We start from the raw sequence: 56,695 nt of genomic DNA on the forward strand, positions 1-56,695 counted from the left end.
GCGTACTGGGTAATGTCACGATGATCCTCTTCCTGTCTCCCGGCAAGCCTAGCCGCACCGGGAAGGCTGCCTCATCTCAGCCTGACAGACAGGGGCCCCGCGTCACCGGTCAGTTCGACCTGCCGAGCCAGCCGAGCCAGCAGATGCGCACGCCACGCGCCGAGGTTCACTATGTGCGGGGCGAGGCCGTCCGGATGCAGGCTCACCCGCAGCACATTCACCGGAGGCGCCAGCAGGTCGGGCGCGACCAGATCGGTGAAGATGGTCAGGCTCTGGTTGGCGTCCACCATCTGCCAACCGCAGTCGACCACCACCGCCGGGTAGGGCTCGTGGCCGGCCAACACCTGCCGGACGGCGGCGCGGGCCGGCGCCATCCGGGGGGCGGTCAGCGCGCTCTGCGGGTACGCCGGGGCGTAGCCCGCCGCCAACATCAGCCGATTGCGTTCGCGTAGCGGCAGGTCGAGGTGTTCGGCGAGGCGAAGCACCATCTCCCCGCTCGGCCGCGACCGGCCCGTCTCGACGAAGCTCAGATGGCGGGTGGAGATGTCGGCCCGCGCGGCCAACTCCAGTTGACTCAACCGCCGCACCTCCCGCCACCGGCGCAGCGCCGGGCCGACCGAGAGCGCCGGCACGGTGGCGGTCACGGCAGCTCCGGCGGTACCGCGTCCAGCACGGACGGGCGCAGGCTCGATCGACACAGGGGTCGGGCAGGATTCATCAGGTTCCTCGTCCTCGGGCGTCAACGCCAGCGTGCCGTAGCACCCGCGCGGAGTCGATTACCTGCCAGGTAATGCCCGAAGGCCGCCGGTCTGCGCTCAGCCGCCGGAGTCGGCCAGTTCGGCGCCCTCGGGGACGGTGTCGTCGTCGCGGCTGGCCAGCCAGCCGTCGGGCAGGAAGACCTTGCCGGGTGAGTTGGTACGCCCGCGCGGCTGGCCCAGGGTCTCGGTCGGGAACGGCGCGGAACCCGACATACGTACCACCGCTCGGCGACACAAACTTCTTGATCAACTAGAGCGGACAGGCGAGGGCGGGGTGCCCGCGCTGCACGAGGGCAGCGCGGGCACCGGGCCTCACCAGAATCGGGGGTTGATGGCGTCGCGTAGTGCCAGTTCGTCGAAATCCGATTGCTTGATTTCCCATTCGGCGTACGCGATGTAACGCATCGGCAGGGTAATCAGCAGCCCCGCTGATATGAACACCAACATCACCACCCAGCCGCCGTCCACCAGGAAAGCCATGGACAGCACGAGCGCGATCGGGAGCAGACGGAGCCACCATACCGTCAGACGATAGAGCGGCTTCCGCCTCGCACCGGACGGAAGCGAATCCCTCAAACGGTTACCTTCCGGCACTTTTCCACCTAGCCTCGAAAACCATCAGCGAATCCTACCGCCAAAAGACAGAGATCGCGCTACGGGTAAAGATGTTCGACGCCGGCCCGCCTCCAGCGCCACCCACCATCGCGTTACGGAACGCCTCCTCGGGTTCGATATTCGTGAAGTTGGTGTCCGTAATCTTCCAGGAACCCATCATTCCCAGGAAGAATGCCTTTCCGGTACCAGCCGTGATAGCGCCGCCATGCCAGTTTCCCCCGTCAATCCGCTGACCGGTCTGGTAACAGCCGCCCAACAACACTGCACCACACACCTGAGCGTAGCCGTTGTCCTTCATGTAAGAAGGGGGGACTGAGGTGGCCCCGCCGGTGTAACTGTACCCACCCCAGCCCAGTCCGCCGACTTCGAAAAACACTCCCTCCGGGGTTGAGGTCAGCCCGACGCACAAAATGCCACAGACAGAATGGGTGTAGAAAGGTGACCAGCCGGGCTGCGGTGACGGCGCCGGTGCCGGTGCGGGCTGAGGTACCCCGCCTTCGCCCTTCATGTTGGCAATCTGCCGCGGCGTGTACCGAGAGTACGCACTGGGTTGGTAAACGGGCTTCGGGACGGCCACGAACGTCCACTTATTCGTTACCGGGTTCTGGGTGAGCCGCTTGCCGGTCTTCTTCTGGTGCTGCAACTCCTCCTGGGTCGATCCGGTGGCCATCGGAATGAGTCCGTCCGGGTCGGTGAAGGTCATCGGGTTGTTGTTGGCGTACGAGTATCCCTGGGTCTGTTGCGGATCCGCCAGATCCATGAGCGGGTCGACGGAGATGAAGGCACCGAGGAAGGTGTCGTAGAACCGGGCCCCCAGCAACGACAGGCCGTTCGGGTCCGCGATGCCTCCGACGAAGCCGCGCTGGCCGGAGGGCCAGGTGCCGTTGCTCCCGCCGGACCTCGGGTTGCCGTACGGGTCCAGGTACTTGATCGTGTCCACCCGGGTGACCGAGTTGACCGTCCAGAGCACCGTGCCGTGCCGGTCGGCGCCGAGCCAGATCACATCCTGGACGGCGGTGCCACTCGATGCCGTACGGGAGGCGATGACGTCGCCGCGGTGCGAGTAGTACCGGGTCGCCGTCGTGCTCTGCCCCACGACAGTCAACTCGTGCCCGCCCAGGAAGACCGTCGCCTGACCGTTCGGGTCGAGCCGGGCGATGCGGTTGCCGTCGACGTCGTAGACCATCCGGGTGGTCCCAGCGGGTCCGGTGATCTCCGTCAGCTTGCCCTGCGGATTCCACTCCAGGGTCTCGTCGACCCCGTCGACACTACGGTGGGTCAGGTTGCCGCTCGCGTCCCAGTCGTACTGAGCGCTTCGACCACCACCGGTGACCGTGCGGACCGCGTACGGCTGCGGGCTGTCCGCGTCGGCGTAGCCGTAGTTCGACGTCAGACCGCTGCGGTGGTCGGTCACCGAGGTGCGGGCACCGGCCCTGTCGAAGGCGTACGACATCCAGTACGGAGCCACCCCACCGACGATCGAGGCCTGCGGCGTGGCGGCGCAGGTCGCCGTGGCCTGACTCCATGCCTGGGTGAGCCGACGCAGATGGTCGTACTGGAAACACTGCACATCGCTGGCGGCGGGCCGTGGGTTGTCGTCGTCGTCCTGCGGCCGGTTGGCCATCGACAACACGTTGCCGGCCGGGTCGTACTCATACTGCACGGCGGCGACGTTGGGGATGGTGGCGTCGCGGTCGAAATAGAAACCGGTCAGCCGTCGGGTCACATCGTCGTAGGTGTAACTCTGATACGCCTGCGGCTGATCCTCGACACCGAGTTTGCGTTGGAGCAACTCACCGAAGGGTGACTGGGTGGTGGCGTCGACATAGACGGTGTTGGTCCCGGAGGAGGACATCGTGCCGACGACTCGCGTCACATTGCCGAGATCGTCGTAGGTGTGGTTGACGATCTCCGACTCCAGCCCACCGACCCTCGGCAGTTTCATCCGCTCCAACGAGCCGTCCACCCGATAGGTGGAGGTCGAGGTGTAGGTCCCGGCGACCCCCTCCAGACCGGGCATTGCCGGGATCACGGACGACTCTTCCATGATCTGGTACGCGTTGTTGTAGAACGAGATCTGGCGGCTGAACGAGAAGCCGTCGACGATCGACACCTGCGTCGACAGGTGCCCCTTGGCGAGCGTGTCATAGGTCCACTGCGCGATGAGTTCCCCGTCGGCGAAGCGCCGCGACGGCCGCCCCAGGGCGTCATGCTCGACGGTGACCACCTCGTCGAGGGCATTCGTGCTGGCGATGACGTCACCGGCGTTGTTGTAGGACAAGGTGGTGGTGCCCTTGTCCGGGTCGGTGGTGGTCACCTTCCGGCCACGCAGATCGTACTCGTAGCTCCAGGTCTTGCCGGTCGGGCCGACAACGGTCGACAGGTCGCCGCGCGGGGTGTACGTGTACCTGGTGGTGTCGTACCCCCCGGTCGGGGTCGGCCCGTGGAACTGCCGCAACTCCGTGGTCTGGCCGTGCACGTCACTGAGGGTGATGGTGGCGGTGCCACCCTGCGGTGGGGTGACCGCGACCCGCCAGCCGTCCGGGTCACCGCCGTAACTGGTGATAGTGGCCCAGAGTTGGCTGTCGGCCGACCAGAGGGCTTCGCTGACCACCCGGCCGACCCCGTCGTAGCTGAGCACGGTCCGGGCCCGGTCCGCGCCGGGGTTCAGTTGCCACACCCCGGTGTCCGGCGCACCGGTGATGTATGCCGGTCCCGCCCGGTAAGCCTCCAGACCCCGGTCGTTGTAGCCGGTCGAGGAGATCAGGCGCTGGCCGCCGAGGGCGTCCTTCTGCGTCTGCACCTGCCGGTACAGGGAGTCGAAGAGCCCGACCTCGGTGAGGTAGTTGCCGTTGGGCCCGAGCCGCTTGCTGGTGACGGCCAGCGGACCGTTGTTGCGGACCAGGTAGCTGAACTCCAGGTTCGGCGTCCGGGTCGCCTTCGGCCGGCCGGGCAGCCACACCTTGATCAGCCGGCCGAGCGGGTCATGTTCCAGGTCGGTGCGCTTGTTGTTGGCGTCCACCAGGGCGATCGGCTCCGCCCAGGCGGGTTGCCGGGTGACGGTCGTCTGGTGGCCCAGCGGGTTGGTGGTGACCATCTGGGTCACCGGTCCCGGGCCCGCCGGGGTGTACGCGGTGGTGGTGGTCTCGCCCCGGGCATCCGTGGCGCTCGTGACGCGGCCCAGTGCGTCGTAGCTGGTACGGGCGGTGGTGGTGTAGACCGGGCCGCCGGTCCAGGTGTCGAGGGTGTCCTGGCGGGTCACCAGTCCCTTCGTCGGGGCGGCGCCGTGGGTGTTCGAGCCGTCGTGGAACGTCCGGACGTCGGAGACCACGTCAGCCGGACGCGAAACAGGGTCACCGCAGGCCTTGGCGACGGTTTCCACCCGGGACACGGCCTGCCGAATCCACTCGCCGGTGTTCGTGACGTACGTGGTGCGGGTGCAGGTCTCGTCGCCAGGCTTCGACGTGTCCCCCAGGTCGGACACCGAGGTTGCCAGGCCGTCCCCGTTGTAGGTGGTCCGGGTCTCGGTCCGCGCCCACACGTTCGGCGCGAGAAGCTTGCGGCTCTTGCGCACCGAGGGTCCGCTCAGGTACGCCCGATCGGTGCCTCCGGCATGGCTACGCGCGGCGGTCTGCTGGGTCCAGTACTGGGTGGTGACTGCCTGGACCACCGTCGTCCCGTCGAGAGTCGCCTTCTCCAGCGGGAACCCGGCCAACGCCCGGTGGTCGGTGAAGGTGTTGTTCTCGGAGTCGGAGCCCTGCACACTGCTCCGGCCACCGCCCGGCAGCGGCTGGTCGTGCAGCCCGCGGTAGAACCGCTCGCGGGTGGTCAGGGGCACCCCCTGGTCCGGCTCACCGACCTTGGTGACCACCTGGGAGTAACCGCGCCACTGCCCGTAGGTGCGGTGCTTCTTCTTGGTGAACTCGTTGTCGTCGTAGGCCCACAACACGTTGGTGCTGCTGCCACCCGTGGAGTACACGTAGCGGGTGACGATGGCCGGCTGGTCGGCGGTGCGGTCGATCTCGGAGATCTCCGTGACGACGTACTTGTGGAACCAGTCGAGCTGGGGTTCGGTGTAGCCGTCCGGGGTCCAGTACACGGGGTAGCAGAGCCGCGAGTTGCTCTGCGGCGAGGATGGCAGATCGTTGAGGTCGCAGTCGGTCTCCGAGTAGGTGACGTGCAGGTCCGCGCCGGACTCGGTGCGGATGTTCTGGATCCGCCAGCGGGAGAAGATCGGGGCCCCGGCCAGCACGTTCGCCCGGTTGGCCAACTCCACCCCGGTGAATCGGACCGGCGGCTCGGTGGCAGTGCCGCCGACGTGTCCGGCGTGCACGATCTCCTTCAGCCACAACGATGCCGAGCCGGCGGTCCTCGGCGCCTTGAACTCGTGGGCCAGAGTCCACGACTCGACGTTGGAGAAGGTGCTACCGCTGCGCACCTGGGTAGTGATCTTGGTCAGTCGCTTGGTGTTGAAGAAGACCGGGGCGAGCTTGTCGGTACAGGGCGCCGTGGCGCAGTCCTTGTCCCAGGGGACGTCCGGCCAGTTGGCCCGCACCGGCTTGCCGTCCTCGTGACATTCGGTCGCCAGGCACCGGTCGGCGACGGTGAACAGCACCCGGCCGGTGGCGGCGACACTCGGGTGGTCGGCGTGCAGGCCGTACTCGATCCGCGTCAGGTGACCGCCCCGATGGAAGGACTGCCGGTTGTCCTTGTCGCCCGCCGCACCGTAGTGCCCGGTCTCGCTCTGGTAGTAGTAGCGGACGGTGTTGCCGTGTACGTCCACCGCCTTGTCCAACAGCCACCGCCAGGCCTGCTTGCAGGCCGAGTCCTTGAAGGTGGAGGCGTGGCACTTCTCGCCCGAGTGGTTGCCGAAGACCGGCTTCGTCCAGCGGGAGTTGGCCGAGGCAGCCTCGACGGCGAAGAAGTACCTGTTGCCGTCCGGGGTGGTGATCGTCCACCGCTCGGTCGTGGCGTTGCCCGTCGTCGCCGCGTTGCCCTGTAACTGGATCCGCCAGTTGGCGTCGTTCTGGGCCCGCCAGACGCCCGTGTCGTCGTCCTTGATCAGGGAGGTGTTGGTGCCGTTGAGCGAGACGGTGACGTTCGGCGAGTCACCGCTCCAGCAGTGGTCGTAGGTCTTCTTGTCCTTGTTGTTGGGATCCTGGCCGTCGACCGCGTTTCGGTCGTCGGCGCAGGTGGCGTAGGTCCGTTCGATGAACCCGGGCGCGTAGTCCCAGCCGTCACCGACCCATGAGGCCTGGTTGTTGGCCCCGGCCATCCGCCCGTCGACGGCCTGCGAGGAGTAGTTCAACGACACCTCGGGCAGTGGACCCTCCGCCGGAGGAAGCCGCACCGGGTTCGAGTAGGAGAACCCACCGGACCCACTGCCCGCCGTCCAGGAACCCGACGCCTGCAGGTCGGTCGCCTTGTAGTCGCCGTCCTCGGATGCCTCCTCGCCGATCAGAGCGAACACGACCGGCTCCGCCCCGGTGAGGCTGACCTGTGTCGACACCGTACGCGCTACCGGGTCGTTGGTCGCCGCGACGGGCTCGACCGCCTGACACTGCGACCGCTGCGGGGTGGTCGCCGCACACGCCGGCAGCCGCTTGAGGGTCAGTCGCTCACCCCAACCCGCGCCGTAGAGCTGCCGTATGCCGGCATAGCTGAAGGTGGTCTCGACCGCTCCGGTGCCGCCCTCGACGACCACCACCGGGCCGCTGACCCCGAGCCGCCGGGAATGCTCCTCGGCCAGCACCTGCACCCGCGTCTGGTCGGGGGCACGCCGGCCGGCGATGGCCGAAGCCGTCACCGGCAGACCACCGGCGACCCTCTGGACCCCCCGTCCGGACGGCCAGCCACCGTCGCGCAACCGCTCCGTCGGGGAATCAGCGATCACGAGGGTGGCACGGCCGGCAGCCGGCCAGGTCGCGTGCTCCGGTCCGGCCCACCTGCCACCGTCGTCCGGCAACGGAGACCGATCGACCGGTACCCGCCGCGCAGGCTCCGGTCGGGTCTGCTGCACCTTGCGGTCGCCCGAGGGCACCTCGGCCGCCTGCACTGGCGGGGTCACTGCGAGGGTCGACGCCACCAACGCCGCGGCAGTGACCACGATTGTTGCTTTACGTGCACTTCTCTTTACGTAGCGTAACTGCGACATGTCGCCTTCCTTGCACTGAGAAGGGGTGGAGGAAAGTCGAGAGAGAGCAGGCTGGGCGGGGCGCGGCCGGCAGCCGCGCCCCGTGACCGTCAGCCTTCGGCCAGGTTGGCGATCCGCTCCGGGGCGAGGGTGGAGGTCCAGATCCGGACGTCATCCACCAGTCCTTGCAGCGGGGACCACCGGTCTCCGTTGGTGGCTCCGGAACAGCCGATCAGGGTAGGTCCGTTGGCCATCCACGGCGTCGTCGGACCGTCGGCCTCACCCTGCAACGCACCGTTGACGTAGAGGCGTACCTTGCCGGCCGCGACGTCGAACACACCCGCCAGGTGGGTCCACTCGTCGAGCAGCGGGGGATCCGTCGACATGACCTTGTGCCACACGAAGTCGTCGCCTTCCGCCGACGACAACTCGAACTGCCAGCGATCGGTGTCGGGGAGGTACTTGAGGTCGAAGCCGCCCCGCTGACCGGCGGCCTGCCCCACGACGGTGTGATGGCCGGTGGTCTGCTCCAGGAACACCCAGGCCGCCACGGTGAAGGAGGCATCGGTGCGGACCGCCGGGCCGGGCGCCTCGGCACAGGAGTGGTCGGACAGCAGCAGAGCACCGTCCTGGCCGAAGGCCCGGTCCCGTCCCCAGCTGTACGGACCGGGGACCGACAGGTCACGGCCGTTGCCAGACATGTCCTGCAGGTGGGTCGGCATGTCGCTGGCCGGGCCCTCCAGGGGCCACATCCCCTCCAGCTTCACCGCCGGGTTGCCGCCGTACACCGTCTTCACCTCGTCGGCGGTCAGCGCGCCCTGCCAGGCCCGCACCGCGGAGACCGCCCCGTTGACGTGGTCGGCATCCACGCCTGCATGGCGGGCACACCCCACGGTCAGCGGCCCCTCGGCTCGCCACGGGGTACCGGTGCCGACCGCCGAGGCGGCCAGGGTGCCGTTGACGTACAGGCTGAGGCGATTGTCGGTGGCGTTGTAGACACCCACCAGATGAGTCCACGTGCCTGCATCGGCCGACGAAGACGAGCGAACGATGTGGGACAGCGAGTATTCGTCATCCGTCGGCTTCATCATCAGCGCCCAGTAGGGCGCTCCGCTGAGGTACCGGGCGCCGAGGAACCACCCACTGACCCGATCGCCGTCCTGTCCGATGATCGTCTGGCTGCCGGTGCCGACACTGTCCAGCTTCACCCACGCCGCGATTGAGAACGACTCGTGGGTACGCACGACCTGCTCTTCGGTCCGGGCGCACTGGGTGCCGGTGAACTGCGCCGCCGAGCGCAACCGGCCGTACTGGTCCTCCGCCCAGGATGCCGGCTGCGGAAGGACCAGAGCCGTGGAACGCTCGGTGGTCTCGGTTCCGTCGCCGTGCAACGGCCAGTTGCCGATCTCACCGGCGGGAAGCTCGGTGGCCGCCTGACCGATCTGCGCGTCGGAGAGCAGCCCCTGCCAGATCCCGACCTGATCGATCGAGCCGGTCATGTGGTGCCACGACGACGACTGGCTGCCGGCGCATCCGATGAGCAGCCGACCCTCGGCGTGCCACAACTGACCATCGATGGTGGCCTGCGACGCAAGCACCCCACCGACGTAGAGGCGGACGACCTTGGCCAACGGGTCGACCGTGGCGGCCAGGTGCTGCCACTGGCCCACCGCGGCGGCCGGCGCGGAGGCCACCACAGACCCCGAGTTCGCGCTGTCCGCACCGGCCAACGACACCTGCCACCTGTTGGTTGCGGCGTCGTGACCCAGGACGAACGCGGACGCGGCGGAGCCCGCCTGCGCGACGACGGCCCGGTTGCCGCTGGTCGAGGTCAGCTTGGCCCACGCAGCCACGGTGTAGTCCGAGTCGGTCCGGATCACCGGAGAGGTCTGCGCGCAGTCCGTACCGTCGAAGGTCAGCGCGGAATCGGGGCTGCCGGCACGGTCGGGACCGTAGCCGATTCCGCTGCCGAGTTCGAGGTGTCCGCTTTGGCCGGAGTCGTCGATTGCGTCACCGTTGAACCGCCAGGCACCCTGGAGCTGGGCCTCGGTGCTGCGGCCGCTGTAGAAGTTGAACTCGGTACGCGCCGAGTAGTTGCCGGCGTTGTCCTGAGCCCACACGTACACGTGGGTACGACCGCTCTCCGGCGTGAACGTGATCGTCGTCGTACCGGTGGAGTTCACGAAATGCTGCTGGGCGTCGACCCCGATGCCGTACGCGAACCGCCGCAACCCCGAACGGGCGTCCGACGAGGTCAGTTTGAGCGTCACCGGCTCACCGACGACCGGGCTGTCGGACATCCGGGCCACCACGGGTGCCGTCGGTGGGGTGTGGTCCAACCGGAAGTAGCACCAGCCCGTCCAATCGGTGCCGTCCTCCATGTCGGTGCCCCGAACACGCCAGTTGTAGTTGCCCTCGGTGAGGGTCGGGGTGGGCCAGGCTCGTTCGCTGTCGGACTTGGTCCAGGCGGAGAGATGGACAGCCGGACTGGTGGGCCCGTTCAGGTCGAACTGCACCCGTACGGTTCCGTCGCCGTCCTTGGCCTTGCCGAACAAGGTCGGAGTCCGGTTGGTGATCCAGGGGCCGGGCGAGGCGGCACAGTTGCCACCGGGCGAGGTCCGTACGGCCACCGGCGAGGTCGGCTTGTGTTCGTAGGTGGCCTTCAACTTGACGTGGTTAGGGTTGAACTTGGCCCACCGACCTCCGCTCTCGGATCCCATTCGCAACCCGAAGGTGATCGAGTCATAGCCCGCGTTCGCGTGCCGCTGGACGTGATGGCCGATCTTGGATCCATTGAAACTCAGCCAGTCGGGATCCTGGCCGCAGGACGCGTTGGCCTTGCCCAGCCTGGTCTGCAACGGCCCGTCGTGCAGCCACTTGTTCTTCATTCCGTTCCAGGTGGGGGTGTTGCTCGCGATCGAGTTCGTCTGCCAGATGCCGATCGACTCGCCCGCGCACCACCCGGTGTGCACCAGGTACGCGTCGACACTTGTCGTGCCGACCAGGCGCTTACCGGCCAACACCGTCGTATCGAAGTAGAAGTGTGCCCGCCAGATGTCGCCGTGACTGTCGTAGTTCGACCCCACCCGGGCCGTCTCACGCGGCCAGGCGGTCCCCGAGGTCCATTGGGTGTCCGGTCGCGAGTCGTTCACCGGCGCCCATCGGGACCATTTCTTGTCGTACGTCGGGTCGATGAAGATCGGGAAGCTCCCGGCCTCCAGCACCTCAGGGTCGGCGGCGACCGTCAACGAGTCGCCTTCCAGCCGAACCTCGACCGGGGTGACCAGGGCGGAGTCGGCCGGTCCCCGAACGGTGGAGGGGGCAGCCTCGATCGACTCGTGGGAAGCGAGGAACCCGGCCGACCGCGTAACGGTCTCGGGTGAGTCCCACGCCACCGCCGGTGGCGACCCTGCCAGCACACCGTCGGGGCCGGAGATGGTCACCGACCCGTCCACGACCGCCACCTCGGCCGAGCCACCCACCACATAGGGGGTCTCCCGCACCAGCGGATTCGCGGCGGCGGCGGCGCTCTTCACCACGAGCAGGTGCGAGAAGCCACCCCGCTCGGCCCTGACCACCAGATCGACGTCCGGATACACGTTCGGGTACGTGATCGTGTCGTCGGTGATCACGCCCGGTGGCAGGGCGTCCGGCCAGCCCAGCGAGAAGGTCGCGCCCGCGCCGGTCATCGTGGCGAAGGGACCGGTGCCACCGGCTGAGAAGACCACCTCGGCCGTGGAGGCGACCGGACGAATCAGGCCGTCCGCTCCCGCCTCCAAGGTGGTGTCGATCTCCGCCCAGGCACCGTCCTGCTCGACCCACTGCGGCTCGACCCAGGATTCGAAGGCGAAGTCACCAGACGGTTGCGCGAACACCTTCGTCGTCTCCGACGCCGCCGCCAGGACCTCGACCTCGGTTTCACAGGAGGCCGCCAAGGCCTGGGCGGCACGTTCCGAGGACGCCGTCAAGGTGTCCGCGTCGACGCACGGATCCGGAGTACCGGCCGAGGCAGGAGTCGCCGGCAATACCACCAGGAGAGAGCCCGCTAACGCCGAACTGACCAAAATGGACAAAACGCGGGCATGAAGGAATGACAACAAAGCCGCACCCCCGTACAGCAGCTTGATCAACAGTACGTTCCACAAAGTACAGAAGTCGTGACGCCAAGACCATAGTGAAGGTCAAGAATTTTGCCTGGCCATTGCTTTCGTCCGACTCCAGCCACTATGGACGGTGGACCCGGAAATACGCGACACCCACCGATACGACCAATCAGTTTATCGGTATTCTTCGAACGGACGAGATTTCGGGATCGGCATCGCTCAATTCCCGTCAAGACGGGTATCCGGTGGGATGCCTCGGCCCCCGCCATGAGATTTCGTGATACGTCGGGAACAGGGATGCGGAAGTGACACGGGTCGCCTGTCGGCCTCACCCCGGTCCTGCTCCGTGACAGACCTCAGCCGCCGGAGTCGGCCAGTTCGGCGCCCTCGGGGACGGTGTCGTCGTCGCGGCTGACCAGCCAGCCGTCCGGCAGGAAGACCTTGCCGGGTGAGTTGGTACGCCCGCGCGGCTGGCCCAGGGTCTCCGTCGGGAACGGCACGGTCGGGTCCAGCTTGCCGAGCAGATCGTCGAGCTGGGCCAAGCTGTCGATCATGGCCAGGGCGCGGCGCAGCTCGCTGCCGATCGGGAAGCCCTTGAGGTACCAGGCGACGTGCTTGCGGAAGTCGGTGCAGCCGTCCCGCTCGCCCCGGGCCGGGTTGCGGGCCCCGGCGGTGAACTGGTCGACCAGCAGCTCGGCGTGCCGGCGCATGGTCAGCGCCACCTCGCCCAGGCTGGGCAGCCGCCGCTCGGTACGTCCGGCGAAGGCGGCCTCCAGGTCGGCGAAGAGCCACGGTCGGCCCAGGCAGCCCCGTCCGATCACCACCCCGTCGACCCCGGTGTGGGCCACCATCCGCAGCGCGTCGTCGGCCTCCCAGATGTCGCCGTTGCCGAGCACCGGCACGTCGAGGGCCTGCTTGAGGGTGGCGATCGCGTCCCAGTCGGCGGTGCCCGAATAGCGCTGTGCGGCCGTACGCCCGTGCAGGGCGACCGCGGCGACCCCGGCGTCCTGCGCGGCCAGCCCCGCCTCGACGTACGTCAGGTGGTCGTCGTCTATGCCCTTGCGCATCTTGACCGTGACCGGCACCCCGGCGGGGGCGGCGGCGCCCACCGCGGCCTTGACCAGGCGGGCGAAGAGTCGACGCCGCCAGGGCAGGGCCGCGCCCCCACCGCGCCGGGTGACCTTCGGGACCGGGCAGCCAAAGTTGAGGTCGATGTGATCGGCGAGATCCTTCTCGACCACGATCCGCACGGCGGCGGCGGTGATCTCCGGGTCGGTGCCGTAGAGCTGGAGGCTGCGGGGGCTCTCGTCCGCCCCGAAGGCGATCATGCGCAGGGTCTTCGGGTTCCGCTCGACCAGGGCGACCGTGGTGATCATCTCGCAGACGTAGATGCCGCCGCCCTGCTCCCGGCAGAGCTGGCGGAACCCGACGTTGGTGATGCCCGCCATCGGGGCAAGCACCACCGGCGGCCACACCTGGTGCCGCCCGATGGTCAACGGCCCCAGCGCAGCACTCGTCGGCATGGTCACCGCCCAAGTGTAAGGAAGGGCCCCTTCTTAACGCCTCCTGCATAGGAAGGGCCCCCTGTTAACGCGACGCATACCACATTCCGGTCGCAGGTGGGGCGTCGTCCACAGGGTGCGGGGCTGTCCACAGCTACCCGGCTCGGCTGAGACAAAGCGCGGTCGGACTGGTGATGCTCCGGGCATGCCTACCCCTCCACCCGAGTTCTCCGAGCTGGCCGAGCGGCAACAGCAGATCGTCAGTCGTACCCAGTTGCTGAGCTTCGGCTTCGACGACATGTACCTGTACCGGCAGACCCGGCGGGCCCTCTGGCAACGGGTGCTGCCCGCGACGTACGCCCTGGTCACCGGCACCCTGACGGACGAGCAGCGGCGCATCTCGGCGGCGCTGTACGCCGGTGCCCAGGCCCAGCTGACCGGCCTGGCCGCACTGACCTGGTACGGCTTCCGACAGAGCCCGCGCAGCGACGACGTACACCTGATCGTGCCGCATCACGCCCGACGCGCCTCGGCGGGATACGCGGTGATCTCGCGGACTCTCGCCTTGGACGTTCGGGCCCGGACCACCCCGCTGTACGCGGTGTGCTCACCGGCCCGCGCGGTGGTCGACGCGGCGCGCGACCTGCGGCAACTCCGTCCGGTGCGGGCCATCGTGGCCGAGGCCGTGCAGCGAGGGTACGCCGACCTCACGACCCTGGACGAGGAGATTGCCCGGGCACGGCGCAGCCGGACGGCGCTGATCAGAAAGGCGTTCGCGGAGGTGACGGCGGGTATCCGGTCCGCGCCCGAGGCGGAGTTGCGCCAGTGTCTGGCCGACAGCAGTGTGCTGAGCGAGATCCACTGGAATCCCCGGCTGCTCGACCTGAACGGCGCCTTGCTGCCGACACCGGACGGCTATCTGGCCGACGCGGCGGTGGCGCTGGAGGTCGACTCGCAGGAGTACCACTTCCGACCTGCTGACTGGACGCGCACACTCGACCGGCACAACGAGTTGAGTCGGCTCGGGGTCCTGGTGCTGCACTTCACGCCGGCGCAGATCCGCCGCGAGCCGCGCCGGGTGCGCCGCACGGTGGAGGACGCGTACGACTCCCGACGTGGTTTCGGTGCCACCGTCCGGGTACGCCTCGACCAGCCCACTCGGCCCGCGTCTTGTTAAGAAGGGGCCCCTCCTCTACGCCAGGCGTTAAGAAGGGGCCCTTCCTTACAGCTCCTTACAGCTCAGCAGCCCGGGAGGTGGTCGATCAGGTAGCGCTCGACCTGGTCCAGGGCGATGCGCTCCTGGGCCATGGTGTCCCGGTTGCGGATGGTCACCGCGTTGTCGTCCAGGGTGTCGAAGTCGACCGTGACGCAGAAGGGGGTGCCGATCTCGTCCTGCCGGCGGTAGCGGCGGCCGATGGCCTGCGAGTCGTCGAACTCGACCACCCAACGCTTGCGCAGCTGCGCGGCGAGGTCCTTGGCCTTGGGCGACAGGGCCTCGTTGCGCGACAGCGGCAGCACGGCCACCTTGATCGGGGCCAGTCGCGGGTCGAAGCGCATCACCGTGCGCTCCTCCATCTTGCCCTTGGCGTTCGGCGCCTGGTCGACGTCGTACGCCTCGAGCAGGAAGGCCAGCACCGCGCGGGTCAGGCCGGCGGCCGGCTCGATCACGTACGGCACCCAGCGCTCGCTCTTGGTCTGGTCGAAGTACGACAGGTCGACCCCGGAGTGCTTGCTGTGCGTGGTGAGGTCGAAGTCGGTGCGGTTGGCGACCCCCTCCAGCTCGGCGAACTCGCTGCCGCCGAACTGGAACCGGTACTCGATGTCGACCGTGCGCTTCGAGTAGTGGGAGAGCTTCTCCTTGGGGTGCTCGTAGAAGCGCAGGTTCTCCTCGGACAGGCCCAGGTCGACGTACCAGTTCCAGCGCTCGGAGAGCCAGTACTCGTGCCACTGCTCGTCGGTGCCGGGCTCGACGAAGAACTCCATCTCCATCTGCTCGAACTCGCGGGTCCGGAAGATGAAGTTGCCCGGGGTGATCTCGTTGCGGAACGACTTGCCGGTCTGGGCGATGCCGAACGGCGGCTTCTTCCGGGCCGCGTTCGCCACGTTGTTGTAGTTGACGAAGATGCCCTGGGCGGTCTCCGGGCGCAGGTAGTGCAGCCCTTCGTCGCTCTCCACCGGGCCCAGGTAGGTCTTCATCAGCCCGTTGAACATCTTGGGCTCGGTGAAGGTGCCCTTGTTGCCGCAGTTCGGGCAGTTCAGCTCGGTGAGGGAGGCCAGCGGCTTGCCGTGCTTCTCCTGGTACGCCTCTTCCAGGTGATCGGCCCGGAACCGCTTGTGGCAGGACTGGCACTCGGTCAGCGGGTCGACGAAGGCGTCGAGGTGGCCGGAGGCCGCCCACACGTCCCGGGCCAGGATGACCGCGGAGTCCAGCCCGACGACGTCGTCACGCTGCTGGACCATGGTCTTCCACCACTGGCGGCGGACGTTCTCCTTGAGTTCCACGCCGAGCGGACCGTAGTCCCACGCCGATCGGGTGCCTCCGTAGATCTCGCTGGAGGGGAAGACGAAGCCTCGGCGCTTGGCGAGGCTGACGATGGCGTCGATACGGTCGGCTGGCATGTTTCCTCCTACGCCGACTGGCGGTCGGCGGGGACCGATGGGATGAAGGGCACAGTTCAGGACAACGGTACGACCACCGCTGTCCCGAACTCAGCACATTACCTGCGCCGGGTCAGTTGACTCCGCAGACCTCCATGCCTCCGGTCTGCTGGTCCTGGGCCAGGATGACCTGCTGGCGCTCCTGGCCACCCCCGGCGAAGGTGACGTCCACCGGCACGGTCAGGGTGGTGGTGTCCACGCTGCCGACCTGATAGGAGACGATCTGGGGCTCGGCGGCGGCGCGGCGTTCGAACTCCTGCCGGGACTCGCGCCGCTTGACCGCGTCGCAGAGCTGGTCGTACGCCTGGCCGTACTCGCCGTCGGCCAGGGCCCGGTAGTAGTCGCCGGAGACCGTACGGCCCTGCTCCTCGACCGCCTGCACCCCGCTGATCAGCAGACCGACCGCGGCGGCACCGCCACCACCGCAGCAGAGCACCAGGGCCAACGCCCCGGCACCGAGGCCGAGCCAGAGTCGGGAGCGACCCCCCTCGGTCGGCGGAGCCGCGAACGGCGGGGCCACTCCGGGGCCGGTCGGCGGGGCCGGGGGCCCGGGGTCGGCCGCACCGGGCGGGGGGAAGCCACCGTGGCCGGGGGGCCAGGGATTCTGCTGGCCGGACGGACTCTGCTGGCCGGGCAGCGGGGGGTGGGGTGGTGGGGCCGCCGGTCCGGGAACGGTCATGGGAGCCAGCGTAGTGCCCGACAGCTCAGCGGTAAGGACCCGCGGCCCGATCGCTGGCGACCACCACGACCTCCCCGTCCGGGGCGGCGCTGGCCAACGTCTCGTAGGCGGACGGCTCGTCGATGCTCTCGGCGAGCAGCGGTATCGCGGTGACCTTGACCTCGAAGCCACCGAGCGCCCGCCGGTAGGTGCCGACCGACTCCCATTCGGTGAGCAGGCACCAGTGTCGCGGGTCGTCCAGGGCCCGGACCAGTTGCCCGCGCAGGTAGCCGGGGCGGGCGGCGAGCGCCGCGAGGGCGGCGTGGGCCCGTTCGGTGAATTCCTGGGCACCGTCGTCCTCGACCACGAACCGGTTGGTCACCAGCACCGGGCACTCCTCCTCGTAAAGTCTGTGGGATGCAGCGTACGCAGCGCCAGATCGCCGCCCGCCTGGCCCGGGCCAACCCGACGACGGTGTTCCTGGTCACCCTGCTCCTGGTGCTTGTCGCGTTCTTCACCCCGGGCCCGCTGGGCGGGCTGTTCACCCTGCTGCTGGCCGCTGCGGTGGCCGCCCTGCTGGTGACGACCTGGCCGGTGCAGACGCCAGCCACCCGGGTGATCCGACTGTTGATGTTGACCCTGTTGGTCACCGTCGGCCTGGTGAAACTACTCTGATCAACCTGCCCTGACATGCAACTATGCGTTTTTGACAATCATTGTCATTGTCGCGGACAGTCGTTGCATGACCTTCCGCACCGCCTCCCGGGCGCTGGCCGCGGCCACTGCCGCGCTCGCCCTGACCCTCGTCACCGGCTGCACCGGCGACGAGGCGGCCGGCAACGACCCGGAGCGGGTTGACGTGGTGGCCGGCTTCTACCCCTTGCAGTTCCTGGCCGAGCGGATCGGCGGGAACGCCGTGGCGGTGACCAACCTGGCCCGCCCGGGCGCCGAGCCCCACGACCTGGAGCTGAACCCGCGGCAGGTCGGCCAGATCATCGACGCGGAGCTGATCGTCTTCCTGCACGGCTTCCAGCCGGCCGTGGACGAGGCGATCGAGCAGCACGGCGGCGACCACGCCTTCGACGTGGCCGAGGTGGAGCCACTGCTGGACGCCACCGCCGGTGGCCACGACCACGACCATGGTGATGACCACGACCACTCCGATGAGAAGTCCGACGGGGCGAAGGACCCCCACGTCTGGCTCGACCCGACCCGGCTGGCCACCATCGGCGACAAGCTGGCCGAGCGGCTCGGCGCGGTCGACCCGGACCACGCCGACGAGTACACCCAGCGGGCGGGCGCCCTGCGCACCGAGTTGGAGAAGCTGGACACCGAGTTCACCGAGGGGCTGAAGACCTGCCAGCGCCGGGAGATCGTGGTCAGCCACACCGCGTTCGGGTACCTGGCCCAGCGCTACCAGTTGGAGCAGATCGGCATCACCGGCCTCTCCCCCGAGGACGAGCCCTCCCCGCAGCGGCTGGCCACGGTCACCGAGGAGGCACGCGAGCACGGCGCCACCACGATCTTCTTCGAGACCCTGGTGAGCCCTAAGGTCGCCGAGACCATCGCCCGGGAGGTGGGGGCGCAGACCGCCGTGCTGGACCCCCTGGAGGGTCTGTCCGCCGAGGGCGGCGGACAGGACTACCTTTCGGTGATGCGTACCAACCTGCAGACCCTACGGACGGCGTTGAGCTGCTCGTGACGACCGAAGTCATCACTCTGACGCGCGGGGTGGTCGGCTACGAGGGCCGCCCCGTGCTGCGGGACGTCTCGCTGACCGTGGCCGCCGGTGAGGTGGTCGCGATCCTCGGCGCCAACGGCTCCGGCAAGTCCACCCTGATCCGCGCCGTGCTCGGGCTGGTCCCGCTCAGCTCCGGCTCGGTCACCCTCTTCGGGGAGCCGGCCCGCCGGTTCCGCCAGTGGCACCGCATCGGGTACGTCCCGCAGCGGCTCGGCGCGGGCAGTGGCGTACCGGCCACGGTGGGCGAGGTGGTCGCCTCCGGCCGGCTGGCCCGCCGGGGGGTGCTGCGCCCGCCGGGGCGCGCCGACCGGGAGGCCGTGGCCGAGGCGCTGCGGGCCGTCGGGCTCGCCGACCGGGCGAAGGACCCGGTGTCCACCCTCTCCGGCGGACAGCAGCAGCGCACCCTGATCGCCCGCGCCCTGGCCGGTCGGCCGGAACTGCTGGTGCTCGACGAGCCCACCGCCGGGGTGGACGCCGCCAGTCAGGAGGCGTTCGCCGAGGCGCTGCGCGCCTTCGTCGACGGCGGCGGCACCGTACTGCTGGTGGCCCACGAACTGGGCCCCCTCCAGCCCCTGATCAGCCGGGCGGTCGTCGTACACCAGGGTCTGATCGCGCACGACGGCGCGGTGCCGGAACCGGCCGGGCACCACGCGGCGCCCGACCACGACCACGTGCATCCGCACTGTCCCGAGGAACCCGCCGGGTTGTGGGGCACGAATTGAACCTCTTCCAGTACGAGTACATGCAGAACGCCCTGATCGGGGCGCTGGTGATCGGCGTGGCCGCGCCGGCGCTCGGCATCTACCTGGTGCAGCGGCGGCTGGCCCTGATCGGGGACGGCATCGGGCATGTGGCCCTGACCGGTGTCGGCGCCGGCCTGCTCTTCGGCACCTCCCCGGTGATCATGGCGGTGATCGCTGCCGTCATCGGTGCGGTGGCCATCGAGCTGATCCGGGAGCGGGGCCGTACCTCCGGGGACCTGGCCCTGGCCCTGCTCTTCTACGGCGGCATCGCCGGTGGCGTGGTCCTGGTGGGGCTGTCCGACAGCACCAGCGCGAACCTCAACGCGTACCTGTTCGGGGCCCTCACCACCACATCTCGCGGTGACCTGGCCACCATCGCGGCGCTCGGCCTGGCGGTGCTGATCACGATGATCGCCCTGCGTCCGGCGTTGTTCGCGGTCTGCCAGGACGAGGAGTACGCCCGGGTCTCCGGCCTGCCGGTGCGGGCCCTGAACCTGCTGCTGGCGGTCACCACCGCGATCACCGTGACGATCGCGATGCGGGCGGTCGGGGTCCTGCTGATCAGTGCGCTGATGGTGGTGCCGGTGGCCACCGCCCAGCAGGTCACCCGAGGTTTCCGCACCACCATGACCGCGGCGATGGCCCTCGGGCTGTTCGCCGCCGGGGCCGGCATCTGGCTGGCGGCGGTGGCCGACACCGCCCCGGGCGCCTCCGTGGTGGTGCTCGCGATCGTCTCCTTCGTGGTGGTCACCCTGCTCGCCGCCGCCTGGCGCCGGATCCGTCGGACCCGGCCCGCGCCGGAGCCCGCACCGGAGCCACACGAGGTGGTGCTCGACCGATCCTGACCAACCCGGGCTTCCTGACACTGGTTATCGTTGCGGGGTGAGCAGCGGATCCGGGTACGACGCGTACGAGGGCGCCAGTGAGCTGCTGCGTGCCCTCTCCGCGCCGATCCGGCTGGCCATCGTCAGCCAACTGGCCGGGGGCGAGCGCTGCGTGCACGAGTTGGTCGACACCCTGGGCGTCACCCAGCCACTGGTCTCCCAGCACCTGCGGGTGCTGCGCGGCGCCGGTGTGGTGCGCGGCTCCCGGCGCGGCCGGGAGATCGCGTACAGCCTGGTCGACGAGCATGTGGCACACATCGTGGCCGACGCGGTGAGCCATGCCGGGGAGGGATCATGAGCGACGGTGGTACGGCGGTCCGTAACACCCGGCAACGCTCGGCTGTCAACGCCCTGCTGGGCGAGGTGGAAGGCTTCCACAGTGCCCAGGACCTGCACGCGATGCTGCGCGAGCGCGGCGAACGGGTCGGCCTGACCACGGTCTACCGGACCCTGCAGAGCATGGCCGACGCAGGCGAGATCGACGTGATGCGCCCGCCGGGCGGCGAGCACCTCTACCGCAGGTGCAGCGAGGGACACCACCACCACCTGGTCTGCCGGGCTTGTGGTCGTACGGTCGAGGTCGCCGGCCCCACCGTGGAGACCTGGGCCGACAAGGTCGCCGCCCAGCACGGCTTCACCGACGTCAGCCACACCCTGGAGATCTTCGGCACCTGCCCCACCTGCACCCCCTGACCCTCCTCCCGGTGGGGTGAGCGTGGCAGGGTGGGCGGCGTGAAGATTTATGCCGATCGCTTTCCGGTGGCGCTGCGACAGTTGCTCACCGATCTGCTCGTCGTCGCCTGGGTGTACGTGACGATTCGTGGGGTTCTGTGGTTGCACGATCTGGTGCAGCGGCTGGCCGTACCGGGACAGAAGCTGGAAGGGGCCGGCGGTGGGCTGGCCGACAACCTGGCCGAGGCCGGTGGGAAGGTCGGCCGGGTGCCGCTGGTGGGCGACGAGTTGACCGCGCCCTTCGAGCGGGCGGCCGAGGCGGCCCGGTCCCTCGCCGAGGCCGGGCAGGACCAGCAGGAACTCGTCGATCAACTGGCTCTGGCGCTGTCCGTCGGGATGGCGATCGTACCGCTCGGGCTGGTGGTGTTCGGGTGGCTGCCGCTGCGGGTGCGCTGGATGCGTCGGGCCGGCTCGGCGGCGGCACTGGCCACCGCACCCGCCGGGCGGGACCTGCTCGCGCTGCGCGCCCTGTCCACCCAGCCGATCCGCCGACTCACCCGCATCGACCCCGACGTGGCGCAGGCGTGGCGGCACGGCGACGAGCAGACCATCACCGCCCTGGCCGCCCTGGAACTACGCCACCTCGGCCTGCGCACCCCCACCACCCCACCGACCTCCTCCCCCACCCGCCCGCGTTGATCAAGAGGTTTGCGGCGCGGATCCTGCCGCAAACCTCTTGATCAACAGGGGCGGGGTCAGTCGTTGGACAGGCCGCTGGGGTCTTCGTCGTCGTCGATGTCGTCGTCGCCCCAGTTGCGGCGGGAGAACGGCAGGATCAGCCAGAAGGTGAGGAACCAGAGGCCGGTGACCGCGCTGAGCAGGAAGGCGATCGGCCGGGCCAGCACGAAGTCCGTGATCAGCAGGACCGAGCTGACCATCGCGATCAGCATCAGGGCCAGGCCACCGGAGGCCATCCGGTGGGCGAACCGGACCAGATCCGGCTTACGTCCCTGGCGGAACAGTGCCCGGTGGAACGCCACCGGCGAGATGATCATCGCGGTGGCGCCGGCCGCCGCGAGCAGGGCGACGATGTAGACGTCCCGCTGGAACGGGGTGGTGTCGTCGAAGCCGTTGCTGAACGGCAGGGTCAACAGGAAGGCGAAGAGGATCTGTACGCCGGTCTGTGCTACCCGCAACTCCTGCAACAGGTCGGCGAAGTTGCGCTGCCATCGCTGCTTCTCGGTTTCCTTGGACACCGCTGACCTCCGGGGGTACGGCACGCCGTCGGCGCGATTCGGCGACGGCGGCAACGCTGATTGCCCCACCGCCCTCGTTCCGAAACCGCCTCCGACAGCAACCGCCCGCCGTACTCAGGCGACGGAACGGACCCGGGTCACGATGGCCTCGGCCAGTCGGGTCGGTACCTGGTCCGGAATCCAGTGGCTGACCCCGGCCAGTTCCACGAACCGGTAGTCCCCACGTACGTGGCTAGCGCAGGCCTCGGCGGCGGTACGCCCGATCGCCACGTCCCGGTCGCTCCACACGAAGGTGGTCGGCACGGTCACCGGGCCGATCGCCGCCAGGTCCGCCTGGGACATCGCCCGGTACCAGTTCAGGGCGGCGGTCAGGGCGCCGGGTTCGCGCATCGGTTCGGCGTACGTGGACACCCGCGCCGGATCCCCGACCCCGCGCAGCATCCCGCGCAGCCCTCGGGCCTTCAGGGCAAGCAGGGTCTTCTCGGCCACCCCGGGCCGACGGAACAGCATCATGTACGCCGAGCGCGCCTTCTGCTGCGAGTCCTCGGCGAGGGCGTACGCCATGGCGGCCGGATGGGGCACGGAGACGGCGGTCAGGGTGCGGACCCGCTCCGGATGCCCGGCGGCCAGCGCCCAGGCGACCACGGCACCCCAGTCGTGCCCCACCACATGGGCGGAGTCGACACCGAGGGCGTCCAGGATGGCGGCCGCGTCGGCTACCAACTCCGCCAGCCGGTACGCCTCCACGGAGGTCGGGCGGGCACCCGGGGAGTAGCCGCGCTGGTTGACCGCGTAGGTGCGCAGAGCGGCCACGTGCAGGGTCGTCGTCACGTCGTTCCACTCGCCCGCGTGCTGCGGGAAACCGTGCAGCAGCAGCACCGGTGCACCGTCCTGCGGGCCACCGGCGACGACGTCGAACCGCAGACCTCGGGCGTCGATGTGCATGAACGGCAGCCTACCGAGGTCGGCGCTCAGTCGTACTGCTGCTTGGGGGTGGGTATCCGCCGCCAGGACTCGACCTGGAGGTACGGGATCTCGGCGTCGTTGACCGGGTCACGACCGATCCGGTCGCTGTACCGGCCGACCACCTCCACCCAGGTGTCGTCCGGCAACCCGACCGGCACCTCGCCGGTGAGCCCGAGCTTGACCGGCCGCCCGTCGGCCGCGCAGCAGGACAGCACCATGCGGGCCAGAATCGGTCGGCCGTCCCCGCCGGTGGTGAGGAAGCCGGTCAACTGCACCCGCCGGTCGCCGATCGAGGCGCCCCGGTCGAACAGGGCCCGCGCCGCGTAGTCCAGGACGCTGACCGGTGCCGGGTCGGCGTCGGGCAGGGGCGGGTAGTCCGACTGTCGCGGGGCGTTCAGGGCGGTGCCGGACTGGCTGGCCGCGTACGAGCCCAGAGCTGGTGGGGCCACCAGCAGCAGGCCGAGCACCGGCAGGATGAGCAGCCAACCCACCCGGGGTTCGTGGTGGGGGTGCCCGTCATGCTCCACGGCGGGATCATCGGCGGCCGGGCGCAGCTCGTACCACAGGGTCATGATCGCGGCGACCACCAGCAGCAGGCCGGCGGCGATCAGGAAGGGTCGCAGCCCTTCCTTGACATAGCGCAGGTAGAGGTCGGTGAGGCTGGCCCGCAGCACCGCCCCGCCGAACAGCAGCAGGAGCACCCCCTGGGCCTGCCGGTTCACAGCAGCACCACCCCGACCCCGGCGGCGACCAGCAGGGCCACCGCGAAGGTGGCCGGGGCGAACCGGAAGGCGAATCGGCGCCCGAAGACACCGGCCTGCATCGAGATCAGCTTGAGGTCGACCATCGGCCCCACCACCAGGAAGACCAGTCGGGAGGTCAGGGAGAACTGGGACAGCGAGGCCGCCACGAAGGCGTCCGCCTCGGAGCAGAGCGACAACAGTACGGCGAGAATCGCCAGCACCAGGACGGACAGCCAGGGGTTGTCGGCGAGGGTCTGCAACCATCGTTCCGGCACCAGGACGTTGATGCTGGCGGCGGCCATCGCACCGAGCACCAGGAAGCCACCGGCCTGGGTGACGTCGTGCCGGACGGCGGCCCAGAAGGCCCGACCCCGGCGGGGGTCCTCCAGCTCCGGTCGGCGCGGCATCCTGATCCACTCGGTGCGACCCAGTCGCAGCCACAGCCAGCCCATCACCATGGCCACCACGAGGCTGGCCAGGCCTCGGGCGAGGACCATCTCGGGGTTGTTCGGGAAGGCGACCGCGGTGGCGGTCAGCACGATCGGGTTGACCGCCGGTGCGGCCAGCAGGAAGGCCAGGGCGGCGGCCGGGGTGACCCCCCGGCGGATCAGGGAACCGGCGATCGGTACGGAGCCGCACTCGCAGCCGGGCAGCACCACCCCGGCCGCGCTGGCCGCCGGTACCGCCAGGGCCGGGTGTCGGGGCAGCGCCCGGGCCCAGAACGACCGGGGTACGAAGACCGCGATCACGGCCGAGAGCAGCACTCCGAAGACCAGAAAGGGCACCGCCTGCACCATGATCGAGACGAACACGGTGGTCCAGGTCTGCAGGCGCGGATCGTCCAACGCCCCGGCCAGCGGATCACGGAAGATGACCAGCAGGATCAGCAGCCCGGCCAGCACCTCCACGGAGCCGACCCGGTCACCGACCCATCGCCGCAGCACCCCACTGCCCGGCTGAGGCACGGGGTCGGTGGCGGTGCCGGTCGGACCGTTCTGCGGTTCGTCGACCGGTACGGCTTGATTCGTGTCTGTGCTCACCCTGCCGTCTCTTCACCCCGATGGTTCGGCGGGCTGAGAGTACCGGCCGGGGACGGTGAGGTCGATGGATGTCGGCCAAACGGGGGGATCCGCCGGGTGGGCGTACCCCCTTGGCGACCTCGACCGGGCCGCACCCGGCCCGACCTGCTAGATCACGTTGCCTGTTGATCTTTAAAGGTGTTAGCGTCGGCGAGACAACTTCACCTCCGACAGGGGAGCGCACAGCGCTGAGAGTGCGGGTTCGCCCGCAGACCCTCCGTACCTGATCTGGGTAATGCCAGCGCAGGGAGTTCGGTCCACCTCCTGCCCGCCACGGCCCGGTGCCGTCGGGCGCGGCGTGCGTCTTACCTGGTTCGACACTGGACTGGGAGCAATCATGAGCCAACCGACCACCAACCGGTGGCGCACCATCGACATCGTCGTGGCCGCAGTGATCGCGGTCGCCTTCGGCGTGATCTTCTGGGCCTGGGGCGCGGTCTGGCGGGTCGCGGACCCCGCCTTCGCCTTCTTCCCGGCCAGCCAGGCCATCATGTACGGGGTCTGGCTGGTCCCGGCGGTGCTCGGCGGGCTGGTGATCCGTAAGCCGGGTGCCGCGCTGTTCTGCGAGGCGGTCGCGGCTACGGTCTCCGCACTGCTGGGCTCGGAGTGGGGCGGTGTCACCATCGTCCAGGGTCTGATCCAGGGTCTCGGTGCGGAACTCGCCTTCGCCGCCTTCCGGTACCGCTCCTTCCGGCTGCCGACCGCACTGCTGGCCGGCGCGCTGACCGGTCTGGGTGCCGCCCTGTTCGACTTCTTCGTCTGGAACACCGCGTACGAGCTGGGCAGCTACCGGATCCCGTACGCGCTGCTCACCGTGGTCAGCGCCACCGTGGTAGCCGGCGCCGGCGGCTACGCCCTCACCAAGGCGCTCGCCGGCACCGGCGTCCTGGACCGCTTCCCCGCCGGCCGCAACCGCCCCCTCGTCTAACACCACCCTTCACTCCTGTTGATCAAGAGGTTTGCGTCTGGCGAGCCGCGATTCCAGACGCAAACTTCTTGATCACCGCAACGATCGGGGGTGGGGGTTGGGAAGCAGTGAGGGGAGGAGAGGAGTGGTGGGGGTGGGTGGGGTTTGGGTGCGGGGGTTTGGGTGGCGGCATGCGGGGCGGCGGGCCTGGGCCCTGCGGGGGGTGGACCTGCGGGTGCGGCGGGGCGAGCGGGTGTTGCTGCTCGGGCCCTCCGGGGCGGGCAAGAGCACTCTGCTGGCGGCGCTGGCGGGGCTGCTGCCGGAGGACTCCGGTGAGCAGGAGGGCACCATCGAGATCGACGGTCGCCCCCCGACCGAGACCCGGGAACGGGTCGGCATCGTCTTCCAGGATCCGCAGTCCCAACTCGTCATGGCCCGCAGCGGCGACGATGTGGCGTTCGGGCTGGAGAACCGGGGGGTACCGGCGGCCCAGATCTGGCCCCGGGTGGACGAGGCGCTGCACCGGGTCGGGTTCCCGTACCACCGGGACCGCCCCACCGCGGCACTCTCCGGCGGCGAACAGCAGCGGCTGGCCCTGGCCGGGGCCCTAGCACTCCGCCCCGACCTGCTGCTGCTCGACGAGCCCACCGCCAACCTCGACCCGGCCGGGGCGGACCTGGTCCGCACCGCGATCGCCCGCGCGGTCGGCGGCGACACCACCCTGATCCTGGTCGAGCACCGGATCTCCGACGCCCTGCCCCTGGTGGACCGGGTGGTGGTACTCGAACCCGGCGGCGGGGTGCGGGCCGACGGCCCACCGGATCAGGTCTTCGCCGCCCACGGGGACGCCCTGGCCGCCGAGGGGGTCTGGGTGCCGGGCCGCCAGCTTCCCCCGCGCCAGGCCACCACCCCGGCCGGCGAGGTGTTACTCACCGCCGACGGGCTCGGCCAGCCGCCCCGGCTGGCCTCCACCGATCTGACCGTACGCGCAGGTGAGGCGCTGGCCGTGCTCGGTCCCAACGGTGCCGGCAAGTCCACCCTGGCGTTGCTGCTCGGCGGACTGGGCAAGCCGGGTACCGGACGGCTGTCGGCCAGCGCGGAGCTGGCCGGGGCGGACGCCCACCGGCCACCGCACCGCTGGCGCGCACCGGCACTGGCCCGCCGGATCGGCTCGGTGTTCCAGGATCCGGAGCACCAGTTCGTCACCAGTACGGTCTTCGACGAACTGGCCCTGGGCCCCCGGCGTACCGGTGCCGGCGAGGCGACGATCCGCGACCGGGTGGACGAGTTGCTGCACCGGCTGCGGTTGGACAAGCTGGCCGGGGCCAACCCGTACACCCTCTCCGGTGGCGAGGCGCGGCGGCTGAGTGTGGCGACCGCGCTGGCCACCGCGCCCCGGCTGTTGATCTGCGACGAGCCCACCTTCGGGCAGGACCGGCGGACCTGGCGGGAGTTGGTGGACCTCTTCGCACAGCTGCGCGACGGCGGCCACGGCCTGGTGACGGTCACCCACGACGCCGACTTCGTCGCCGCACTGGCCGACCGCACCCTGACGCTGCAGCCGACTGGCGAGACCCGGCGGGCGGCGGAGGATCGATGATCGACCTTGAACCGGTCGCCCGGCCGGACGCCCCGCTGGCCCGCCGCAATCCGGTGGCCAAGCTGGCCGCGGCGCTGCTGTTCGCGTTCCCGCTGCTGGCGACGCTGGATCCGGTGACACCGGCGATCGCCCTGGCGGTGGAATTGGCGGTACTGCCGTTGTTCGGGGTGCGTTACCGGGTGCTGTTCCGCCGGGCCTGGCCGTTGTTGATCGCCGCTGGTGGGGTACTGGTGGCGCTGGTGCTGTTCGCCGCTGACCGGTCGGGCCGGGTACTGCTCGACGCCGGACCGGTCATGGTCACCTCCTCGGTGCTGTTCACCGCCCTCGGCCTGGTGCTGCGCCTGTTCGCGGTAGCCCTGCCCGGAGTGATCGTCTTCGCCACCACCGATCCGACCGAGCTGGCCGACGCACTGGTGCAGAACGCGAAGGCCCCGGCCCGGTTCGCCATCGGCGCGCTGGCCGCCTTCCGGCTGTTGCCGCTGCTCGGTCAGGAATGGCAGATGATCGTCATGGCCCGCCGGGCCCGGGGTGTGGAGGCCGGACTCAACCCGGTGGCCAAGCTGCGGCTGTTCATGTCGACCGCGTTCACCCTGCTGGTCGGGGCGATCCGCCGGGGCACCCGGCTGGCGGTCGCCATGGACGCCCGGGGTTTCGACTCCACCGCCCCGCGCACCTTCGCCCGCCGTCAAGCCTTCGGCACCGCCGACTGGCTGCTGCTCATCTGCGCCCCCGCCCTGGCCGCCGCCGCCCTCACCATCAGCATCACCCTAGGCACCTTCACCCCCCTGACCCCCTGACCCACTCCTCCCACACCCCGCCCCGCCCCCGCCCCGCCGATCATGCAGTTTTTGTCCCCGCATAAGGGATATTCTTCGCGCAATGGCGACCGAAACTGCATGATCGACGAGGCAGGGGGCGGGTGAGGCGAGCCTGGTGGGGTGCGGGGTGCGACCACATGGTGACCAGGGGTGGGGGTTGACGCGGGTGGCCATCGAAGCGCGCTACGGTCGCAGCACTACTGACAGACGCGGAAGGTGGCGACGAGGATGGCGGATCGGGCTACGGCGCAGATCGGTGTGACCGGGCTGGCGGTGATGGGTCGAAATCTGGCCCGCAACCTGGCCCGCAACGGGTTCACCGTGGCGTTGCACAACCGCTCGCCGGAGCGGACCCGGTCGCTGGTGGCCGAGCACGGCGACGAGGGCACCTTCGTCCCGACGGAGTCCCTTGCGGACTTCGTCGCCGCGCTGGAACGCCCCCGCGCCGTGATCATCATGGTCAAGGCGGGCGGCCCCACCGACGCGGTGATCGACGAACTGGTGCCGCTGCTCGAAGAGGGCGACATCATCATCGACTGCGGCAACGCGCACTTCGCGGACACCCGTCGGCGGGAGGAGGCGCTGCGGGCCAAGGGGCTGCACTTCGTCGGCACCGGGGTCTCCGGTGGCGAGGAGGGTGCCCTGTGGGGGCCCAGCATCATGCCGGGTGGCTCCGCCGAGTCGTACCGGAAGCTGGGGCCGATCTTCGAGAAGATCGCCGCGCAGGTCGACGGTGAGCCGTGCTGCCAGCACGTCGGGCCGGACGGCGCCGGGCACTTCGTCAAGATGGTCCACAACGGCATCGAGTACGCCGACATGCAGCTCATCGCCGAGGCGTACGACCTGCTGCGGGCCGGGCTGGGCGCGACGCCGTCGGAACTCGCGGAGATCTTCCGGGAGTGGAACACCGGCGAGCTGGAGTCGTTCCTGATCGAGATCACCGCCGACGTGCTGGCCCACACCGACGCCGCCACCGGCGAGGCCTTCGTGGACATCGTGCAGGACCGGGCCGAGCAGAAGGGCACCGGCCGGTGGACCGTCCAGATCGCCCTCGACCTGGGCATCCCGATCACCGGCATCGCCGAGGCGACGTTCGCCCGGTCGCTGTCCGGGCACGTCGGGCAGCGCGAGGCCGCCCTCCGGGCCTTCCCCGGCAGCGGGGAGAAGCTCCAGGTCAGTGACCGCGAGGCGTTCATCGAGGACGTACGCCGGGCCCTGCTGGCCTCGAAGATCGTCGCGTACGCCCAGGGCTTCGATCAGATCCGCGCCGGCAGCGCCGAGTACGACTGGAACATCGACCTCGGCGGCACCGCCCGCATCTGGCGGGGCGGCTGCATCATCCGGGCCCGCTTCCTGGACCGGATCAAGCAGGCGTACGACGAGCAGCCGGACCTGCCCACCCTGCTGGTGGCGCCGTGGTTCGCCGACACCGTGCGCGACGGGGTGCCGAGTTGGCGGCGGGTGGTGGCCGAGGCGGCCCAGGCCGGGGTCCCGACCCCCGCCTTCGCCTCCTCCCTGGCCTACTTCGACGCGCTGCGCGCCGAGCGGCTACCGGCCGCCCTGATCCAGGGCCTGCGGGACAACTTCGGGGCGCACACCTACCGCCGGGTGGACCGCGAGGGGTCCTTCCACACCCTGTGGGCCACCCCGGACCGCGCCGAGGTCGAAGCCTGAGGCCACCCGAGTGAACACCGACGCGCCCTGTCCCGAATGAGCGGGGCAGGGCGCGTCGGGTTACCGGATCAGAAGAAGCGGCGACGCCGGGCCTTCTGGGGGCGCAGCAGGTCGGCTCCCCGGGTGAGCATGCGGCTGGCCCCGGAAGGACCGCGTCGCGACTCCAGAGAGTGGCTGAGTCGGCGAGCACCTGCGGCCGCCAACGGAACCGCCACGGCCATCACCGCCCACTGGGCTACACGCTTGCGCATCATGTGGGTTCACCTCCGTCAGTGGCTGCTGTCAGGGGTGGTACCCAGACCCGGCGGACACTATGCGTTCAGGTGGTCGGCGCCACCGGGTTGGGTAGCGCCCCACCGAAGCGACGGTCCCGCTGGGCGTACAGCTCGCAGGCGTACCACAGATGGCGGCGGTCGAAGTCCGGCCAGAGGGTGTCCAGGAAGACCAGTTCGGCGTACGCGCTCTGCCAGAGCAGGAAGTTCGAGGTGCGCTGCTCCCCGGAGGGCCGCAGGAACAGGTCCACCTCGGGCACCTCGGGGTGGTAGAGGTACCGCCCGATGGTCTTCTCGGTGACCTTCGCCGGGTCCAGTCGGCCGGCGGCCACATCCCGGGCGATCGCGGCGGCGGCGTCGGCGATCTCGGCCTGCCCGCCGTAGTTGACACAGAACTGGAGGGTCAGGGTGGAGTTGCCCCGGGACATCTCCTCCGCGGTCTGCAACTCGGTGATCACGCTCTTCCACAGCCGCCCGGCCCGACCGGACCAGACCACCCGTACCCCCAGGTCGACCAGCTGGTCCCGACGACGCCGGATGACGTCCCGGTTGAAGCCCATCAGGAAGCGGACCTCGTCCGGCGAGCGCCGCCAGTTCTCCGTGGAGAAGGCGTACGCGGACAGGTAGGGGATGCCCATCTCGATGGCCCCCTCGACGGTGTCGAAGAGGGAGAACTCCCCGGCCTCGTGTCCCTTGGTGCGGGGCAGCCCGCGCTCCTTGGCCCACCGGCCGTTGCCGTCCATCACCACGGCGACATGCTGGGGCACCGCCGCCGGCGGCAGCGCCGGCGGCCGGGCACCCGAGGGGTGCGGGGTCGGCGGCACCGGCTCACGTCGGCCGGCCCTGGTGGATCGGATCACTCGGCTCTCTCTCCTATCACGTAGCGGTCGTCGGGCCACCCCGGTCGACCAGCGGCAGGGAGCGTAGCGTGCGCTCCAGGTGCCATTGCAGGTGCGCCGCGACCAGTCCGCTGCACTCCCGGCGGGTCCCGGTGTCGGTGGCGTCGGCGATCCGCCAGTCGCCGCGGACCAGCGCGGACATCAGGTCGATGGTGGCCGGGGCGGGGTGGGCGGCCCCCGGCGGCCGGCAGTCCGGGCAGACCGCACCTCCGGCGGGTACGGAGAAGGCCCGGTGGTGGCCCGGGGTGCCGCAGACCGCGCAGTCGGTCAACGCGGGTGCCCACCCGGCCAGGGCCATGCCCCGCAGCAGGTACGCGTCGAGGACCAGGGTGATGGCGTGCTCCCCCTGGGCCAGGGCCCGCAGGGCGCCCAGGGTGAGTTGGAACAGCCGCAGCGAGGGTTCCCGTTCCACCGGGGTCAGCCGTTCGGCGGTCTCGGCGATCGCGCTGGCCGCGGTGTAGCGAGGGTAGTCGCCGAGGAACCGCTTGCCGTACAGGTCGATCCCCTCGACCTGGCTGACGGTGTGCAGCGAGCTGCCCACCTCCCCCTTGGGGTCACCGGCGAGTTGCAGGTCGACATGGCCGAAGGGCTCCAGCCGGGCCCCGAACTTGGAGGTGGTCCGGCGTACTCCCCGGGCCACCGCCCGCAGCCGGCCGTGCCGCCGGGTGAGCAGGGTGACGATCCGGTCGGACTCGCCGAGCTTCTGTACGCGCAGCACCACCGCGTCGTCGCGGTAGAGCTGTCGGCGGTATCCGGCCATCGCGTCATTGTCCCTCCCGGCCGGAGCGCCACCGTCACCCCGGGTCGGATTTCAGGGTCCCTCCGGGTATCGGGGCAGGCTGACCCGGATGTGTCCGCCCTGGCACCGGCGTTAGCGTGCTCGTCATGCCTTCGCACCAGCGCACCAGCATCGCCTCGCTCGCTCGTACCCCCCGGTGGGCTACCGTCCGCCGATCCGGTACGGCGCTGGCGTCGGCGCTCACCCTGATCGTGTCGGCCGGGTGCGGCAGCCTCTCCTTCCGTCGGCTCGACTTCGACACCACCGAGCAGGCCCGGATCACCACCATCCGGCTGCTGCCGGGCGCCGGCGACGTGGTGATCCGCGCCGACGGCGATCCGGACCAGGTCCGGATCAAGCGGGTGGTGCGCTACCAGGGCAACCAGCCGACGACCACGTACGAGATCAAGGACGGTGAACTGGTGCTGGACACCTCGTGCGGGCGTCGGTGCAGCGTCTCCTACGAGGTCATCGTGGGTAAGGGGGTCCAGGTCGAGGGTGAGACCGGTTCCGGCAACATCGACCTGAGTTCGGTGGGCCGGGTGGAGGTGAAGGTGGGCTCCGGCAACGTCCGGGTGGCCGGCGCCGCCGGCGCGGTGCGGGTGGAGACCGGCTCCGGCGAGATCCAGGTGTACGACGTGTCGGCTCCGGTGGTGCTGCGGGCCGGCTCGGGGAACATCGACGCCACCGGGCTGCGCGGCGAGGCGCAGGCCCAGGCCTCCTCGGGCAATGTGACGATCGAGTTGGCGCAGCCCGCCTCGGCCCGCGCCCACACCTCCAGCGGCAATGTCGAGCTACGGGTACCGGCCGGTGCCTACCAGGTACGGACCGAGGCGGGTTCGGGTGAGGTGGAGGTCGGCATCCCCAACGATCCCGCCGCCCCGCTGCTGCTCGATGTGCGCACCGGCAGCGGGAACATCACCATCATGCCCCGGTGAACTCCCCGCCCCGGCCACGCTGACCCGACACCAGTTCCTCGCGGGGCTCGGTCGCCTGGGCCTCGCGGGGCTCGGTCGCCGGGTCCCGTTGCCCCGGTAGGGCCATCGCACCCGGCTCGACCGGTCGATCCGAGGCGGCGGCGCGGCGGGACTCCGTGTGCCGGTTGGCGGCCGGCACCTCCGGGGGACGCCCACCGGGGAGCAGCTCCGGTGGACGTTGCGCCGCCACGTCCTCGACCCAACCGAAGAGTGCGGTCACCACACCCACCAGCAGGAAGACCAGCACCACCCGGATCGCCAGGCCCAGCAGGTCCTGGTGGGACCAGCCGACCACGTCCACCAGCGGGGTCAGGGCCACCACGAACGCCATGTGCCACAGGTAGACCGTCAACGCCCGGCGGTTCAGCACGGTCACCGCGCGCCCGAACACGGCGTTGCGGTCGACCCATTCCGCGCTCGACGGCGCCCGTCCCAGCACCACCAGGATGAAGGCGGCCGACCAGAGGGCGTTGCCTAGGGGGTTGTCGTTCAGGTCGTACCCACGCGGCCCGGGATGGCTGAGGATCCAGGCGCCGCCGACCGCCGCCAGGGCCAGCACGGTCGGCACCAGCACCCGGTTGGTCAGGCGGCGCAGCATCCCCGCCTGGTGGGCGAAGCCCAGCAGCCAGGCCCCGAAGTAGAGTCCGAACTCCCGCAGCACCCCGGGCGCGTTCGGGTAGACCCCGAACTCGATCGCCAGCAGCAGGCAGTACGGGGCCAGCAGGGTGGGCAGCGGATAGCGCCGGAACAGCCACAGGGCGATCGGTGAGGCGAGCACGAACCACAGGTAGTCCCGCAGGTACCACATCGGACTCAGCGCCAGGGCGCCCCAGTAGTTCGCCGGTGGGTCGGCGATCGGGAAGAGCCAGAGCAGCACCTTCGGGGTCAGCGGCAACCCGGTGAGCAGCATCGCCGGTACGAAGATCGCGGCTACCACCCACAGCGAGGGCAGCAGCCGGCGCAACCGGCGGCCGACCGCGGTGGGGCCGAACCGGTGCAGCGAGGCCGCCATCAGCGACCCGGCCAGGGCGAACATCACCGACATCGCCGGAAACAGCAGGGTCAGCGACGCCCAACCGGTGACGTGGTAGACGACGACTCGCACGATGGCCAGAAAGCGCAGCAGGTCCAGGTATCGGTTTCGCATCAGCCTGCATCTATATCCGGGGGCATAGGCACGTTCCTCTACCCTCCGGGTCGGGGTGGGAAAACCCCAGAGACCCAGCGGGATAGTGAAACTTCCCATATGCCTGACCGGTACCGATCAGAGCGATGCGGCGCCAGAAGTCCGGATTAGCAGCCCCTCCACAGCGGAGTCACCGGCCGACCCCGCCTAGAAGCCGAGCTTGCGCAGCTGCTTGGGGTCGCGTTGCCAGTCCTTGGCCACCCGGACATGCAGATCCAGGTAGACCCGGGTACCCAGCAACTCCTCGATCTGGCGCCGGGCCGCCGTGCCCACCGCCTTGAGCCGGCTGCCACGGTGCCCGATCACGATCGCCTTCTGGCTGGGCCGCTCCACATACAGATCGGCGTAGATCTTCGTCAGCCGCCCCTCAGGGATCATCTCCTCGACCACCACGGCGATGGAGTGCGGCAACTCGTCCCGGACCCCCTCCAGGGCGGCCTCCCGGATCAGCTCCCCGACCAGCACCTGCTCCGGTTCCTCGGTGAGCATGTCATCCGGATACAGCTGCGGAGACTCCGGCAGATACCGCGTCATCACCTCGACCAGGGTGTCCACCTGGTGCCCGGCGACAGCGCTGACCGGCACCACCTCGGCGAACTCGCCCAGCTCGCTGACGGCCAGCAACTGCTCGGCCAGGCGCTTCTTGTCGACCAGGTCGGTCTTGGTGACCACGGCCAGCACGGTCGCCTTCAACTCGGCCAGCTCCCCGGTGATGAACCGGTCACCCCGGCCGATCGGCTCGTCGGCCGGAATGCACAGGCCGATCACGTCGACCTCGCTCCAGGTCTGCCGCACCAGGTCGTTGAGCCGCTCGCCGAGCAGGGTACGCGGCCGGTGCAGACCCGGAGTGTCCACGAGCACCAGCTGGGAGTCCGGCCGGTGCAGCACCGCCCGGATGACATGCCGGGTGGTCTGCGGCTTGTTCGAGGTGATGGCGATCTTCTGCCCGACGATCGCGTTGGTCAGGGTCGACTTGCCCGCGTTGGGGCGACCGACGAAACAGGCGAAGCCCGCCCGGTAGGCCGGTGTGACGGCGTCGGCGCTCACTCGGTCACCGTGCCGAGCACCGTGCCGTCCGGGGCGGCCACGTGCACCGGTGCGTCCGCGGCCAGGTCACGCACGGCCGCGTACCCGGCACCGTCGAGAGTGGAGGCCTCCGTGACCACCACGGCCGCCTCCAACCGGGTGGCACCGGCCGCAGCCGCCGAGGCGACCGCCAACTGGAGGGCGGTGATCGTCAACGAGGGCAAGGACACGCTGGCCGCCGCGTACGTCCGACCGTCCTGGTCGCGTACCGCGGCACCTTCGACCGCGCCCACCCGACCCCGCGCCCCCCGGGCCAGGATGACCAGCTTGCCGTCCTCGGCGCTGAGTTCGGAGCCGGCGGGTACGGCAGCCGGTACGGCGGGTGACTCAGGCATCTGCGGGTTGCCTCTCCTCTGATCGATCCGTGTCGTCCCGGGAGGAGGTCGGTCCCTCCGGGTTGTCCTGGGTGTCCGTGGGATCGACCCGTCGCACCAGCACGGTGTCGATCCGGTTCCGTCGGCCGGTGGTGCCCTCGGCCAGCAGCCGCAGCCCGGCCACCTCGACCTGCGCCCCGGGGATCGGCACCCGGCCCAGACACTGGGCCAGCAGACCCCCGACGGTCTCCACCTCGTCGTGCGGCAGTTCGGTGTCGAACAGCTCGCCGAGATCCTCCACCGGCAGCCGGGCGGTGACCCGCACCGCCCCGTCGGGCAACTGCTCGATCGGCGGACGCTCGACGTCGTACTCGTCGGTGATCTCCCCGACGATCTCCTCCAGGATGTCCTCGATAGTGACCAGTCCACCGGTGCCGCCGTACTCGTCCACCACGATCACCAGGTGGTTGCGGGCGGCCTGCATCTCCGAGAGCAGATCGTCTACCGGCTTGGAGTCCGGCACGAAGGTGGCCGGCCGCATCAGCTCCGCCACCGGCAGGCGGCGGTCCTCGGCCGCACCACCCTGGGTGTGCCGGATGAGGTCCTTGAGGTAGAGCACCCCGAGCACGTCATCGACGCTCTCCCCGATGACCGGGATGCGGGAGAAGCCGGAACGCAGGAACAACGCCAGCGCCTGCCCCAGGGTCTTGGTCGACTCGATCCACACCATCTCCGTACGCGGCACCATGACCTCACGGGCGATGGTGTCCCCGAGCGCGAAGACCGAGTGGATCATCTGCCGTTCGCCGTGTTCGACGACCCCCCGCTGCTCGGCCAGGTCGACCAGCTCACGCAGCTCCACCTGGGTGGCGAAGGGTCCTTCCGGGAAGCCACGGCCCGGAGTGACCGCGTTACCGATCAGGATCAGCAGCGAGGCCAGCGGATTGAGCGCCCGGCCCAGCCAGCGGACCAGCGGCGCGGCGAACCGGCCCACCGGGTACGCGTGCTGCCGCCCGAGGGTACGCGGACCCACCCCGACCGCCACGAAGCTGACCACGGTCATCGCCCCGGCGGTGACCAGCGCCGCCCGCCAGCCCGCACCGAAGGTGTCCACCGCCACCAGAGCCACCAGGGTGGTCGCGGTCAACTCGGCGAGCAGCCGCAGCAACAGCAGCAGGTTGAGATGGCGGACCACATCACCGGCGACCAGTTGGAGGGTGTGCGCGCCCCGCGCACCCTCCCGGGCCAGTTCGGCGGCTCGGGCCGGCGAGACCGCCGCCAGAGCGGCCTCGGTCATCGCGATGAGACCACCGAGCACCACCAGCCCGGCGGCGATGGCGAGTAGTTGCAGGTCGGGTAGGCCGGTGGCGGACGCGGCCAGCGAAGTGTCCATCACCGGGTGCGGGTCGACCGCCAGCTCGACAGCAGCCGGGCCTGGAGCCCGAACATCTCCCGCTCCTCCTCCGGCTCCGCGTGGTCGTAGCCGAGCAGGTGCAGGACCCCGTGCACGGTGAGCAGATGCAGCTCGTCGGCGGCGCTGTGGCCCGCGGTAGCCGCCTGCTTGGTCGCCACCTCCGGGCAGAGCACGATGTCACCGAGCAGGGCCGGCTCACCACCGGCGGCGGCGCTCTCCCCCGGCCCGTGGTCGATGCTGCCCTCGTCCATGGGGAAGGCGAGCACATCGGTCGGGCCGTCACCGCCCATCCAGCGGTGATTCAGCTCGGTCATGTAGTCGACGTCGACCAGCAGCACGGACAGCTCGGCGAGGGGGTTGACCCCCATCTCGTCGAGGGCGTGCCGGGCGACGGCCAGCACCGAGTCGGTGTCGACGGGGACACCGGACTCGTTGGCGATCTCGATGGACAACTGTCTTCCCTCGTTCTAGCGGCGCCGGCCGGCGCGGTTGCCCTGGGCATTGTGCCCCTGCACCGCGTGCACGCCCTGGGCCTGCTGATTCTCCCGCTCGGCATCCCAGCGGGCGTACGCGTCGACGATCTCACCCACCAGCCGGTGGCGTACCACATCGGCGCTGGACAGCTGCGCGAAGTGCACGTCGTCCACCCCGGCCAGGATCTCCCGGACCACCCGCAGACCGCTGGTCGTCCCACCGGGCAGGTCGACCTGGGTGACGTCACCGGTGACCACGATCTTGGAACCGAAGCCGAGCCGGGTGAGGAACATCTTCATCTGCTCGGGAGTGGTGTTCTGCGCCTCGTCGAGAATGATGAACGCGTCATTCAGGGTGTTGTGCGTGACCAGGAAGTGGTCGGTGACATAGAGCGAGTCCTCCGCCGCCACCTGGATGCACATCGTCTCCTGCACCCCGGCCGGGATGATCGAGTCGATGAACCGCATCGGCCGCCCGCCGCCGTACTCGGAGTACCGCTGGCGCTTGCGGGCCAGCCGGAACGGCGTGATCTCCTCGGGTAGGCGGATCTCCACGGCGTACGCGTCAGACCGGTAATGGACCGGGCGGCCCTTCGCCCGACCGGGCGCACGGCCCTCGGCCGCGCGACCGCGCCAGGTCGCGACCCCACCCAGCGACTGGACCAGGTAGATGACGTCGTCGCGCAGTCGAGCCGAGGTCGTCGTGTACTGCACCCGGCAGGTGCGTCCATCCTGCACGACCGGCCCGCCGTCGCTGTCCAGCAACCCCTGCAGGACGGCCAACCGGACATCGAGGCTGTTGCGCTGGTACACCTCGGGCACGAACTTGGTGCCCGACTTGGTCCCGGCCAGGCCCAGCTCACGGAGCGCGACCGTCACCGGGTTCGCGACGATCACCCCGCCCCGGTGCCCGTCGACGTGCCGCAGCACGTAGTCGTACTCGCTCTTGCGGACGAGTTCGATGTCGGCGAGCGCATCCTCCATCGCGCGGGCGAGTTCCGGGTCCGCGGTGCTGAACCCTGGCGTCGTCTGGCACGAGATGGCGCCGTCGCCGAGCAGCAGACCGAGCGCGTAAGGGTCGAGTGGGACCTCCTGCGGCTCCATCTGCACGGGCGCCACGACCGGCAGCTCGTACCGGCGGGTGTGGCCCCGCCACTCCTGGCCGATCATCTCCTGCGTCTCGAGCGTGCGCCGACGTCCGCGTCGCTTGTCCTCGGCGGTAGCGACCGTCCAGAGGTGTTCGCCGCAGCACAGGGTGGAGGCTCCGTCTCCGGTGGTGACCCGGTAGACCTGCTTAGGCCCCTGCGGGTAGATGCCGATCACCGGGGTCGGCCTGCCGTTCGAGCCGATGACCAGGTCACCGACCTGAAGCGAACCGAACCGCTTGAACCCTTCAGGGGTGAGAACCCGCGAATCGTACGGCTGGGCCCGGCCCCGCATATACGCCAGGGGGGCGACCTCGATGGTGCCCGCGGCCATCAGCTTGGGGATGGTCTCCGGGTCCAGCATGTCGTGCAGCGCATCGTAGAGAGGGCGCAGGTACGGGTCGATCTTCTCGTTGAGGGTGCCGGGCAGGAAGCCCAGCCGCTCCCCCGCCTCGACCGCGGGCCGGGTCAGGATGATCCGGTTGATCTGCTTGGCCTGCAACGCCTGGACCGCCTTGGCCATGGCCAGGTAGGTCTTGCCGGTGCCGGCCGGGCCGATGCCGAAGACGATGGTGTGCGCGTCGATCGCGTCGACGTAGCGCTTCTGCCCGAGCGTCTTGGGCCGGATGGTGCGCCCACGCCGGGACAGGATGTTGAGGGTGAGCACCTCGGCGGGCCGTTCCGTGCCACCCTGCTCCAGCATGCCGACGGTACGCCGGACAGCATCAGTGGTCAGGGTCTCGCCTTTCTCGATGAGTTCGAGCAGTTCGCTGAAGATCCGCTCGGCGAGGGCGTTGTCGGCGGGCGCGCCGGTGAGGGTGATCTCGTTTCCTCGCACGTGCACGTCGCTGTTCACCGAGCGCTCGACCAGTCGCAGGATCTCGTCACCCGCCCCGAGCAGGTTCACCATGATCTTCGAGTCGGGGACGGTGATCCTGGTCTGCACCCGGGGTGGGCCGGGAGGTGGGGTGCCGGTCATAGGTCGGGCCGCAGGGCCCTACGCCACCTGCTCTCGATCTCGGTGCCGGGCCTGGCGCCACGGCGTGCTGACGTTACCTCCATCGTATCGGGTCGCCAGCTCGGACACGCTGCCCATTTCCGGTGGCCCCAGAGGCACACAGAAGCGGAGGAAGCAGACATCAGCGATCGCTTCCGGCACGGAAGTCGTACCGGTCGAAGGTCTCCTGGTGCCGGGTGAACCGGTAGGTGGCCCAGTGCATCCGGACCACCACCCCGTCGCCGTCGCGGGTCAGCCGGAGCAGTTCGCCGACCTCCCGCCCGGCGACCGTACGGAACACGTCCGGCCGATCCGGTAGCGGCGCGAAGATCGCGGGCGGCTTGCCCGGCGGGTCGTCCGCGCCCCGGGCCTGAAGGGTCGCGTTGCGCCAACTGAACACGTACTCGAAGCCCTCGCCCCACCAGCGGCCGAGCAGCCCGCGCAGGTGGGCGGGGGCCGGGTCGCCGGGCTGCCAGGGGGTGATGTCGGCCGGATCGTGCTCTACGGTGGCGGCGAGCAGCCGGTGCGGCAGGTCCAGCAGTTCCGCCGCAGTACCCGAGGAGCCCAGCACGGCGGCGCCGAACGCGGCCGGGGTGCCCTCGCCGCCGCGTCGGCCGTACACCCCGGCGAGGAACCCGGGCATGGCGCCGTCGTGCCCGACATGCACCACCCGGTCGCCCTGGGGCACCAGGATCAGTCCCAGGCCGAAGCCGGCGTTCCACACGGTCTCGTCGGTGACCGTGACCGGCCAGCGCATCTCCTCTGCGGTGGCCGGGGCCAGCACCCGCCCGGCCGGGTCCAGCGCGGCCGGATCGGCCAGGAAGGCCGCCCAGCGGGCCATGTCGGTGGCCGTGCTCCACAGCTGCGCGGCGGGTCCGACGGCACCGAAGTCGGCCGGGGGCTCCGGATGCGCCTCGTCGGAGTACGCGTCGACCAGGTAGCCGGTGGCCGCTCGGGGACCGGGCGCGACCGTGGTGTCGGTCAGCCCCAGGGGGGTCAGCACCCGCTCGGTCAGCACCTCGGCCCAGGTGCCCCCGCGTACCTGCCCGACCAGCCGACCGAGCAGCGCCATGCCGAGGTTGGAGTAGTGGAACCGGCGTCCGGGCGGCAGCACCCGCTCGGCCCGGGTCAACTCGGCGAGCAGCCGGTCGGCATCCGGCGCCCGCAGGGTGTCCCAGACGTCGCCGTACGGCTCGCGTTGCAGGCCCGCGGTGTGCGACAGCAGTCGGCGTACGGTCAACTCGCCGTGTGCCGGCAGGTCGAGGTGCCGGCCCACCGGATCGTCGAGGTCGAGCAGACCCTCGTCACGGCACTGCATGACCAGTACGGCGGTGAAGGTCTTGGTCACCGACCCGATCCGGAACCGGGTCCGGTCGTCCAGGGGGGTGTCGTTGCCCGTGCCGCCGACCGTGCACGTCCACAGCGCCCGATCGGCCCGGTGCACGGCGGCCGCGACCGCCGGTACCCGGGCCTGCGCCTGGACCCGCCGCACCATCCGTTCCAGGTGCCCGGCGGCGGTGGTGCGGTCGGCGGCTGAACTCACGCCAGGTCCCGGGCCAGCATCGGACCGAGCGGCGCACCGCCCAGCAGGTGGGCGTGGACGTGGAACACCTCCTGGCCGCCGTAGCCACCGGTGTTGAACATCAACCGGAAGCCGTCCCCGAGCAGCCCCTCGTCCTCGGCCACCGCGGCGGCGGTGGCCAGCACCTCACCGGCCAGGGCGGGGTCACCCTGGCCGAGGGTGGCCACGTCGGCGTAGTGCTCCTTCGGGATGACCAGCACGTGCACCGGGGCCTTCGGGTCGATGTCGCGGAAGGCGAGGGTGGTGGGGGTCTCCCGGACCACCGTGGCCGGGATCTCCCCGGCGACGATCCGACAGAACAGACAGTCAGCAGTACTCACCCCGGCAGTGTAAGGAAGGGCCCCCGCTTAACGCCTCCGGTAGCGGAAGGGCCCCTTGTTAACACTGGCAGCGAGTGCGGCAGGATGGCGCGCATGGCGCAACGAGCAGTGCTGGTCACGGGCGGTTCACGGGGTATCGGACGGGCGGTGGTGCAGGCCTTCGCCGCCTCCGGCGACCGAGTGGCCATCCACCACCGCGACTCGGCCCAGTTGGCCGAGCAGCTGCGGGCCGAACTGCCCGGCTCGGGCCATGTCGTGGTCCGCGCCGACCTGGCCGACCCCGACGCGGTACGGACCATGGTCGACGAGGCCGCCGACCACCTGGACGGGCTCGACGTACTGGTCAACAACGCCGGAGTGTTCGGGCCGGCCGACCCGCCGCATCCCGTCTTCGGCACCAGCTACGAGCAGTGGCGGCAACGCTGGCGTGAGGTCTGCGACACCAACCTGTTCGGGGCGGCCAACGCCGCCTGGTGCGCCGCCCAACACATGCGCACGCGAGGTGGGCGGATCATCAACGTCTCCTCGCGCGGCGCCTTCCGCGGCGAGCCGACCAATCCGGCGTACGGCGCCAGCAAGGCCGGTCTCAACGCGATGGCCCAGTCGCTGGCGGTGGCCCTGGCGCCGTACGGCATCGCGGTGGCCTCAGTGGCGCCCGGCTTCGTCGAGACGGACATGACCAACGAGCACCTGAAGGCCCCGCGGGGTGCGGCGATCCGGGCCCAGAGCCCCTTCGACCGGGTGGCCCGTCCCGAGGAGATCGCCGCGGCCGTGCACTGGCTGGCCAGCCCCGAGGCGGAGTGGGCCTCCGGCACCATCATCGACCTCAACGGCGCCTCCTACCTGCGCACCTGACCCTCGGTCCTGCCCCTGCCGCGCGCCCCCTCTGCTCTGCTTCAACCGACGCAACGGGCAGCGGGCAGGGCTACCAGCGCAGGAGGCGGGTGGCCAGGACGGCCAGGGCGGCCACCCCGGCGGTGGAGGTACGCAGCACCGAGGGGCCCAGGCGGACCGGGTGCGCGCCAGCCTCCTGGAAGGTTGCCAGCTCGGCCGGGGTGATGCCGCCCTCGGGGCCGACCACCAGCACGATCTCACCCGCCTCGGGCAACTCGACAGTGGTCAGCCGGTCGGTCGCCTCCTCGTGCAGGACGTACCCGGCGGCGGCGCCGGCGATCCGGCGGCTGACCGAGCCGGTTGACTCGTCCGGGGCGCCCGCCACCACCGGCAGCCACGCCCGGCGGGCCTGTTTCGCCGCCTCCCGGGCCGTGGCCACCCACTTGCCCCGGGCCCGTACCCCCCGGTCACCGCGCCACTGCGCCACCGACCGGCCGGCGGCCCAGGGGACGATCTCGTCGACTCCCGCCTCGGTCATCGCCTGTACGGCCAGTTCACCCCGGTCGCCCTTGGCGATGCCCTGCACCACCACCAGTCGGGGGTTCGCCGCGTCGACGTACCCCCGGCTGGTGATCTCGATGTCCAGGGTGCCCCGGCCGACGGCGGTGACCACGGCGGTGGCCGTGCCGCCCCGGCCGTCGCCGAGCAGCAGTGCCTCACCGACCCGCAGCCGTTGCACGGTGGCGGCGTGGTGCCCCTCGGGGCCGTCGAGCACCATCGAGTCGGCGACCGGCAGCGACTCGACCAGGAACAGCGGAGCGGACACGAGACGGCGCCGGTCAGGCGTGGCCGTTGAAGGCGTCGCGCATCCGGGAGAAGAAGCCGCCCTGCTTGGTCAGCTCGGCGACCTCCTCGCCACGGGTCTTGGCGAAGTCCCGCAGCATCCGCTCCTGGTCGGCGTCGAGCTTGGTCGGGGTGCGCACGTCGAGGTGGACGTAGAGGTCACCTCGGCCGGTGCCGCGCAGGTGGGGTACGCCTCGGGCCCGTAGCCGCAGGGTGCTGCCCGGCTGGGTGCCGGGCTTGACGTCGACCGGCTCCTCACTGTCGAGGGTCTTGATGGTCAGCCGGGTGCCCAGCGCCGCGGCGGTCATCGGCACGGTGACCCGGCAGTGCAGGTCGTCGCCCTTGCGGGAGAAGACGTCGTGGGGCCGCTCGTGGATCTCGACGTAGAGGTCACCGGCGGTACCACCGCCCGGACCGACCTCACCCTGCTGGGCCAGGCGGATCCGCATCCCGTCCTCCACCCCGGCCGGGATCTTCACCGTCAGCGACCGGCGGGTCCGGACCCGGCCGTCACCGGCACAGGTCGGGCAGGGGTGCGGGATGGTGGTGCCGTAACCCTGGCAGACCGTGCAGGGCCGGGCGGAGACCACCTGACCGAGGAAGGTGCGCTGCACCGACTGCACCTCACCCCGGCCACCGCACGCCTCGCAGGTGGCCAGGTGGGTGCCGGCGGCGGTACCGGCACCGGAGCAGGTGCTGCACAGCACGGCGGTGTCCACCGTGATCGGTGCCTCCACCCCGAAGGCGGTCTCCTGGAGGTCCAGTTCCAGCCGCAGGATCGCGTCGGCACCGGGCCGGGTACGCGGTCGCGGCCCCCGGCCCGCGCCGGTCGCCCCGCCGAAGAAGGCGTCCATGATGTCCTGGAAGCCGACGAAGGGACCGGCGCCACCGGGCCCGCCCGGTCCACCGGCACCGCCGCCGCCCGGGGCCAACGGGTCGCCACCGAGGTCGACGATCTGCCGCTTCCGATCGTCCGAGAGAACCTCGTACGCGGCGTTGATGTCCTTGAACTTCTCCTGTGCCTCCGGGTCCGGATTGACATCCGGGTGGAATTGCCGCGCCAGCTTGCGGTAGGCGCGCTTGATCTCGTCATCGGAGGCTCCTCGGCTGACGCCGAGAATGCCGTAGTAGTCCCTGGCCACTGCGTTCCGTGTCCTCGTGTTCGTCTCGCATTACGCCGGTCGGCGGCAGCCCACCGTCGGCCCTGACTGATCAGTTCTGGGCCAGCAGCTCGCCCACGTAGCGTGCCACGGCCCTCACCGTGGCGATGGTCCCGGGGTAGTCCATCCGGGTCGGCCCCAGTACGCCCATTCCCCCGACGATGGTCTCCCCCGGTCCGTAGCCGGTGCTGACCACGGAGGCCGCCCGCAGGTTGTCGATCTTGTTCTCGTCCCCGATGCGCACCCGCAGGGTGCTCGGCTCAACCTCACCGATGAGTTTGAGCAGGACGACCTCCTCTTCGAGGGCCTCCAGGATCGGCCGCAGCGAACCTTGGAAGTCCAGCAGGCCACCGCGGGCCAGGTTGGCGGTGCCGGCCAGCGCGATCCGCTCCTCGTGCCGCTCGACCAGTGTCTCCAGCAGCACGGTGGACAGGGTGGTCATGGCCGGCCGCAGGTGTGGCCCACACTCCTCGATGAGGGTCTGCACCAGGGGCGGGGTCTCCGACAGCTGGATGCCGACCAGCTTCTCGTTGACCGTCCGGCGCAGGTCCAGCACGTCGTCCGCGGCGATCGGGGCGGGCAGTTCGACCAGCCGCTGCTCGACCCGCCCGGTGTCGGTGATCACGACCAGCATCAGTCGGGTGGTCGAGATGGGCACCAGTTCCAGGTGGCGCACCCGGGAGCGGGCCAGGCTGGGGTACTGCACCACGGCGACCTGCCGGGTCAGTTGAGCCAGCAGCCGCACGGTGCGGTGCACCACGTCGTCGAGGTCCACCGCCCCGGCCAGGAACCGCTCGATCGCCCGGCGTTCGGCCGGGCTCAGCGGCTTGACCCGGCTCAACCGGTCGACGAAGAGCCGGTAGCCGCGGTCGGTGGGCACCCGGCCGGCACTGGTGTGCGGCTGCCGGATGTAGCCCTCCTCCTCCAGCACGGCCATGTCGTTTCTGACGGTGGCCGGTGAGACACCGAGCTGGTGCCGCTCGACCAGCGCCTTGCTGCCGACCGGCTCCTGGGTGGCGACGTAGTCCTCGACAATCGCCCGCAGTACGGCGAGCTTGCGGTCGTCGAGACCCATCTCCCACCTCCTGTCGCAGGTCAGTGTCGAGCGTCACCGTCGCCGAATAGGCACCCTGGCACTCGACTGTAGCGAGTGCCAGTCTACGTCGAGGCCCCCCGCCAGCGCGATGATCAAGAAGTGGAGCTGTCCGAGGGCCGATCGGCGACGTGACACTCGCCGGTGTCGCTATGGTGCGCCATTGCCGCTGACACCTACGGTGAGGTCCATGACCGAACCACCTCGTCCCCCAGATTACGGCGACGATCCCACCGCCCCGGTGTCCGGATCGTCTGGCCAGGGCGGCTACCCGCCGCCCGGCGGTTATCCCCCGCCCGGTGGCTACCCACCCCCCGGTGACCAGCCCTCGTCGGCCGGCTATCCGCCCCCGGGTGGTTATCCGCCGCCCGGCGGCTACCCTCCGCCCGGTGTCGGTTACCCGACCGGGGGCTATGGCGCGCCGGGAGGCGGCTACGGCGCGCCCGGGGGCGGGTACGGCACCAACGAGGACAAGACCTGGGCTCTCATCGCCCACTTCGGCGGTCCGCTCGGCGTGTTCATCGGTGGTGGCCTGCTCGGCTGGGTGGCGCCGCTGATCGCGAACATGACCCGTGGGCAGCAGTCCCCGACCGTACGGGCACACGCCGTCGCGGCCCTCAACTTCCAGCTCACCTGGGCGATCGTCGGGCTGCTGAGCTGGGTGCTCACCGCGATCACCTGCGGCATTCTGTTCTTCGTCCCGCTGCTGGTCTGGATCATCCCGGTGATCTTCGGCATCATCGCCGGGGTCAAGGCCAACGAGGGTGTCCTCTACCGCTACCCGATGAGCTACTCCTTCGTTAAGGGCTGATCGGCAGCTAGGGCAGCAGGTCACGCACCACGGCGTCGGCGAGCAGCCGGCCGCGCAGGGTCAGCACCGCGCGGCCGGCCGCGTAGTCGAGGGCGGCCAGCAGGCCGTCGGTCACCGCCCGCGCCGCAGCCGCCCGACCGGGGTCGTCCAGCACCTCCAGGGACAGGCCCTCGGCCAGCCGCAGCCGGAGCATGACCTCCTCCATCCGGGCCTCGTCGGGGGTCAGCACCTCCCGGGCCAGGCCAGGTGATTGCCCGGCGGCCAGGCGTTGGGCGTACGCGGTGGGATGTTTGACGTTCCACCAGCGCACCCCACCGACATGGCTGTGCGCCCCCGGTCCCAGGCCCCACCAGTTGCCGCCGGTCCAGTAGAGCAGGTTGTGCCGGCACCGGGCCGACGGCGTACGGGCCCAGTTGGACACCTCGTACCAGGAGAAACCGGCCGCCTCGAGGGCGGCCTCGGCGGCCAGGTAGCGGTCCGCGGCGACGTCGTCGTCCGGGTAGGGCAGCTCCCCCCGACGCATCCGCGCGGCCAGCCGGGTGCCGTCCTCGACGATCAGGGCGTACGCGCTGACGTGGTCGACCCCCGCCGTCACGACCTGCTCTAGGGAGGCGGCGAAGTCCTCCGGGCGCTCCCCCGGCGTACCGTAGATCAGATCCAGGTTGACGTGGTCGAACCCGGCCTCCCGAGCCTCCAGGGCGGCGGCCGTGGCCCGGCCGGCGCTGTGCCGGCGGTCGAGCACGGCGAGCACCCCCGGGGCGACCGACTGCATGCCCAGCGAGATCCGGGTGTAGCCGGCGGCCCGCAGCTCCTTCAGGGAGGCCGGGGTGACCGACTCCGGGTTGGCCTCGGTGGTCACCTCGGCGTCGGCGGCCAGCCCCCAGGTGCGGTCGATGGCGTCGAGGATGCGGGCCAGGTCCTCGGCGGGCAGCAGGGTGGGGGTCCCCCCGCCGACGAAGACGGTCTCCACTCGGCGGGGTGGGCGCTCGCCCAGCACCCGCGCGGCGAGGGTCAACTCGGCCAGCACGGTGTCGGCGTAGCTGTCCCGGCTGGCGCCGCCGCCCAACTCCTGCGCGGTGTAGGTGTTGAAGTCGCAGTAGCCGCAGCGACTGGCGCAGAAGGGCACGTGCACGTACACCCCGAAGCCGCCCTCATCGACTCTGGTCAGGGCTGAGGCGGGCAGCGACCCGTCGGCCGGGACGGGTTCGCCTGCTGGAAGGACGCCGGGCATGGCCACTAGTGTGCCCTCCCATGACCTCTCCCGACGCGCTGGTGCGGGTCACCACGGCCCGCGGGGTGAGCACCCTCACCCTGGACAGCCCGCACAACCGCAATGCGCTCTCCACTCCGTTGATGACCGAACTGCTGGCCGGGCTGCGTGCCGCGGTCGCCGACGACACCGTCCGGGTGATCGTGCTGGACCACACCGGCCCGGTCTTCTGTTCCGGGGCGGATCTGAAGGAGACGGCGGCGTCGTACGCCAGCGGGACCGTGCCGGCCGGGATGCTGGGTGAGGTCCTGGCGGCGGTCTGGGAGTGCCCGAAGCCCGTGCTGGCCCGGGTGGCCGGACCGGCCCGGGCCGGGGGTCTGGGCCTGATCGCGGCGGCCGACCTGGCGGTCTGCGCCGCCGAGGCCACCTTCGCCTTCACCGAGGTACGCATCGGGGTGATCCCGGCGGTGATCTCGGCGACCGTGCTGCCTCGGCTGCATCCTCGGGCGGCTGCCGAGTTGTACCTGACCGGGGACACCTTCGACGGCCTGCGGGCGGCGCAGATCGGTCTGGTCACGGCGGCAGTGCCGGCGCAGGAGCTGGACGCCGCGGTGCAGCGCTACTGCGACTCCCTGGTACGCGGTGCCCCCTCGGCGTTGGCCGGGGCCAAGGAGCTGCTGCGCCGGCCGCCCGCCACCGACCTGGGCGAGGAGTTGGCGGCGTTGAGCACCCTGTCCACCCGGTACTTCCTGTCCGGCGACGGCATCGAGGGGGTCATGGCCTTCCGGGAGAAGCGCCCCGCGCGCTGGGTGGCCGAACTCGACAGGTGAGGATCGGTCGGTAACGGGGAACTTCCCTTCCCGCGCGGATGACGCGCTTCGTGACGGAACTGGTCGGATGATCCAGATCGAGCGGCGAGGGACGTACGCTTTTGCGCGGACGTCGTACGGGAGGTGTGGGTGCGCACTCGGGTGGTCGTGGCGGGTTTCCTGGTCGTCGTGCTGGTCGCGGTGGCCGGCATCGTGCTCGGCATGCGGCAGGTGGGAGAGCGGCTGCGGTTGCCGCTGGCCAGCCGGGCGTGCACCGTGCAGGCCGACGGGAAGGTGACCCTGGACGCCCATCAGATGGCCAACGCGGCGACCATCGCGGCCATCGGCATCCAGCACGAGCTTCCGGACCGGGCGGTGGTGGTGGCGCTGGCCACCGCCTACCAGGAGTCCGGGCTACGCAACCTGGCCGACGGGGACCGCGACTCGGTGGGCCTGTTCCAGCAGCGACCCAGCCAGGGGTGGGGCACCCCGAAGCAGATCCAGGACCCCCGGTACGCGGCCGACCGGTTCTATTCGGCGCTGAAGAAGGTGCGCGGCTGGCAGGACATGCGGGTCACCGACGCGGCGCAGAAGGTGCAGCGTTCGGCCTTCCCGGAGGCGTACGAGAAGTGGGCCGACGAGTCGGAGGTGCTCACCCGGGCGCTGCTGGGCCACGCCACCGGCGCGGTGGTCTGCACCTTCGGGGGTGATCCGGCGATGCGGGGGGAGGCTGCCGCGACCGCCCTGACCAAGGGGCTGAGCCTGGACTGGGGGCTGACCGCCGCGGCGACCACGGCCAGCGGGCTGACGGTCGCCGCGGCCAACCAGCTCGAGGGCTGGCGGTACGCGCACTGGCTGGTCGCCCACGCCACCGATCACGGGGTGAAGCGGGTGCGGTTCGGCGACCTGGAGTGGACCAACCGGGGCGGTTCGTGGAGCCGGGTGGGTGACGGTTCACGGCAGTCCGCCGAGGTCGTCGCCGAGGTGTTCGGGGACTCCTGAGAGACCTCGAACTCCTTACCCGCAGTAACCGCAAAATCCGTCAATTCGTCTCCAACCCGCCGCCGATTACACTCTGAGTAGCCAGCGGTAGTCGCCCAGGTGCGTTGGGTGACCGTTGCTGTCAGGATCGATGCGGGTGGTCCCCGGGTCGGCGCGAAGGGGCGTTACGATCGGCCACCTGTGCCAGAAATGGTTTCACCTCATGGGGAGGGTACGACGTGGCATTCGACTACGGCGACCGCACCGGCTATGAACCGATCAGTGACGTCGACCGCAAGGAGTTCCATGAGCAGGGCTTTCTCCTGCTGCGCAACGTCCTGACCGAGGACCACCGGGCCGCCCTCGAAGCCGCGGTCGACCGGGTGTACGCCGAGGAGCAGGCCAAGGGCAACACCACCAAGGACGGCACCCTGCACCTGCTGGGCTTCCTTGAGCGCGACGAGCTCTTCGGTGACCTGCTCACCCACCCGATCGCCTTCCCGTACATGTGGGGCCTGGCCGGGTGGAACATCTACAGCCACCACAACCACCTCGACGTCACCCCGCCGGCCCTGGAGCCGGAGAAGCCGTACTGGGGGTGGCACCAGGACGGGTACCGGCAGAACTCCGACCCGGAGACGATGGACCCGAACCTGCCCCGGCCGATGTTCTCGCTGAAGGTCGCCTACGTGCTCTCCGACCTGTCGGAGACCGGTCGCGGTGCCACCAAGGTCATCCCGGGCAGCCACCTGTGGAACTCGCTGCCCCGCCCGGCGGACACCACGGTGCACAACCCGGACCCGGAGGGCACGGTCGAGATCACCGCCAACCCGGGCGACGCCTTCATCTTCGACCGTCGTCAGTGGCACTCGCGGTCGACGAACCTGTCGACCATCACCCGCAAGATGCTCTTCGTCGGCTACACCTACCGGTGGATCCGTCCCCTCGACGAGCTGCACATCGACAAGGACGGCGAGTGGTGGGCCAACCGCACCCCGGTGCAGCGTCAGCTCTGCGGTGAGGGCACCCACACCGCGAACTACTGGGGCATCAACTGGGACGGCTACATCGACGACGAGATTCCGCTGCGCAAGGAACTCAAGGAGCGCGGCCTGCTCAACCGCAACATCCCCTGGCTCCGCTAAGCGGTAAGGAAGGGCACCTTATTAACGCCTCGCGTACTAAAGGGTGCCCTTCTTAACACCCCCGGTGGGGTGTACAGCGAACGAAAAGGCACCCGACCGGATGGTCGGGTGCCTTTTCCGTGATCAGTTTTACCGGTGGGTGACTCCCCGGCGGTTGCGGCCGACCCCGGCGACCAGCGCGACCGCGATGGCGGCCAGCAGCACCTGGAGCATCAGCTCCCGCCAGTCGATACCGGCGGTCTCGGCGAAGCCGGAGGCACGGGCGATCACGGTACCGAGCAGGGCGGCACCGACACCGATGAGCATGTGCAGCCAGATCGGCATGGGCTGACGGCCCGGCACCACCAGGCGGCCCAGGGCGCCGATGATCAGACCGACGATCAGCGCGGTGATGATGCCCCAGACAGTGAACTCCATGGTCGCTCTCCTTCACAAAAGGCCGATCCACGTTCGTGGTTTTTTCTGTCGTGACCGCCTAATGCCCGACCCTCGAAGTTCTCAAACCGGCCCACCTGACTCAGGCCGCGCGTCGTGGTCAACACGCCGTTTCGGCGCAATGGGGGTCACCCGACACCTCGGCAACCGTCATTGCGCCGAAACGGTGACCACCTCCGGACCAGCCCGCACGACGAAGGCACCGCCGGTCGGATCGACCGGCGGTGCCTTCGGGGATCTTCCGCAGCCCGCGTACGCGGCGCGGCTACTTCTTGCCGGCGGCCTTGCCGTCGCCGGAGTCGGAGGACAGGGCGGCGATGAAGGCCTCCTGGGGGACCTCCACCCGGCCCACCATCTTCATCCGCTTCTTGCCTTCCTTCTGCTTCTCCAGCAGCTTGCGCTTACGGCTGATGTCACCGCCGTAGCACTTGGCCAGCACGTCCTTGCGGATCGCCCGGATGGTCTCCCGGGCGATGACCCGGCTGCCGATGGCGGCCTGGATCGGCACCTCGAACTGCTGGCGCGGGATCAGGTTGCGCAGCTTGGCGGCGATCGTGGTGCCGTAGGCGTACGCCTTGTCCTTGTGCACGATGGCGCTGAAGGCGTCCACCGGCTCGCCGTGCAGCAGGATGTCGACCTTCACCAGGTCGGACGCCTGCTCGTCGGTGGGCTCGTAGTCCAGCGAGGCGTAGCCCTTGGTGCGGCTCTTGAGCTGGTCGAAGAAGTCGAAGATGATCTCCGCCAGCGGCAGGGTGTAGCGCAGCTCCACCCGGTCGGCGGAGAGGTACTCCATGCCGAGCAGGCTGCCTCGACGGCTCTGGCACAGTTCCATCACCGCGCCGACGTAGTCGTTCGGGGTCAGCACGCTGGCCCGCACGGTCGGCTCGTACACCTCGGCGATCTTGCCGGTGGGGTACTCGCTCGGGTTGGTGACCACGACCTCCTGGCCGTCCTCAGAGATGGCCCGGTAGACCACGTTGGGGGCGGTGGAGATCAGATCCAGGTTGAACTCCCGCTCCAGCCGCTCCCCGATGATCTCCAGGTGCAGCAGGCCGAGGAAGCCGCAGCGGAACCCGAAGCCCAGCGCACCGGAGGTCTCCGGCTCGTAGGTCAGTGCGGCGTCGTTGAGCTTGAGCTTGTCCAGGGCGTCCCGCAGGGCCGGGTAGTCCGACCCGTCGATCGGGTACAGACCCGAGTAGACCATCGGCTTGGGGTCCTTGTAGCCGCCGAGCGGCTCGGCCGCCGGGCGCCCGTTGATGGTGACCGTGTCACCCACCCGGGACTGCCGGACGTCCTTCACCCCGGTGATCAGGTAGCCGACCTCCCCGACACCCAGGGCGTCGGACTTCACCATCTCCGGCGAGATGACCCCGATCTCCAGCAGCTCGTGGACCGCGCCGGTGGACATCATCTTGATCCGGTCCCGGGCGCTGATCCGCCCGTCGATCACCCGGACGTAGGTGACCACACCCCGGTAGACGTCGTACACCGAGTCGAAGATCATCGCCCGGGCGGGGGCCTCGGCGTCACCGACCGGCGGGACGAACTGCCGGACGATCTCGTCGAGCAGGTACGGCACCCCCTCGCCGGTCTTGCCGGAGACCTTGATGCAGTCCGCCGGGTCCCCGCCGATCAGGTGGGCCAGTTCCTCGGCGTACTTCTCCGGCTGGGCGGCCGGCAGGTCGATCTTGTTGAGCACCGGAATGATGCGCAGGTCGTTCTCAAGGGCCAGATACAGGTTGGCCAGGGTCTGGGCCTCGATGCCCTGGGCGGCGTCGACCAGCAGGATCGCGCCCTCGCAGGCGGCCAGGGAGCGGGACACCTCGTAGGTGAAGTCCACGTGCCCCGGGGTATCGATCATGTTGAGTACGGCCTGCTCGCCGGCCCGCTCACCATCGCGGATGGTCCACGGCATGCGTACGGCCTGGCTCTTGATGGTGATGCCGCGCTCGCGCTCGATGTCCATCCGGTCGAGGTATTGCGCACGCATCTGCCGAGGGTCGACCACACCGGTGAGCTGCAACATCCGGTCGGCCAGGGTCGACTTCCCATGGTCGATGTGGGCGATGATGCAGAAGTTCCTGATCCGCCCCGGGTCGGTGGCACCAGGAGCGTTCGCGCCGGTATCGAGCGTCGGTGGCACAGCGGTCCGTTCTGGTCGGCTGACGTGAGCAGGCCGGCTCATGCCGGCCCCCTCTATGCTCCCACGTCCCCGCCGAGCATCGGCCGGGCGTCCGTCACTCCTGAGGTGGCTCGACGAAGAGGGCCGCCAGCCTGGGCAACCGGCGCCGGGCCTCGTCGGCGTCGTCGAAGTCCCAGAAGTCGTTCAGGTCCGGCACCGGCGGCGACTCCCGATCGGTGGGCAGATCGGTAGCGGTCGCCTTGCGGTACGCGTCCCACGGCACCGCCAGCATGTCCTCGCACTCGAACTCCTCGCCGCTGAGGGCAGCCGACCGCACCCGGGGCAACTCGGCCAGGGAGTCCGGGTCGGCCACCGCGCGGGCGAAGACCTCCCTGCCCTGGGTCATCAGCCAGCCCCGGAAGTACTCGAACCCGTCGTCGGAGGCACCCCCGTTGATCAGGTACGCGGCACCCCACAGGTCCACCCGGTAGGAAGCGCTCAGCACCCGTCGCTGATGGTGGGCGTACCCGACGATCTCCTCGGGGTCGCGGGCGGCGAGCAGCGCGACCGCCCGGGCGGCGACGGCGCTCGGCTCTCCCCCGCCGGACCGAGCCCTGTCGATCAACTGCCAGAAGTCGTCGGTCCTCATGGCCTGGCAGTCTGACAGACGCCCCCGGCGGTCACCGCACCTTGCCGGGCGGTCGGGTCCCCCCAGGTCGCCGCCACCGGGCAGCATGGTCGGGTGAGCAACCCGCCCGTGCCGTACCACGCCACCGCCCAGCGGCCCGGCTGGGCGGCCCTGCCGGCGGCGGTCCGGGCCGCCGTGTCGGCCCGCCTCGGCGCCCCGGTGGTCGAGGCCCGGGTAGCCACCGCCGGCTTCACCCGGGGTTTCGCCGCGGTGCTGCGCACCGCCGAGGGTGACAGCGCCTTCGTGAAGGCCGCGGCCCGCGCCGAGCAGCCTCACCTGGTCGACTGGTACGCCCGGGAGGCCGCCATCCTCGCCCGGCTACCCGCCGGACTGCCCGTGCCGGGACTGCGCTGGACCCTGTGGGAGGCCGGCTGGTACGCGCTGTGCCTGGACCCGGTCGAGGGGCACACCCCCCGGCTGCCGTGGGACCCGGCGGAGCTGGACGCCACCCTGACCGGCTACGTCGACATCGCCGCCGCCCTGGCCGACCCCCCGACCGAACTCGCCGGTCTCGGGCTGCCCCACCTGGCCGACCTGGCCCGGGAGGACATCCTCTGGTGGGGCGAGGTGGCCGCCGGCCGGGAACCGACTCCGCCGCTACCGGCATCGGCGGTCGGCCGGCTGACCGAACTGGTCGCGCTGGAGTCGAAACTGCCCGGGTACGCCGCCGAAGCGACCGGCCTGACCCACGGTGACCTGCGGGTGGACAACGTCCTGATCGGCGCCGACCGAACGGCCTGGTTCTGCGACTGGACCTGGCTGTGTCACGGACCGGCCTGGTTCGACCTGGTCGGCCTGCTGATCACCGGGTACGCCAGCGGACTGGAGGTGGACGCCCGGTTCGCCACCCACCCGGCCGCCGCCGACGCGCCTGCGGACGCGCTGGACGTGACCCTGGCCGCCCTGGCCGGCTACCACCTGACCGCCGCCGCCGCTGCCCCACCGACCGCCTCGGCCCAACTCCCCGCCCACCAGCGGTGGACCGGCGAGCAGGCCCTGGCCTGGCTGGCCCGCCGCCAGGGATGGAGCTGACCGGGTCTCCGGTCGAGGGCGACCAGGGCCGTGGAGGGCTGCCGCAGGCGGGCCCGGGGTGGCACCCGGTCTCGCGGCGAGCCAGGTATGGTGGGCCCGGGCCGCGCCCCGGCGTGGGTCGGGTGCCGTTTTGGCCCGTCCGAACTGACCTGGTAACCTGGCTCTTCGCGCAGCGATGACGCATGCTCGTCGCGCGCACAAGCTGACCAACCCGAGCTATCAAGACGAGGCTGTCGCGTGGCGAACATCAAGTCCCAGATCAAGCGCAACCGGCAGAACGAGAAGCGCCGGCTGCGTAACAAGTCGGTCAAGTCGTCGCTGAAGACCGCCATCCGCAAGTTCCACGAGGCTGCTGAGGCCGGTGACGCCGAGAAGGCCACCGCGCTGATGCAGGACGCCTCTCGGAAGCTGGACAAGGCGGCCAGCAAGGGCGTCATCCACGCCAACCAGGCGGCGAACCGCAAGTCGGCGATCGCCAAGCGCGTGGCGTCGCTCGCCTCCTGAGCGGACGACCGCAGACCTGACGTAAGCCCCGGGGCCGGGTGCCCCGGGGCTTACGCTCGTGCTCCAGCGGTGACCACGGCCCCGGCGGCTTTCCGATCCGGCTCGGCTCGGCGGCTACTCACGGTCTCGGCTCGGCTCGGCGGCTACTCACTGTCTCGGCTCGGCGGCTGTTTACGGTCTCGGTTTGTCGGTGCCTGCGGTGCGGTCGATCGGCTCGACACTGTCCGCAGGCTCCACCCGGAGCACCACTCCGGGCACGCTGTGCGGCAGCCAGTCGACCTGGGCCCGCCCGACTACCGGTTCCATCTGCCGCCGGAACCGGTCGCGTTCCTGCTCGGGTACGGCTGCCGCCGAGCGGATCACCGCCGCGGCCACCAGGTCGTTGAGCTTGACCATGACAGCCACCGCCGCGGGAAGCACCACGACCGCCCACCAGGTGACCAACTCGGCCAGGACCAGCAGGGTTGCCAGGGCGATCGCCCCTTCGAAGAAGACGAAGCAGAGCACCCCACCCGGGTTGACGACCCGCAGCCCGAGCGCCCGGGCGTAGAGCGGTCGGTAACGCTGCTGGTCGGCCGAGATCGTGGCCCAGGAACCACGCAGGGCTCCGCTCATCTGGCGCCGCCCCGCGCGGCGGCTACCGAGAAGACGGCCCGCTCCAGCGCGTACGCCCGATCGTCCGACCCGCCCTTGACCGCCGCGTTGCACTCGGCCGCCGCCTGCATCGCCTGGACCAACCCCTCCGGCGTCCAGCCACGCGCCTGCCGCTGGGCCCGCTCGACCTTCCACGGCGGCATGCCCAGGCTGCTGGCCAACTGGTACGGGCTGCCCCGCCCGGCGGAGGCGACCCGGGCGACCGTACGGATGCCGTCGGCGAGAGCGTCTGCGATCGGCACCGGGTCCACCCCGACGTGCAGGGCCCAGCGCAGGGCCTCCAGCGCCCCCGGCACGTCACCGACCATGGTGGCGTCGGCCACGGTGAAGCCGCTCACCTCCACCCGGCCCCGGTAGTAGCGGGACACGGTATCGGCGCTGATCCGACCGTCGGTGTCGGCGATCAGCTGGGCACAGGCCGCGGCCAGCTCCCGCAGATCGTTGCCGACCGCGGCGATCAACGCCTCGGCGGCGTCGTCGGCGCACCGGCCGCCGGCCCGCCGGAACTCGTCCCGGACGAAGGCCACCCGGTCCCGGTGCCCCTTGAGTTTGGCGGCGGGCATGATCTGGGCACCGGCTGCCTTCAGCCCGTCGGCGAAGGCCTTGCCCTTGGCCGCGCCGAGATGCTGCACGATGAGCTGCACATCCGGGTCGGGATTCTTCGCGTACGCCAGCAGGGCCGCAACCAGGTCCTTGCGGGCGTCCTGACCGGACCGCAGCACCAGCACCCGGCGCCCTCCGAACAGCGACGGGCTGAGCATCTCGTCGATCTCGCCGACGGTGAGCTGCCCGGCCTGGTACTCGCGGACGTCCACCTCCGGATCGACGGCCCGGGCGGTGGCGACCGTTTGGGCCACCGCACGCGTGGCGAGCAGCTCCTCGTCACCGAGGACGAGCACAATAGGAGCGGCACTGGCGGCGGTCACGCCGCCCATATTCGCACGCTCGCCAGCCCGGTCCAGTCGGGTCGACCGCACGGTGCGAGCAGACCCCGCACAAAGCGCAAATCCCGACATACCCCCAATTCTCCGCTTATCCCCATAAGCTAGGGTCAATTTCTGCCTTTTATCGCGACCGGCGGTGAATCCGGCTCACGGTCTGGACCTACTCAGGTCTACCCCGCCGGGCACCACGGCCAGCCCGGCCCCATCGCGCACCACGGCCACATCCCCCTCCAGGTCGGTACGCAACACCCGCGCCCCGCCCCGGGCCAGCCTGGCCAGCACCGCGTCGTTCGGATGCCCGTAGGTGTTGCCCGCCCCCACCGGCACCAGGGCCACCCTCGCGGCGATGGCGTCCAGAAAACCCGGATCCTGGTACGCGCTGCCGTGGTGGGCGACCTTCAGCACATCGGCCCGCAGCCGGTGGGCCGGCAACTGCTCCCGCACGGCCTGCTGCTCCTCCGTCTCGGCATCACCGGT

52 protein-coding genes, 4 pseudogenes and 1 riboswitch (1 of these 57 cut by a window edge) are annotated in these 56,695 nt (G+C 70.3%); of the genes and pseudogenes, 20 read left to right on the forward strand and 36 right to left on the reverse strand.

Translation table 11 applies throughout. The annotated features are described in order from the left end of the window. Nucleotides 1-101 precede the first annotated feature (101 nt). The 6 genes and pseudogenes from ACGFIK_RS24660 to dusB all read right to left on the reverse strand — a co-directional run. Nucleotides 102-644 (reverse strand): annotated as a pseudogene (locus ACGFIK_RS24660) (helix-turn-helix domain-containing protein); the annotation flags it as partial. Nucleotides 645-815: 171 nt separating this feature from the next. Further along, nucleotides 816-959 (reverse strand): annotated as a pseudogene (locus tag ACGFIK_RS24665) (tRNA dihydrouridine synthase DusB); the annotation flags it as partial. Nucleotides 960-1,070: 111 nt separating this feature from the next. Continuing rightward, complete coding sequence (locus ACGFIK_RS24670) at nucleotides 1,071-1,352, reverse strand: hypothetical protein (protein WP_327024550.1); 282 nt, start codon at nucleotides 1,350-1,352, stop codon at nucleotides 1,071-1,073. Nucleotides 1,353-1,386: 34 nt separating this feature from the next. Next, nucleotides 1,387-7,479 carry an RHS repeat-associated core domain-containing protein gene (locus ACGFIK_RS24675; protein WP_327024549.1) on the reverse strand — a complete coding sequence of 2,031 codons (6,093 nt, stop codon included), beginning with the start codon at nucleotides 7,477-7,479 and terminating at the stop codon, nucleotides 1,387-1,389. Between the two features lie 137 nt (nucleotides 7,480-7,616). Continuing rightward, nucleotides 7,617-11,474, reverse strand: coding sequence for a LamG domain-containing protein (locus ACGFIK_RS24680; RefSeq protein WP_327024548.1), 3,858 nt, complete (start codon nucleotides 11,472-11,474; stop codon nucleotides 7,617-7,619). 491 nt (nucleotides 11,475-11,965) lie between these two features. Further along, nucleotides 11,966-13,132: a tRNA dihydrouridine synthase DusB gene (dusB, locus tag ACGFIK_RS24685; protein ID WP_327027012.1), complete on the reverse strand. Its 1,167-nt coding sequence runs from the start codon at nucleotides 13,130-13,132 to the stop codon at nucleotides 11,966-11,968. 184 nt (nucleotides 13,133-13,316) lie between these two features. On the opposite strand from dusB, the gene ACGFIK_RS24690 reads away from it, so the two are divergent. Next, a complete protein-coding gene (locus ACGFIK_RS24690; RefSeq protein WP_327024547.1) occupies nucleotides 13,317-14,288 on the forward strand; it encodes a hypothetical protein in 972 nt (323 codons plus the stop codon). A 62-nt stretch (nucleotides 14,289-14,350) separates the two neighbouring features. On the opposite strand, the gene ACGFIK_RS24695 is transcribed toward ACGFIK_RS24690, so the two are convergent. From ACGFIK_RS24695 to ACGFIK_RS24705, 3 genes are all read right to left on the reverse strand, one after another. Then, nucleotides 14,351-15,730, reverse strand: a complete 1,380-nt coding sequence (locus tag ACGFIK_RS24695; RefSeq protein WP_393341540.1) for a glycine--tRNA ligase — start codon at nucleotides 15,728-15,730, stop codon at nucleotides 14,351-14,353. Nucleotides 15,731-15,842: 112 nt separating this feature from the next. Continuing rightward, on the reverse strand, nucleotides 15,843-16,289 hold the full coding sequence (locus tag ACGFIK_RS24700; protein ID WP_327027011.1) for a hypothetical protein: 447 nt from the start codon (nucleotides 16,287-16,289) through the stop codon (nucleotides 15,843-15,845). Nucleotides 16,290-16,473: 184 nt separating this feature from the next. Continuing rightward, entirely contained in the window at nucleotides 16,474-16,815 is a 342-nt protein-coding gene (locus ACGFIK_RS24705) for an antibiotic biosynthesis monooxygenase (protein WP_327024545.1), read from the reverse strand. 29 nt (nucleotides 16,816-16,844) lie between these two features. Here ACGFIK_RS24705 and ACGFIK_RS24710 point away from each other — a divergent pair, with 29 nt between their 5' ends. The 7 genes from ACGFIK_RS24710 (at nucleotide 16,845) to ACGFIK_RS24740 (ending at nucleotide 21,166) form a co-directional block, all read left to right on the forward strand. Then, a complete protein-coding gene (locus ACGFIK_RS24710) occupies nucleotides 16,845-17,102 on the forward strand; it encodes a hypothetical protein (RefSeq protein WP_327024544.1) in 258 nt (85 codons plus the stop codon). Between the two features lie 67 nt (nucleotides 17,103-17,169). Further along, entirely contained in the window at nucleotides 17,170-18,129 is a 960-nt protein-coding gene (locus ACGFIK_RS24715) for a metal ABC transporter substrate-binding protein (RefSeq protein WP_393341544.1), read from the forward strand. Beyond that, the gene (locus ACGFIK_RS24720) at nucleotides 18,126-18,890 is read left to right on the forward strand and encodes an ABC transporter ATP-binding protein (protein WP_327024542.1); all 765 of its coding nucleotides are present in this window, start codon (nucleotides 18,126-18,128) and stop codon (nucleotides 18,888-18,890) included. The genes ACGFIK_RS24715 and ACGFIK_RS24720 overlap by 4 nt, the downstream gene beginning before the upstream one ends. Then, entirely contained in the window at nucleotides 18,887-19,756 is an 870-nt protein-coding gene (locus ACGFIK_RS24725) for a metal ABC transporter permease (RefSeq protein WP_327027009.1), read from the forward strand. The genes ACGFIK_RS24720 and ACGFIK_RS24725 overlap by 4 nt, the downstream gene beginning before the upstream one ends. A gap of 37 nt (nucleotides 19,757-19,793) precedes the next feature. After that, complete coding sequence (locus ACGFIK_RS24730; protein WP_327024541.1) at nucleotides 19,794-20,093, forward strand: metalloregulator ArsR/SmtB family transcription factor; 300 nt, start codon at nucleotides 19,794-19,796, stop codon at nucleotides 20,091-20,093. Continuing rightward, entirely contained in the window at nucleotides 20,090-20,488 is a 399-nt protein-coding gene (locus ACGFIK_RS24735; protein ID WP_393341547.1) for a Fur family transcriptional regulator, read from the forward strand. Before ACGFIK_RS24730 ends, ACGFIK_RS24735 begins: the two co-directional genes overlap by 4 nt. A gap of 39 nt (nucleotides 20,489-20,527) precedes the next feature. Next, nucleotides 20,528-21,166, forward strand: a complete 639-nt coding sequence (locus ACGFIK_RS24740; RefSeq protein ID WP_327024539.1) for a hypothetical protein — start codon at nucleotides 20,528-20,530, stop codon at nucleotides 21,164-21,166. Between the two features lie 56 nt (nucleotides 21,167-21,222). On the opposite strand, the gene ACGFIK_RS24745 is transcribed toward ACGFIK_RS24740, so the two are convergent. From ACGFIK_RS24745 to ACGFIK_RS24760, 4 genes are all read right to left on the reverse strand, one after another. Then, nucleotides 21,223-21,723: a DUF6328 family protein gene (locus ACGFIK_RS24745; protein ID WP_327024538.1), complete on the reverse strand. Its 501-nt coding sequence runs from the start codon at nucleotides 21,721-21,723 to the stop codon at nucleotides 21,223-21,225. A gap of 114 nt (nucleotides 21,724-21,837) precedes the next feature. After that, complete coding sequence (locus ACGFIK_RS24750) at nucleotides 21,838-22,668, reverse strand: alpha/beta hydrolase (RefSeq protein ID WP_327024537.1); 831 nt, start codon at nucleotides 22,666-22,668, stop codon at nucleotides 21,838-21,840. A gap of 26 nt (nucleotides 22,669-22,694) precedes the next feature. Beyond that, entirely contained in the window at nucleotides 22,695-23,411 is a 717-nt protein-coding gene (locus ACGFIK_RS24755) for a TIGR03943 family putative permease subunit (protein ID WP_357531634.1), read from the reverse strand. Next, on the reverse strand, nucleotides 23,408-24,397 hold the full coding sequence (locus tag ACGFIK_RS24760; RefSeq protein ID WP_327027008.1) for a permease: 990 nt from the start codon (nucleotides 24,395-24,397) through the stop codon (nucleotides 23,408-23,410). The genes ACGFIK_RS24755 and ACGFIK_RS24760 overlap by 4 nt, the downstream gene beginning before the upstream one ends. Before the next feature lie 276 nt (nucleotides 24,398-24,673). Continuing rightward, nucleotides 24,674-24,779, forward strand: a riboswitch (TPP riboswitch). Nucleotides 24,780-24,848: 69 nt separating this feature from the next. Between ACGFIK_RS24760 and ACGFIK_RS24765 the strand changes: the two genes are divergently transcribed. The 4 genes from ACGFIK_RS24765 to gndA all read left to right on the forward strand — a co-directional run bounded on the left by ACGFIK_RS24765 (nucleotide 24,849) and on the right by gndA (nucleotide 29,510). Further along, the gene (locus ACGFIK_RS24765) at nucleotides 24,849-25,439 is read left to right on the forward strand and encodes an ECF transporter S component (RefSeq protein WP_327024535.1); all 591 of its coding nucleotides are present in this window, start codon (nucleotides 24,849-24,851) and stop codon (nucleotides 25,437-25,439) included. 133 nt (nucleotides 25,440-25,572) lie between these two features. Beyond that, the gene (locus ACGFIK_RS24770) at nucleotides 25,573-27,018 is read left to right on the forward strand and encodes an ABC transporter ATP-binding protein (protein WP_327024534.1); all 1,446 of its coding nucleotides are present in this window, start codon (nucleotides 25,573-25,575) and stop codon (nucleotides 27,016-27,018) included. Continuing rightward, nucleotides 27,015-27,815 (forward strand): energy-coupling factor transporter transmembrane component T, encoded by an 801-nt coding sequence (locus ACGFIK_RS24775; RefSeq protein ID WP_327024533.1) that lies wholly within the window; start codon nucleotides 27,015-27,017, stop codon nucleotides 27,813-27,815. The genes ACGFIK_RS24770 and ACGFIK_RS24775 overlap by 4 nt, the downstream gene beginning before the upstream one ends. Before the next feature lie 249 nt (nucleotides 27,816-28,064). After that, the gene (gene gndA, locus ACGFIK_RS24780; protein WP_327024532.1) at nucleotides 28,065-29,510 is read left to right on the forward strand and encodes an NADP-dependent phosphogluconate dehydrogenase; all 1,446 of its coding nucleotides are present in this window, start codon (nucleotides 28,065-28,067) and stop codon (nucleotides 29,508-29,510) included. Between the two features lie 68 nt (nucleotides 29,511-29,578). On the opposite strand, the gene ACGFIK_RS24785 is transcribed toward gndA, so the two are convergent. From ACGFIK_RS24785 to recO, 3 genes are all read right to left on the reverse strand, one after another. Beyond that, the gene (locus ACGFIK_RS24785) at nucleotides 29,579-29,764 is read right to left on the reverse strand and encodes a hypothetical protein (protein ID WP_327024531.1); all 186 of its coding nucleotides are present in this window, start codon (nucleotides 29,762-29,764) and stop codon (nucleotides 29,579-29,581) included. A gap of 65 nt (nucleotides 29,765-29,829) precedes the next feature. Next, the gene (locus ACGFIK_RS24790; protein WP_327027006.1) at nucleotides 29,830-30,606 is read right to left on the reverse strand and encodes an isoprenyl transferase; all 777 of its coding nucleotides are present in this window, start codon (nucleotides 30,604-30,606) and stop codon (nucleotides 29,830-29,832) included. A gap of 52 nt (nucleotides 30,607-30,658) precedes the next feature. Beyond that, the gene (gene recO / locus ACGFIK_RS24795) at nucleotides 30,659-31,441 is read right to left on the reverse strand and encodes a DNA repair protein RecO (RefSeq protein ID WP_327024530.1); all 783 of its coding nucleotides are present in this window, start codon (nucleotides 31,439-31,441) and stop codon (nucleotides 30,659-30,661) included. Between the two features lie 125 nt (nucleotides 31,442-31,566). On the opposite strand from recO, the gene ACGFIK_RS24800 reads away from it, so the two are divergent. After that, a complete protein-coding gene (locus ACGFIK_RS24800) occupies nucleotides 31,567-32,397 on the forward strand; it encodes a DUF4097 family beta strand repeat-containing protein (protein WP_327024529.1) in 831 nt (276 codons plus the stop codon). Here the strand turns inward: ACGFIK_RS24800 and ACGFIK_RS24805 are convergent. The 10 genes and pseudogenes from ACGFIK_RS24805 to ACGFIK_RS24850 form a co-directional block, all read right to left on the reverse strand. Beyond that, nucleotides 32,384-33,583, reverse strand: coding sequence for an acyltransferase (locus ACGFIK_RS24805; RefSeq protein WP_327024528.1), 1,200 nt, complete (start codon nucleotides 33,581-33,583; stop codon nucleotides 32,384-32,386). The two genes, ACGFIK_RS24800 and ACGFIK_RS24805, sit on opposite strands and share 14 nt — an antisense overlap. A 186-nt stretch (nucleotides 33,584-33,769) precedes the next feature. Then, complete coding sequence (gene era, locus ACGFIK_RS24810; RefSeq protein ID WP_327024527.1) at nucleotides 33,770-34,669, reverse strand: GTPase Era; 900 nt, start codon at nucleotides 34,667-34,669, stop codon at nucleotides 33,770-33,772. Next, the gene (locus tag ACGFIK_RS24815) at nucleotides 34,666-35,043 is read right to left on the reverse strand and encodes a cytidine deaminase (protein ID WP_327024526.1); all 378 of its coding nucleotides are present in this window, start codon (nucleotides 35,041-35,043) and stop codon (nucleotides 34,666-34,668) included. Before ACGFIK_RS24815 ends, era begins: the two co-directional genes overlap by 4 nt. After that, nucleotides 35,036-36,439 (reverse strand): hemolysin family protein, encoded by a 1,404-nt coding sequence (locus tag ACGFIK_RS24820; RefSeq protein ID WP_393341588.1) that lies wholly within the window; start codon nucleotides 36,437-36,439, stop codon nucleotides 35,036-35,038. Before ACGFIK_RS24820 ends, ACGFIK_RS24815 begins: the two co-directional genes overlap by 8 nt. Further along, on the reverse strand, nucleotides 36,415-36,888 hold the full coding sequence (gene ybeY / locus ACGFIK_RS24825) for an rRNA maturation RNase YbeY (RefSeq protein WP_327024525.1): 474 nt from the start codon (nucleotides 36,886-36,888) through the stop codon (nucleotides 36,415-36,417). Before ybeY ends, ACGFIK_RS24820 begins: the two co-directional genes overlap by 25 nt. A gap of 15 nt (nucleotides 36,889-36,903) precedes the next feature. Then, nucleotides 36,904-37,377: a PhoH family protein gene (locus ACGFIK_RS24830; protein WP_393341590.1), complete on the reverse strand. Its 474-nt coding sequence runs from the start codon at nucleotides 37,375-37,377 to the stop codon at nucleotides 36,904-36,906. Between the two features lie 168 nt (nucleotides 37,378-37,545). Next, nucleotides 37,546-38,079: pseudogene (locus ACGFIK_RS24835) on the reverse strand (LAGLIDADG family homing endonuclease); the annotation flags it as partial. A 207-nt stretch (nucleotides 38,080-38,286) separates the two neighbouring features. Next, nucleotides 38,287-39,033 (reverse strand): annotated as a pseudogene (locus tag ACGFIK_RS24840) (PhoH family protein); the annotation flags it as partial. Nucleotides 39,034-39,193: 160 nt separating this feature from the next. Next, nucleotides 39,194-40,546 (reverse strand): serine hydrolase domain-containing protein, encoded by a 1,353-nt coding sequence (locus ACGFIK_RS24845; RefSeq protein WP_327027003.1) that lies wholly within the window; start codon nucleotides 40,544-40,546, stop codon nucleotides 39,194-39,196. A 44-nt stretch (nucleotides 40,547-40,590) separates the two neighbouring features. Beyond that, nucleotides 40,591-40,953 carry a histidine triad nucleotide-binding protein gene (locus ACGFIK_RS24850; protein WP_327024524.1) on the reverse strand — a complete coding sequence of 121 codons (363 nt, stop codon included), beginning with the start codon at nucleotides 40,951-40,953 and terminating at the stop codon, nucleotides 40,591-40,593. A 93-nt stretch (nucleotides 40,954-41,046) separates the two neighbouring features. Here ACGFIK_RS24850 and ACGFIK_RS24855 point away from each other — a divergent pair, with 93 nt between their 5' ends. Beyond that, entirely contained in the window at nucleotides 41,047-41,808 is a 762-nt protein-coding gene (locus ACGFIK_RS24855) for an SDR family oxidoreductase (protein ID WP_327024523.1), read from the forward strand. 70 nt (nucleotides 41,809-41,878) lie between these two features. Here the strand turns inward: ACGFIK_RS24855 and ACGFIK_RS24860 are convergent, their stop codons facing one another. The 3 genes from ACGFIK_RS24860 to hrcA form a co-directional block, all read right to left on the reverse strand. Beyond that, the gene (locus tag ACGFIK_RS24860; protein WP_327024522.1) at nucleotides 41,879-42,613 is read right to left on the reverse strand and encodes a 16S rRNA (uracil(1498)-N(3))-methyltransferase; all 735 of its coding nucleotides are present in this window, start codon (nucleotides 42,611-42,613) and stop codon (nucleotides 41,879-41,881) included. 13 nt (nucleotides 42,614-42,626) lie between these two features. Beyond that, nucleotides 42,627-43,772 (reverse strand): molecular chaperone DnaJ, encoded by a 1,146-nt coding sequence (gene dnaJ, locus ACGFIK_RS24865; RefSeq protein ID WP_357531626.1) that lies wholly within the window; start codon nucleotides 43,770-43,772, stop codon nucleotides 42,627-42,629. Between the two features lie 70 nt (nucleotides 43,773-43,842). Next, nucleotides 43,843-44,865 carry a heat-inducible transcriptional repressor HrcA gene (hrcA, locus tag ACGFIK_RS24870; protein WP_393341557.1) on the reverse strand — a complete coding sequence of 341 codons (1,023 nt, stop codon included), beginning with the start codon at nucleotides 44,863-44,865 and terminating at the stop codon, nucleotides 43,843-43,845. A gap of 208 nt (nucleotides 44,866-45,073) precedes the next feature. Here hrcA and ACGFIK_RS24875 point away from each other — a divergent pair, with 208 nt between their 5' ends. Further along, on the forward strand, nucleotides 45,074-45,694 hold the full coding sequence (locus tag ACGFIK_RS24875) for a DUF4870 domain-containing protein (protein WP_327024519.1): 621 nt from the start codon (nucleotides 45,074-45,076) through the stop codon (nucleotides 45,692-45,694). 7 nt (nucleotides 45,695-45,701) lie between these two features. Here the strand turns inward: ACGFIK_RS24875 and hemW are convergent, their stop codons facing one another. After that, nucleotides 45,702-46,925 carry a radical SAM family heme chaperone HemW gene (hemW, locus tag ACGFIK_RS24880; RefSeq protein ID WP_327024518.1) on the reverse strand — a complete coding sequence of 408 codons (1,224 nt, stop codon included), beginning with the start codon at nucleotides 46,923-46,925 and terminating at the stop codon, nucleotides 45,702-45,704. A 20-nt stretch (nucleotides 46,926-46,945) separates the two neighbouring features. Between hemW and ACGFIK_RS24885 the strand changes: the two genes are divergently transcribed. From ACGFIK_RS24885 to ACGFIK_RS24895, 3 genes are all read left to right on the forward strand, one after another. Next, nucleotides 46,946-47,734 (forward strand): enoyl-CoA hydratase-related protein, encoded by a 789-nt coding sequence (locus ACGFIK_RS24885; protein WP_393341561.1) that lies wholly within the window; start codon nucleotides 46,946-46,948, stop codon nucleotides 47,732-47,734. 123 nt (nucleotides 47,735-47,857) lie between these two features. Continuing rightward, nucleotides 47,858-48,715, forward strand: coding sequence for a hypothetical protein (locus ACGFIK_RS24890; protein WP_327024516.1), 858 nt, complete (start codon nucleotides 47,858-47,860; stop codon nucleotides 48,713-48,715). 218 nt (nucleotides 48,716-48,933) lie between these two features. After that, nucleotides 48,934-49,839: a phytanoyl-CoA dioxygenase family protein gene (locus ACGFIK_RS24895; protein WP_327024515.1), complete on the forward strand. Its 906-nt coding sequence runs from the start codon at nucleotides 48,934-48,936 to the stop codon at nucleotides 49,837-49,839. A 129-nt stretch (nucleotides 49,840-49,968) separates the two neighbouring features. Here ACGFIK_RS24895 and ACGFIK_RS24900 read toward each other — a convergent pair whose 3' ends face one another. The 3 genes from ACGFIK_RS24900 to ACGFIK_RS24910 form a co-directional block, all read right to left on the reverse strand. Then, nucleotides 49,969-50,256, reverse strand: coding sequence for a GlsB/YeaQ/YmgE family stress response membrane protein (locus tag ACGFIK_RS24900; protein ID WP_327024514.1), 288 nt, complete (start codon nucleotides 50,254-50,256; stop codon nucleotides 49,969-49,971). 283 nt (nucleotides 50,257-50,539) lie between these two features. Continuing rightward, nucleotides 50,540-52,417, reverse strand: a complete 1,878-nt coding sequence (gene lepA, locus ACGFIK_RS24905) for a translation elongation factor 4 (protein WP_327027001.1) — start codon at nucleotides 52,415-52,417, stop codon at nucleotides 50,540-50,542. 94 nt (nucleotides 52,418-52,511) lie between these two features. Next, nucleotides 52,512-53,045 carry a DUF4240 domain-containing protein gene (locus ACGFIK_RS24910; protein WP_327024513.1) on the reverse strand — a complete coding sequence of 178 codons (534 nt, stop codon included), beginning with the start codon at nucleotides 53,043-53,045 and terminating at the stop codon, nucleotides 52,512-52,514. 93 nt (nucleotides 53,046-53,138) lie between these two features. On the opposite strand from ACGFIK_RS24910, the gene ACGFIK_RS24915 reads away from it, so the two are divergent. After that, nucleotides 53,139-54,116 carry an aminoglycoside phosphotransferase family protein gene (locus tag ACGFIK_RS24915; RefSeq protein ID WP_357531621.1) on the forward strand — a complete coding sequence of 326 codons (978 nt, stop codon included), beginning with the start codon at nucleotides 53,139-53,141 and terminating at the stop codon, nucleotides 54,114-54,116. Nucleotides 54,117-54,353: 237 nt separating this feature from the next. Beyond that, nucleotides 54,354-54,620 (forward strand): 30S ribosomal protein S20, encoded by a 267-nt coding sequence (rpsT, locus tag ACGFIK_RS24920; RefSeq protein WP_102659200.1) that lies wholly within the window; start codon nucleotides 54,354-54,356, stop codon nucleotides 54,618-54,620. Between the two features lie 171 nt (nucleotides 54,621-54,791). Here the strand turns inward: rpsT and ACGFIK_RS24925 are convergent, their stop codons facing one another. The 3 genes from ACGFIK_RS24925 to ACGFIK_RS24935 all read right to left on the reverse strand — a co-directional run. Then, nucleotides 54,792-55,235: a hypothetical protein gene (locus ACGFIK_RS24925; protein WP_327024512.1), complete on the reverse strand. Its 444-nt coding sequence runs from the start codon at nucleotides 55,233-55,235 to the stop codon at nucleotides 54,792-54,794. Continuing rightward, entirely contained in the window at nucleotides 55,232-56,209 is a 978-nt protein-coding gene (gene holA / locus ACGFIK_RS24930) for a DNA polymerase III subunit delta (protein WP_357531620.1), read from the reverse strand. Before holA ends, ACGFIK_RS24925 begins: the two co-directional genes overlap by 4 nt. 156 nt (nucleotides 56,210-56,365) lie before the next feature. Next, nucleotides 56,366-56,695, reverse strand: partial view of a ComEC/Rec2 family competence protein gene (locus tag ACGFIK_RS24935; RefSeq protein WP_393341594.1) — the final stretch only. 2,082 nt of this gene lie beyond the right edge of the window; the window shows 330 of its 2,412 coding nt (coding positions 2,083-2,412); the start codon falls outside the window, past its right edge; the stop codon is at nucleotides 56,366-56,368.

The sequence above is a fragment of the Micromonospora sp. NPDC048871 genome, assembly GCF_043198155.1.
Lineage (GTDB): Bacteria > Actinomycetota > Actinomycetes > Mycobacteriales > Micromonosporaceae > Micromonospora.

Excerpts from the sequence above, each read along its gene's own strand:
- ACGFIK_RS24910 (WP_327024513.1), bottom strand. The coding sequence starts at position 53,045 with ATGAGGACCGACGACTTCTGGCAGTTGATCGACAGGGCTCGGTCCGGC.
- ACGFIK_RS24925 (WP_327024512.1), bottom strand. The coding sequence starts at position 55,235 with ATGAGCGGAGCCCTGCGTGGTTCCTGGGCCACGATCTCGGCCGACCAG.
- ACGFIK_RS24785 (WP_327024531.1), bottom strand. The coding sequence starts at position 29,764 with ATGATGCGCAAGCGTGTAGCCCAGTGGGCGGTGATGGCCGTGGCGGTT.
- ACGFIK_RS24805 (WP_327024528.1), bottom strand. The coding sequence starts at position 33,583 with ATGCGAAACCGATACCTGGACCTGCTGCGCTTTCTGGCCATCGTGCGA.
- dusB (WP_327027012.1), bottom strand. The coding sequence starts at position 13,132 with ATGCCGACGAGTGCTGCGCTGGGGCCGTTGACCATCGGGCGGCACCAG.
- ACGFIK_RS24885 (WP_393341561.1), top strand. The coding sequence starts at position 46,946 with ATGACCTCTCCCGACGCGCTGGTGCGGGTCACCACGGCCCGCGGGGTG.
- gndA (WP_327024532.1), top strand. The coding sequence starts at position 28,065 with ATGGCGGATCGGGCTACGGCGCAGATCGGTGTGACCGGGCTGGCGGTG.
- ACGFIK_RS24830 (WP_393341590.1), bottom strand. The coding sequence starts at position 37,377 with ATGCGGTTCATCGACTCGATCATCCCGGCCGGGGTGCAGGAGACGATG.
- holA (WP_357531620.1), bottom strand. The coding sequence starts at position 56,209 with ATGGGCGGCGTGACCGCCGCCAGTGCCGCTCCTATTGTGCTCGTCCTC.
- ACGFIK_RS24845 (WP_327027003.1), bottom strand. The coding sequence starts at position 40,546 with ATGGTGCGGCGGGTCCAGGCGCAGGCCCGGGTACCGGCGGTCGCGGCC.
- recO (WP_327024530.1), bottom strand. The coding sequence starts at position 31,441 with ATGGCCGGATACCGCCGACAGCTCTACCGCGACGACGCGGTGGTGCTG.
- ACGFIK_RS24735 (WP_393341547.1), top strand. The coding sequence starts at position 20,090 with ATGAGCGACGGTGGTACGGCGGTCCGTAACACCCGGCAACGCTCGGCT.
- ACGFIK_RS24855 (WP_327024523.1), top strand. The coding sequence starts at position 41,047 with ATGGCGCAACGAGCAGTGCTGGTCACGGGCGGTTCACGGGGTATCGGA.
- ACGFIK_RS24695 (WP_393341540.1), bottom strand. The coding sequence starts at position 15,730 with ATGCCAGCCGACCGTATCGACGCCATCGTCAGCCTCGCCAAGCGCCGA.
- hemW (WP_327024518.1), bottom strand. The coding sequence starts at position 46,925 with ATGCCCGGCGTCCTTCCAGCAGGCGAACCCGTCCCGGCCGACGGGTCG.
- ACGFIK_RS24800 (WP_327024529.1), top strand. The coding sequence starts at position 31,567 with ATGCCTTCGCACCAGCGCACCAGCATCGCCTCGCTCGCTCGTACCCCC.
- ACGFIK_RS24710 (WP_327024544.1), top strand. The coding sequence starts at position 16,845 with ATGCAGCGTACGCAGCGCCAGATCGCCGCCCGCCTGGCCCGGGCCAAC.
- ACGFIK_RS24775 (WP_327024533.1), top strand. The coding sequence starts at position 27,015 with ATGATCGACCTTGAACCGGTCGCCCGGCCGGACGCCCCGCTGGCCCGC.
- ACGFIK_RS24690 (WP_327024547.1), top strand. The coding sequence starts at position 13,317 with ATGCCTACCCCTCCACCCGAGTTCTCCGAGCTGGCCGAGCGGCAACAG.
- ACGFIK_RS24765 (WP_327024535.1), top strand. The coding sequence starts at position 24,849 with ATGAGCCAACCGACCACCAACCGGTGGCGCACCATCGACATCGTCGTG.
- ACGFIK_RS24875 (WP_327024519.1), top strand. The coding sequence starts at position 45,074 with ATGACCGAACCACCTCGTCCCCCAGATTACGGCGACGATCCCACCGCC.
- hrcA (WP_393341557.1), bottom strand. The coding sequence starts at position 44,865 with ATGGGTCTCGACGACCGCAAGCTCGCCGTACTGCGGGCGATTGTCGAG.
- ACGFIK_RS24900 (WP_327024514.1), bottom strand. The coding sequence starts at position 50,256 with ATGGAGTTCACTGTCTGGGGCATCATCACCGCGCTGATCGTCGGTCTG.
- ACGFIK_RS24815 (WP_327024526.1), bottom strand. The coding sequence starts at position 35,043 with ATGCCTGAGTCACCCGCCGTACCGGCTGCCGTACCCGCCGGCTCCGAA.
- ACGFIK_RS24750 (WP_327024537.1), bottom strand. The coding sequence starts at position 22,668 with ATGCACATCGACGCCCGAGGTCTGCGGTTCGACGTCGTCGCCGGTGGC.
- ACGFIK_RS24715 (WP_393341544.1), top strand. The coding sequence starts at position 17,170 with ATGACCTTCCGCACCGCCTCCCGGGCGCTGGCCGCGGCCACTGCCGCG.